A 45,106-nucleotide genomic window follows, 5' to 3' on the forward strand; every position below is an offset into this window, starting at 1 on the left:
CGCAGCCCGATCGCCTACGAGCGAGCACTCCACACAACATCAACTACGCTGGCCAAAGCCGCATAACCCGTGTTCAGGAATAAGGGTCAAGGCCCCACCTCGCTCCGAGGCAGGACGCGGTGTGGGACGACCCGGCCGGCGGCGGCCCCGTGCTGATCGGGCAACACATGGCCAACCTCCGCCGCAAAGGCGGCCTGGGCAAGGACCCGAAGCGGGCAGAGCAGCGCGCGCAGCAGCTGGCCGCGATCGACCCAGACTGGAACTGCCCATGGCCGCTCAACTGGCAACGCCACTACCGCGTCCTCGCCGACCTCGTCGACGCCGACAGCCACCTCCCCGACATCGCACCCGGCGTCACCTTCGACGGCGACGACATCGGCAAATGGCTCCAGCAGCAGAAGCAGCCGGCCACTTGGGCGCGGCTCCTGTCCGAGCAGCAGGAACGACTGACCACGCTCGGCATCAAGCCCACCGAGGCCCAGTCCCCCGCCCCCGCGGAGGCGGCCCCGGCGGCGGCCGGCGCGGCGAAGGGCCCGAGCAAAGCGCAGCAGGCGTTCCAGCGCGGTCTGGCAGCCCTCGCCCAGTGGGTAGAACGGGAAGGCGCCCACCGCCCGGTACCGCGCAGCCACGCTGAGGAGATCGCGGTCGACGGTGCGACGGAGCCGGTGGTCATCAAGCTGGGTGTATGGGTGTCCAACACAAAGGCAAGGCGCGACAAACTCACCGGCGAGCAGCTCGCCGCCCTCGCCGAACTCGGCGTCAACTGGGCATGATGATCAACGAGGAAGCGTGTTGTCCGTGTCTGGCGATGCACCGAGGCGGAGTCACGGTGGCGGCGGTGCGGTGGTGAGATACCGCGCCGGGGGTGTTCGCGGGCGGGCGTTTTCTGCCAACTCCACCCGGGCGGCGCTATTATCGGTCGATCACGCAACGCCTGACACGTTGGCCGCAGGAGGCGTCTTGTTGCACGAGCAGGTTCGCTCCTCGAATGTCCGGTCGGTGGGCTACAGCCAGCAGGAGCGTGTGCTTGAGGTCGCCTTTCACAGCGGAGGGGTGTACCGCTACGACGGCGTGCCTGCGGACGTGCACACGGCCTTGATGGCGGCTCCCAGCAAGGGCGGTTTCCTGGCCCGCTTCATCAAGGGCCGCTACGTCTACCGCCGCGTCTCGGGCTGACGCACCCGTCGTTCCATCTAGGTTCCTTCCATCGTTGTCGAGTTGAGGCACGCGTGCAGATCTGTTCCGTTTCCGTCGAGGGCTTTCGCTGCCTTGAGGACGTCGCCGGGGTTCCGGTCCTTTCCCAGACGGTTTTGACCGGGCAGAACGAGGGCGGGAAGACCGCTCTTCTGGACGCGCTGAACTTCCTGCTGCACGGAACCGCACTGAGCGAGCACGATCTCACCTACGTCGGCGACGGCGCCCTCCAGGAACCGGCGGGCGACGCAGCCGCACCGCACGCGCGTGTGTGCCAGGCGGTCGTGACTGGCAGTTTCAGCCTCAGTGCCGAGGAGCAGCTGCGTCTCGGGCTGCCCGAGCAGGTACGAATCCGGCGGCGTTTCCGGCCGGAAGCCGGCATGTTCCTGGAGATCAATCGCCGTGTCTGCCAGGACCCTCAACTGCGTGACCTGGCGGCGGTGAAGCTGCCGGGGCTGAAGGAGCTCGCGGCCGCTCACGGGGTCGAACCGGTCGGGCAGGCGAACGCCAGGAACAGCTGGGAGCAGCCGCTTCGGGAGTTGGCTCAGCAGATGAACCAGGTCGACGCGTGGGTGCCGGTGGACTCCGAGGCGGCTGCTGCCATGCCGACGATGGTGTACTTCAAGGGAGACTCCGTCCAGGCGCCCGAAACCGTGATCCAGAGCCTGCTCAACTCCCGGCTGCGGGAATACACGCGGGCCGACGAGGTGGCCAAGCGGGTAACGGATCTCGAGGACTATCTCGCCGAGTCGCTGAAGGAGGACATCGACAGCATTCGCAGTCACATCGCGCAGCGATGCACCCTGCCGTCGGTGGAGCTGGCTCCTCAGGTACAGGTGCGTCCGGCGCTGGTCGGCGTCGAGCTGAACGTGATGGACTCGCAGGGCCGCCGCTTCCCGCTCTCGTCCGCCGGCACCGGCCGATCGCGTCGGATCTCGCTGGCTCTGTGGGAGAGCAGCAACGAACTTCTGGGTCAGCACGACGACACTCAGGCGCCCGAGTCGGACGTCGTGTTCGTCTACGACGAGCCCGACACCCACCTTGACTACTCCCATCAGCGGCGCATCATGGCGCTCATCCAACTGCAGTCCTCACGGCCCAACGCGCGGGTCATCGTGGCGACGCACTCTCTCAACCTGATCGACGGAGTCGACATCTCCTCCGTGGTGCACTTGCGTACCCAGGAGGGCCGAGTCCGGGCGGAGGTCCTGAGCGAGGACGGCACGGACAAGGACGTGCGCCGGCACCTGTCGACGATCGCGACGACACTGGGGTTCCGTAACAGCGTCCTCCTGCACGAGCGATTCTTCGTCGCCGTGGAGGGGGTGTCCGAGACATCCGCGTTCCCCATCCTCTTCCGCAAGCACGCAGGCTTCCCGATCCAGTCCGCCGGGATCTGCCTGTGGGCCGGCGGCAGCAACGAAGGCGCGCTGCGATTCGCTCGGTTCCTCAAAGATCACGGCCGCGACGTCGCCTTCGTCGTCGACAAAGACAGCCGCACCAACCAGAGGCACGTCTTCCGCGACGACAAGCTCAAGGAGCACGGCTTCGACCTCAACAAGGAATGTCTATACCTCGGCTCCCCCAACGAGCTCGAGGACCTGTTCACCGACGAGGACTGGGCTGAGACGGCCAACGCGCTGTGGAAGCCGAACGCCGAACGCGGCCCCTGGCAGCCCCAGGAGATCGAAGAACTGCGGGCTGGCAAGTTCAGCTCGCAGTTGCTGAGCCTGCTCAAGGGCGGCTCACCCGAGGGACCTAAGAACAAGGAAGACCTCATGGTCGGCGTCGCTGCCCATCTCCCTCAGGACCGCATCCCTGCCGCCCTGTCCACGGTCTTCGATGCTCTCGTCAGTCGCGCGCAGAACGCGGGGCCGCATCTTTGGTAGCCGCCCCGGCTTGACGCGCCGCTCGTCGCGCCTTCATACGCATCAGCCGCTGCTGCGGCGTCGGCGCCTCCCATGTATGCAGACCGGCCGAAGCCACCCATTGAGAACCGTGGTGCCCCGGATCGTCGCCACACCAGCGGCAGCCGTCAGGAGACGGCATGTCCTTGCGATGCACGCGTATCACCCGATCACCGCCCATGGAGCACCGCCCGTGTACGTCGGAATACCTTCGATATGAACACTTTCCCCAGAAGGCCATGCTCAAAGAGTGCCACCTGCCACTGACAACCGGACGGACACGTTCCAGCTCGCTCTGCCGTGCCTGAGGCTGTCGCGCACTTCAGCCTCGCGCTCCAAGCAAGCGCGGGTTCCCGCGGCAATCGACCATTCCAGAGGTAACTGGGCGGGCAGGGGACTGCTTGGCAGCCACGGCTGGGGTGGTCCTGATGGCGCCTGCTCTCTACACGGCTGCCGTCGGGCCGGCCTTTCTTAGGAGAGACGGTGGAGGAGGCCGTCGACGGCGCGCCGGGCGCGAAGCGGCCAGGTGTATACCACTCGGGCACGTGCAGTGCGGGCCTGTTCAGCGGCCGGGTGCCGTCCCATGACAGTGACGGGAGTGTCGTCGCCGAGCGCCTGCAGCGGACCGTCAGTGACCAGCTGGATGCGGAGCAACGGGCCGCTCTCGCGGAGCTGGGCTACGCCTGGGCTGCAGAGGTGAGGGTGTAGACGTCGGTCCGTCGACGGGCGCAGGCGCCCCACCACACAGATTCCGTCAGGTCGCCGCTGGCCCCTTTGATATGGCTGTGGGCAGGGTGCGGATCCGCAGCAGGCCGTCTGTGCCGCCTGTTGCGAAGAGTCTGCTGTCCGGTGAGAAGGCTGATGCTGTCACGTGGCCGTTGTGGCCGATTTGCGGTCTGGGGAGCTCGGCCCAGGTGGCTGTTTCCCAGATACTGAAGTGGAAGTCTGGGTCCTCCGGGTCAGCGGAGACCCGGTCGCCGCTGATGGCTACAAGGATGCGTCCGTCTGGTGAGAACGCCATCTCTGTGACCATGTCCCCCGGGCACTCGAGTGGCTCGTGGATCATCTGGCGTGTGCGTACGTCCCAGAGCTGGACGTCTTCGCTGCCGGTGGCCAGAACATCGTGGTCTGGTGCGAGAGCTAGGGCCGTGACGTCTGAGGAATGGCCGCGTAGGGGGGGCATCGATTCTCGTCTGCTCTTGCGCCTTCCAGAGGTGGGCGACGCCTTCGGCATGACCGGTGATCAGCAAACCATCAGTGGAGAGGGCTGGGGCGCTGGTGAGGTTGTTGGCGAAGTGCTTCTCTGCTTTTTGTGGTCGCCGGGGATCGGTGATGTCCCATCGGCGGATCGTGCGCCCCTGGACATAGAGGGACTAGCCATCGGGGGCGAAGAGGAGGCTGGCGACGAAGCCGCTGTTGTGGAGGGGCTCTGCAACAAGGGTTCGGCTTTCCACGTCCCACAGTCGAGCGGTTGCGTCCTCGCTTCCCGTAGCCAGGAGCCGGCCATCGGGAGAGAAGGCCACACTCGTCACACGGTCGGTGTGTCCGAAGAGTGCCGGTCCTGCCCGGCGCTGTGCGACGGTGTCCCACAGCTGCACGGTCTTAGCGCCGTGTCCGGTAGCCAGGAGATGACCGTCTGGGGAGAACGCCACCGCCCATACCCCGCCGAGGTCCTCAGCGGTGGGCGGCAGCTGCACATGCTCGCCCCGGCGAAGCGTGGCCAGGACGACCTGCTCAGACAGGGCGGCATGGTGTTCTGTCGGCTGGGGGGCCGGGGCGTTGTTGTTCTGCGCATGGCGCAGCAGGGACAGCCGCTGCCAGCGATTCCGCCACTGGGGTAGGTCCGGATGCTGCAGTGAGGCGATCTTGTTGGTGTCGTAGGCCAGCAGGACGCGGACCAGGGCGAGGTAGTAGTCGCGGCTGGGCAGGCTGTGGCCTCGCAAGGCCGCGCTGATCCCGGAGGCGGACAGATGCTGTCCGCGCGGAGCCCGAGCCGCGATCTGTGCGAGCGTCGGGTCACCGTGCAGTGCCCTGAGCGTGCGCAGTTCTGCAGCAGCGAGCCTCAGTTCCCGTCCGAAGTCACCTTTGGCTGTGCGCACATCGCCCTCCGTTTCCGTGTACGGCGGCGTCTGTCCCGGCCGTCTGCCCAGGTTAGAGAGCAGTCTCTGCAGATCACCGGAGAATGCTGAAGTCTACTGGATTCAGCTGGAGAACCGTGCAGATCCACCCGGGTGCTGCTGTATATGCGTCTTTTCACGCTGTGCAGGTAATCGGTCGCAGCTGGGCTCGACTGGGTGTCAAGGAGGTAGTGATGACGACTCGCCAGGTACCCGATGGAACACCCGCGCTGTTTACGGCTAGGCTGAACACGCCACCCTGGGCTCGGGCAGAAGCCCCACAGGGACGCTCTCCAGAGAGCCGCCGCAGAACCGCCGACCGCGAGGCGCGCACCACCCCCACGCGGACGACACCACCACAGGTGTCCGCCGCTTCTGTTCCTCCGCCTCGTAGGAGACTCCCGATGTCTCGGGACCCCCACCCGCACTCCCCCATACCCGCCCAACCCGAACCGCCGTCCAGTGCGGGGGCGCCGTTGGAAGCCCCGCTGCTGTCGGTGCACGCCGCCGTGGTGTTCCTGGCGGCCGTCATCATCGGCCTCGTCATGGGTGGGCTCATGTTCCTCCACGACAAGTCTGTGCCCGCGGCCGTCGCGACGGGCCTATTGGCCGCTGGAGGCAGCGTTCCCGTGCTGCACAAGCTGATCGGCTGACCGGCAGGGGCCGGGCTGCACACCCGCTGCTCTGGCCCCACCACCCTTCTGGGACATCAGGCGGCGTGGACGTCGTGGGCGTGGCCGCCGCTCCGGGTCGCCTGGGATGGCCTCGAGTTCGGCGACACCGACGCTTTCCATCGCCGTGACAACCGTGCCACCTCTCCGAGCGGGAGTGTCATCGCGTCGTCATCAACCGGTCGTCGGCATCCACCCGGGTAACGGGAAGACACGCTTCAGGCCCCGCCCCCCGCCTCTTATTTGATCGCGCGCTGTGCAGCCGGGCAGCGTCACATGTGCAGGGGGGCAGATCCGTCCTGACGGGCGGGCGTATCGCGGCGGTACAGGACGAGGGTGGCGGCGGCTCCGGCGGCGAAGAATCCGGCCGACCACCAGAAGGCGGCGGCGTAGCTGTGCAGTGCCGCTTGAGCGGCCGCATCTGGCGCTGTGGCGTTCTTGCCCGTGAGGTAGTCGGCGGCGGCCTGGGTGGAGAAGGTGGTCAGCAGGGCGGTGCCGAGGGAACCGCCGACCTGTTGGACGGTGTTGACGGTGGCGGAGGCGGCGCCGGCGTCGGAGGGCCGGACTCCGTGGGTGGCCGTTTCCATGGCCGGTGCGATGGTCAGGCCCATTCCGGCGCCGGTGATGAGGAGTTGCGGCAGCAGCTGGGTGGGGTAGCTGCTGGTCAGGTCGAGGGTGGTCATCCAGGCGAGTCCGGCGCCGGCCAGCAGCAGTCCGAGGGGGACGACGGCGCCCGGGCCAGTGCGGGGGATGACGACCTTGCTGGCCAGGGTGCTCGCCAGACCGAGAGCGGCGATCATCGGCAGGAAGGCCATGCCGGTGCTGATCGGCGTGTAGTGCAGGGACTGCTGCATGTAGAAGGTGAGGAAGAGGAACACGCCGAACATGCCGGCCCCGACCACCGCCAGAGCCAGGAGAGAGGCGAGGCGGTTGCGGTCGGCGAGGATGCGCAAAGGCAGCAGAGGGTGGTCGGTCCTGGTCTGCCAGAAGGCGAAGGCGGCCAGCAGAAGTATGCCGGCGGCGAGCGGGCCGTAGGTGATGGCGGCGGACCAGCCGTGTGACTCGGCGTTGGCGCAGCCATAGACGAGGCCGAACAGGGCGGTGGAGACGAGCAGGGTGCCGGGGATGTCGAGCCGGGGGCGGGTGTCGCGCCGGTCGCGGGGCAGCACGGCTGGTGCGGCGGCGAGGGTGACGGCGGCGAAGGCGATGTTGACGTAGAGGGTCCAGCGCCAGGAGAAGTGCTCGGTGAGCAGTCCGCCGAGCAGCAGGCCCACGGCTCCGCCGGCCCCGGCGATGGCGCCGTAGACGGTGAAGGCGGTGGCGCGTTCCTTGGGCTGGGTGAAGGTGGTGCTCAGCAGGGACAGGGCGGCTGGTGCGAGGAGCGCTGCGAAGGCGCCTTGGCCCGCGCGGGCGGCGATGAGCAGGCCGAGCGTGCCGGCGGCGCCTCCTAGTGCGGAGGTTGCGGCGAAGCCTGCCATGCCGATGGCGAAGGTGCGGCGGCGGCCGAGGAGGTCTGCGACGCGCCCGCCGAGCAGGAGCAGGCTGCCGAAGGCCAGGGCGTAGGCAGTGACGATCCACTGCCGGTCGCTGTCGGAGAAGCCGAGGTCCTGCTGTGCCGAGGGGAGGGCGATGTTGACGATGGTGGCGTCGAGAACCACCATCAGCTGCGCCAGTCCGACGGTGCCGAGGATCCAGCCGTGGTGACGCGGGGGCCGGGTGCCGGAGGCCGTGTGGTTCTTCGTGGGCTGTTGTGTACTGCGGGACAAGGTGATCCTGTTCTGGCGCGGAGGGGGTGCGTGCCGGCGTGCCAGCGGAAGGCGGTGGCGGGGAGGGGAGGGGCGCGGCTGGTCGTGGACGGGTTGCCGCGCCGCTGCGCGGGGGTGTTTCAGGGTCGGTGGGTGAGGGTGTCGGTGATGTCTTCTGCCGAACGGCCGACCAGCACCTGATGGGTTCCTTCCGGGATGTGCCAGGCGCCGGCTCGGGCGTCCCAGCGTGAGAAGGCCCGGTCGTCGAGGGGAACGTGCACGTCGGCCTTCTCGCCCGGCTTCAGGCGGATGCCGGTGAAGCCTGCGAGCCGGGCGTCCTTCTCGCCGGGGGCGCGGACGTAGACCTGGACGACCTCGCGGCCGGTGCGGGTGCCGGTGTTGGTGAGGGTCAGGTGGATGGCCGGGCCGGACGGTGCGCGGTGGAGCGTGGCGGGTCCGTGCTGCCAGGTGGTGTAGCCCTGTCCGGAGCCGAAGGCGAAGCGTGCGGGCGTCCCGGTGCGCTGCAGGTGGCGGTAGCCGGTGGGTTCGGCGGGTGTGTAGTCGCGGGTGAGGTCGGCGTCGAGGGTCTCGTGGTGGGTGGAGCGGTCGGCGTCGGTGCGGGGGACGGTGACGGGCATGCGTCCGCCAGGTTCGTCGTCGCCGGCGAGGACGCGGGCCAGTGCCTCGCCGAAGCCCTGTCCGGCAAACCAGCTCTGGAGCACTGCGCCGGCGTCGTCGGCCCAGGGGGCGTCCACGGGCCGTCCGGCGTTGATTACGACGACGGTGCGCGGGTTGGCCTGCGTCACCTGGCGGATCAGTGCCTGCTGTTCTTCGGAGAGGCGGGAGTGTTCGAGGTCGCGGCTCTCGCGGGAGGTCTCCAGTTCGTCGCCGACGACGAGTACGACGGCCTCGGCCTGTTGGGCGAGTCGGCAGGCTCGCTCAAGGGCACCGCTGGTCCGCGGCGGAGCCGCGTTGACGATGAGGGCCTGGACGCGGCCTCCTTCGGTGTCCATCTCGACGGTGACGGTGACGGGTGTTCCGGCCTGGAGATCGAGGTGGCCGTCGGTGGTTTCGGAGCGGGCGACCTGTCCCATGACGTCGCCGGGGGCCGGTGCCGGGCGGCGTGCGACTTCCTGACGGTCGACGCTGAGCAGGGTGGTGCCCGAGCCGCCGGCGCCGAAGGTCCAGCGGCCGCTGGTGGTGGGGTTGAGGATGGCGGTCAGTCGCAGGCGGCCGGGTTCGGTGGCCGGGCCGACTCGCGGGATGTGGCCGAACCAGATGAAGGAGGTGTCGGCGCGGACTTCCGACAGCACGAGGGTGTCGCCGCGGTAGTGCTCCAGCAGGACTCCGGGCTCGCCCTGGGGCGTGGTGACGTCGAAGGCGGCCAGCGGGGTGGCGGCGACGTGGTCGGTGCCGCGTTCGTGGACGACCTCGCAGTGCGGGCCGAAGCGGTCGCGCAGGGCCTGCAGCGGGGTGGTGATGCTCTGGCCGGGGCGGATGCGTCCGAAGGTCGCGCCCTGGTAGCAGGGCTGGTCGGCGTTGGGTCCGATGACGGCGAGGCGGGTGAGCGCCGTGGGGTCGAGCGGCAGTAGCTGATCGACGTTGGTGTTCAGGACGAAGGAGGCGGAGGCGGCCCGGGTGAGGACGGCGTGAGCCTGGTCTGCGGGCACATAGTTGGCCGGTTGGGTGACGGTGCGCTCGGCGCCGTTCAGACGGCCGACGCGGCGGGCCAGGCGCAGCAGGCGTGTCACCGCGTCGTCCACGCGTTCTTGGGGGACCTCGCCGCGCTCGACGGCTTGGGCGAGGCGCTGGCCGAAGTGGATGGCCGGGCCGGGCATTTCCAGGTCGCAGCCGGCCAGGGCGGGGCCGAGGGTCTCGTGCAGGGCGAAGTAGTCGGAGACGATCAGGCCGTCGAAGCCCCACTCTTTCTTGACGATGTCGAGCAGTTCCGCGTTGGCTGCACAGGCCACCCCGTTGAGGCGGTTGTAGGCGGTCATCAGAGCCCAGGCGCCGGCCTGGACGGCGAGTTCGAAGGGGCGCAGGTAGACCTCGCGCAGGGCGGTGTCGTCCACCTGGCTGCTCATGTGCTGGCGGGCGGTTTCGGTGTCGTTGGCGACGAGGTGCTTGGGGACGGAGGCGACGCCCTGGTCCTGGATGCCGCTGACGACGGCGGCTCCGAGCAGTCCGGCCAGCAGGGGGTCTTCGGAGAGCATCTCGAAGGTGCGGCCGGACAGTCCGGTGCGTGCGAGGTTGAGGTTCGGGGAGTAGATCGCGTCGAACTGGCGCCGCCGGGCCTCCGATGCCTCGGCGGCGGCCACCGAGCGCGCGACGGCGGGGTCCCAGGTGGCTCCGACGGCGATCCCGCAGGGCAGCAGCAGCGAGGTGTCGCGTTCGTCGAAGGCCGGGCTGACCAGGCCGAGGGGCCCGTCCACCATGGCGATGGGCTGCAGGCCGAGTTCCGCCTCGGGCAGGGTCTGCCAGCCGGACCGGCCGGCGGTCAGGGCAGCCCGGGCGGCCGGGGCGATCGCGCTCGGAGGAGGCAGGTCGGGGCCGGTGGGCTGGTCCGGCCGGCCTGCGTGCGGCTGGTGTTCCGGGGCGGTCATGACGCGGTCCTCCCGTACGGGGCGGCAGCGGCGTGCTGCGTGGTGAGCGGCTCGGCTCGTCCTGGTGTGAGGTGCCGACGAGCCGACAAAATTCAGAATTTGAATTCTAATCATGCTACACATGGCTCCACACGCGCCATCGCCGCGTGCGTCAACTTCCTCAGACCACTGGAGTGATCGATGAACCACCGGGTCAGGGCGGCAATCGCCTGCGCGACAGCGGCTGTAGCCCTAGGCGGCGCCGGCTGCACGAACACCTCGGACCCTCGTTCCGGCGCGGCGGGCTCAAGCACTGCGCCCTCCGCCTCCAGCGGTGGCTCGGGCTGTGCACCACAGTCGGGGACGAGCACAGATGTGACCGTGTCGGCGCCGGCCCACATGGACAACGGCGCTCTCTACCTCGGAGTGAATCTGGGCATTTTCGAGAAGCAGGGTCTTCGCGTACGGATCGAGGAGGCTCCCTCGGAGACGGCCTCCTTGGAGGCGGCACGGTCCGGCAAGGCCGACTTCGGATATGCGGGCGCCGTCGACCTGGTGAAGAAGCTCAGCGGCGGCGCGAAGGTCGATGTCGTCGCCGCGCTGTCCGGTGTGGCTCCCGGCTACTGGAAGAAGATGCAGGCCGGGCAGAAGGGCTACACCAGTGAGGTCACGGCACTGGTCGCCGCCGCTGACAGCGGCATCGACGATCCTGGGGACCTGACCGGCAAGAAGGTGGCGGTCTTCGACCGGGAAGGCCAGGCGGAGCTCAGCGCCCGGCATGTGATCGACTCGCACGGCGGCGACTCGCAACGTGTCACGTTCGTCGAGATGTCCATGGCCGGTGCTCGGGGCGCTCTGCGCGGCGGTGAGGTCGACGCCGCCGTGCTCGCGGACCCCTACCTGGCGGATGCCACCGCGGACGGTGCCCGCGTGGTGTCCTGGGCCGGCGTGGAGGCCCTTCAGGAGGGTGCGACCACGGCGCTCGTCGCGGCGAAGTCCTTCACGAAGGCCGATGCGCGCACGGCGGCCCGATTTCGTTGCGCGCTGCGCGAGGCCAGCGTCTACGCCAACGCGCACGGGTCGGCGGTACGCGAGGCCGTGGCCGGCAAGCAGGGGGTCGAGACGGGCTGACTCAAGGACGCGCAGGTGGCCCACTATTACGGCAACGGCGACGTCAGCGGCCTGAAGCGGCTGGAGAGGCTGGAGAGGCTGATGGGCACGTACGGGTTCATCACCAAGGACGTCGACTGGGCCGATCACACGGTCTCCGCTGCGTCGGTCGCGGGCTGAGGAACGGCCTGTCCGGGCCGGGACGCGGGTGCGGCCGGCCCGGACAGGCAGCAGGGTCAGGAGTCGTCTGCGGCGTCGCGGCGCTCGCCGAGGTCCTTCAGGATCTGCTCCTGCTGCTCGTCCATGCGCCAGTAGGACATGACCAGCAGCTGCAGGAGGAGGAGAGCGACCGGGGCGCCGTAGTAGAGCCAGCGCAGGCCGGTGACCGTGGCCGATCCGACATGGTGGGGGTCGAAGCCGGTGGCGGCCAGGACCCACGCGACCACGGCGCTGCCGACGGCGGTGCCGGCCTTGGTGGTCAGGGACTGGGCGGCGTGCAGCAGGCCGGTGGCGCGGTCGCCGAACTTCCACTCGTGATAGTCCACCGCGTCGGAGGTCAGGGTGAAGCTGGAGGTCATGCTGATGCTGATGACCAGGCACGCGCCGACGTAGACGCCGATGAACAGCGGCAGGACCGACTCCGTCAGCGGCAGGAGCGCGAACAGCAGCGCACCGGCGCCGAGGGCCAGCTGGTTGCCGCGGCGCTTGCCGAAGCGGGCGAAGAAGCGCGGCGCGGCCAGCGAGCCCACCAGGAGCGAGCCGGAGATCAGCGGCAGCAGCACCGAGATGGCCCAGGGCTCCCGCAGGACGTAGAGGCAGAAGTAGACCGTCACGGTGGTCAGCAGCCCGAGCCGGACGAAGTTGACGATCATGTAGAGGGCGGCGACGACCCAGGGCCCGTTCTGGAACATCTGCCGCACACCGGCCAGCAGCCCGACGCGCGGCCCCGTCGCCTTCCGCAGCGCCGGCACGTCCTGCTGGTGCTCGGTGACGGTGCGGAAGGTGACCAGGAGGAAGACGGTGCTGGCCACGCCGAGCAGTGTCGCGGTGATCAGGTAGCCGCGCTCCTCGCTGCCGCCCCCGAACGCCGAGACCAGGTGCGGGGTGAAGACCGCGACAGCGATGGTGCCGACGGACATGCCGATGGCGCGGGCGGTACCCAGCTGCATGCGCTCGGTGCCGTCCCTGGTGATCAGCGGCATCAGGGCCGCGTAGGGGATGTTGACGGCCGAGAAGACGATGCCCATCGCCAGGAAGGTCACCGCGGCATAGATCACCTTGCCGTCGGGCGAGAGGTCGGGGGAGGTGAAGGTCAGCACGGACAGCAGCCCGAAGGGCACTGCCCCGTACAGCAGGTAGGGGCGCGCCTTGCCGTGGCGGCTGCGGGTGCGGTCGACCAGGGCGCCGAAGACGGGGTCGGCGACGGCGTCGACGATGCGGGCCACCAGCATCAGCGTGCCGGCCGTGGCCGCGGAGATGAGGGCGACGTTGGTGTAGAAGTACAGCAGGAATCCCCCGGCGAGCTGCCAGGAGAGGTTGCAGGCGAGGTCACCGAGGCCGAACCCGATCTTCTCAGTACGGGTGAGCCGCTGTGAGGCGGTCTTCGCGGGCGTGGCCGCGACGGTCTGTTCTGCCATGGATACGCACACTCACTTCGTCGTGGGAGCGGGACTACCGGCGGGTGACGGCTCGGCTCTGCACACGCTGCCGCGCCCCCCGGACGCACGAGGCGGTGGCCGAAACGTGTCACGCACCCCACCCGAAGTCAATACTCGAATTCTGATTTCGTTCCTTGACTCCAACCTCTTGACGTAAGGGGCCCGTAACACCTAGTTTTCAGAATCGACATTCTAAAAGCTCTTCTGGAGGTGCTCCGTGCGCTTCTCCGTCTTCCTCGTCGGTCGCTCGACGGATCCCGCTGAGGACTCCTACGTTCTCGAGACGCTCACCGACCACGCGCTGGAGGCCGACCGGCTCGGATTCGACGCGGTCTTCCTGCCCGACCACCACTTCACCGGCTACGCGCCGATGTCGTCGGACCCGTTCCTGTTCGCCGCCTACCTGGCCGCGCAGACGCAGAACGTGCACTACGGCTTCTCCGTCACCACCCTGCCCCTGCACCACCCGGTGCGCTTCGCCGAGCGGGTCAACCTCCTCGACCACCTCACCCGCGGCAAGCTGCTGGTCGGCATCGGGTCGGGCACCACGCCCGAAGAGACCATCGGCTTCGGCGTCAACTTCCAGGACTCCAAGGACCTGATGGACGCCCAGGTCGAGCTGGTGCAGCAGCTGTGGGCCAAGAAGATCGAGGACGAGCCCATCGTCTTCGAGCACGGCCCCTACAAGGGCGCTGTGGTCCAGCGCATCGTTCCCGCCCCCTACAGCGACCGCCACCGGCTGATGAGCGTGGCGATGCGCGAGGCGAGCACCGCCCGCGCGGCGAAGTTCGGCTGGCCGGCCTTCATCCCGGCCTTCGTCCCTCCGATCCCGGCCAGTGGCGAACCCTCCACCGCGTTCCAGAAGTACCTGGGCGCCTACCGCGCCGCCATGTCCGCCTCCGGGCACCCGCAGGCGGTCATCGACGACTGCATGTCCTGGACCACGCACTCCTACCAGTGCGTGCACGTCGCCGAGAGTGACGAGCAGGCCCGCGAGGAACTGGAGGTCATCCTCGCCGCCTATGACAAGGCCGTCGAGCGCGAGTACGAGTACAACAAGCGCGCCGAGCAGATCAGCGGCGTCGACCTCGTCAAGGCACCCAGCGCGCTGAGCGAGGACTGGATCCGCACCTGGTGCCTGTACGGCAGCCCGGACACCGTGGCCGAGCAGCTGCGCCACTACGACGAGCTCGGCGTCGGCAACGTGCTGATGGGCTTCACCAACGGCCCGCTCACCCCCGAGCGCTACGCCCTCACCCAGTCCTCGATGCGACTGTTCGCCTCCGAGGTCATGCCGCGCTTCCGCCAGAACGGAGCCAAGTGATGAGCACCCTCATCGTCGGAATCGGCGGGACCACCCGCGCAGGCTCCAGCAGCGAGCTCGCCGTGCGTACGGCACTGGCCGGCGCAGAAGCCCGCGGCGCGCAGACGCTGCACTTCGGCGGAGACTTCCTGGCCACGCTGCCGCACTACGCACCCGAGCAGCCCGAACGGACCTGGCAGCAGACTCAGCTGGTGGACGCCGTACGGCGCGCGGACGGGCTGGTGATCGGCTCCCCCGGCTACCACGGCGGCATCTCCGGACTGGTCAAGAACGCCATCGACCTACTGGAGGACCTACGGTCGGACGAGCGTGTCTACTTCGACGGCCGCGCCGTCGGCCTCGTCGTGACCGCAGCCGGCTGGCAGGCCTGCGGCACCACGCTGAGCGCACTGCGCAACGTCGTGCACGCCATGCGCGGCTGGCCCACTCCACTGGGCGTCACCCTCAACTCCGCGCAGAACCGTCTCTTCGCTCCCGACGGAACCTGCGCCGACAGCAACGCGGCCGGCCAGCTGGACCTGCTCGGCCAGCAGGTCTACGAGTTCGCCACCGGTTTCAACGCTCCGGCACGGGCCATACAGGTCGCCTGAGCCCACCGGTCACCACCAACCCGCCACCCGCCCGGCGCCTGTCATCCCGCCCCGCCGGAGATGGCAGGCACCCCGCGGACGCCAGATGCGTCACCTCCCGCAGCGGGGCCGGCGCGTAGGCGGGGTCAGTGCGAGGTGCGCAGGAAGGCCAGGGTCATCGCGCCCAGGTCCTCGATGAGCGTGGACAAATTCATGTCCTGCGACGCCTCGGCCGGCACGTCGAGAGCCAGACCACGCGCCAGCGCCGCGTACACCGTGGTGAAGGACGAGCCCACCGCGCGTACCGGGTCAGGGTGCCGGATCTCCTCCAGCCGCGACATCAACAGGCCCGTGAAACGCTCCCGCAGATCGAAGTAGCCGCCCTTGCCGACCCTGGCCACCTCGGCATCCAGGGCGCCCCGTTGCTGGAAGGCGCCCAGAATCCGTCCCTCACGGCGCAGAAGTTCGGCCAGCTCCCCGATCAGACGCGGCACCACCTCCTCCAGCGGCAGTCCCGTCCAGTTGTCAGGATCGGTCAGCGCCCGGTGCTCAGCCAGCATCTTGTCCTGGAAGCGCAGCTGCGCGGCGCGCAGCAGATCGTCCTTCCCGTCGACCCTGGTGTAGATCGACCCCACCGACACGCCCGAGCGCTTGCTGACCTCGGTGATAGCGAAGCCGCTGTACCCCTTCTCCTCCAGCAGCTGCAGCGTCGTGTCCAGGACCAGGTCGAAGGACCTCTGACTGCGCTCCTGCTTGGGCGCACGGATACCGGTGGACACGGCCGACTCTCTGGAGGTGGGGGACACCCGATCAGTGTAGGGGCAGAGCTACGGGATGCCGCAGAGCGCGTCAGCAAGTTCGGGTGGCACCAGACCCTTCACCCCGGCGGCCAGCCCCGCCCGGCGGCGCTCCTGGGCGAAACCCGCAGCCGGGCAGAGCAATGACGACGCCCCGCACGCCGGAGCGGGGCCGCGAGACCGCCGGGAAGACCGGACGTCTCCCGGTCGGCACCAAGACCGACCGGGCGGACCGCGCCGGCCTTGCTCTCTTCGGACCGAGACCGGCTTGCCTGCGGTATTCCGGCGGCCGGTCAACTAGGCGACCCCCTGCTCAGCGAGGCGACGCGACCGCAGCGCCGGCCCCGGCCTCGCCACCACCAGGCCCGGTGATTTCATCCAGCAGTGCGAAGCCGTCCGCAATCCAGGCCAGCTCCGTGCGAACACGGGCGATCAGGCCGTCGTAGGCATACACCTTGAAGCGCACCGCGCGCTCTCCCTCGCGCTCGGACAGCTTGGCAAGACGAGCCGCCAGCGTGACATGGGTGTGATCGAGGAGCGTGGCCCGGGTGGCTTCGAGCATGCCCAGCTGCTCCTCCCAGTACGTCTGGTGCTGCCGGAGCTGCTCGCGCACCGACGCGGGATCGGCGAACTCGAAGTAGGCCGCCTTCAGATAGGCCGGGTCACGCTGCCGCTGGGGCTGCAACGGAGACTCGACCCACATCCGGAAGTCGGCCAACCCGGCATCCGTGACGTGATACTCCTTCTTCTTCCCCTTCGTCCCCCACGGCACCTCGACCGCGGCAAGCAGTCCGTCGCGCTCCATCCGTTTCAGCTCGGGGTAGATCTGCGAGTCCGGGGCGTGCCAGACATGCGCCACCGAGCGGCTGAAGCTCTTGGAGATGTCGTATCCGGTCATCGGCCGACCGGTGAGCAGCGCGATCAGCGCGTAACGCAATGACACAGCGCCCCCTCGCTTCCTCAGCGTCCAATCCCTTGCCAACTAACTATATCCATAGATAGTTTATGACCCGCGCTCCACTACCTATCTCCATAGGGAGTCCGTATGGCCCGCACTGCCTCCCCCGAGACCCATACTGCGCCCCCCTCCTCCGCCGCAGCGAAGATCTTCAACTACCCGCTCAACGCCTGGTACGTCGCCGCACGGGACCACGAGGTGACCGGGAAACAGCCGCTCGCCCGCACAGTCGGCGGCGTACCTCTGGCGCTGTGGCGCGACACACAGGGTCGGGCAGTGGCGCTGGCGGACGCCTGCTGGCACCGGCTGGCACCGCTGTCCATGGGCCGGATCCTGGGTGATCAGCTGCAGTGCCCCTACCACGGCCTGCGCTACAACGCCTCCGGCCGCTGCACAGGAATGCCCGCGCAGGAGACGATCAATCCTAGCGCGCGCGTCCCCTCCTACCCCACGATCGAGCGCTACCGCTATATCTGGGTATGGGTGGGCGATCCCGACCTGGCCGACCCGACCTCCGTGCCCGACATGCATCAGATGGACGACCCAGGCTGGGCCGGCGACGGCGAAACCATCCACGCCGACTGCAACTACCAGCTCATTCTCGACAACCTCATGGACCTCACCCACGAGGAATTCGTCCACTCCTCCAGCATCGGCCAGGAGGAGCTGTCCGAAGGGCGCTGTCACGTTGTTGGGTGGGTAGCTGTCTGATGGTGCGTCGTGGTGTGGTGGAGCCGGTTCCGGGTGCTCAGGCCGTGGCGGGGAGGCCGGCGACTCCGGTGATCTGCTCCCAGACTGCAAAGCGGACGGTCATTTCAGCGCGGTAGTGGTATGCGGGCATCAGATGGCGGCGGGGCCGGAAGTGAGGTGAGATGCCGCTGAACGCGGACAGAAACCGCTGGGCTCCGCCCACGGAGCGGAAGTTTTTCATCGCCCGTTCGCGCTGCCTCGTTGGCTGGTGGCTGTTCTCCGCCCTGTTGTTCAGGCCCTTGTGTGAGCGGTGCTCCACGGAGGGCATGACCTCACGGTGGGCGGCGCCGTAGGAGCGGAGCTTGTCGGTGATGATCACTCTGGGCACCGTGAGGGTCTTCTTGAAGAGCCTGTGGAAGAAGCGTCGGGCTGCGGCCTTGTCCCGCCGGTTCTGCACGAGGATGTCGAGGACGTGCCCGTCCTGGTCGACGGCCCGCCATAGGTACTGCAACCGCCCGTTGATCTTGATGAAGACCTCGTCGAGGTGCCACTTGTCTCTGGGCTGGGGCTGCCGGCGGCGCAGAGCGCCTGCGTAGATCTGCCCGAACTTGCCGCACCAGCGGCGGATCGTCTCGTGGGAGACGACGATCCCGCGCTCAAGCATGAGCTCCTCGACCTCGCGGAACGACAGCGGGAAGCGGAAGTACAGCCACACGCAGTGGGAGATGACCTCGACCGGGTACCGGTGCCCCTTGTACGACGGCGACGCACTCCCCACAGACGATCCTTCCCAGCCCGATCAACCCGAAGATCATCCCATCGGTCAGCCAACGTGACAGCGCCCTCAGGGCCGCTGTGCATGCTGTCGACCAGCTGTCGCGTCATGTGCTCCAGCGCACTGGCTTCGCTGGGCAGCTGCCAACACCCGCTCCCTCCTGGAGCGTCGAAGAGGGAAACGTGCCTGCCGTCTTCGAGGGTCCCGCAGTAGTAGAACTTTTCGCCCCAGACGAACTCGTGCGGATCCGGGATGTCGTGAACATCAACACCCGTGATTTCGATTGCCGGGTCAGTCATGGTCATGGCCCCCTTCGGGCAGGAGTCGAAAGCTGAGCCTGAAGACCCTTGGTCACGGTGAGGGCCAGGGCGTGCGGCTTTGACCGGACGCGAGCGGCAGGTCAGCGCCGGGTGACGGTGTAACCGGCGTCGTTGACGGCGGCGGTCCACACGTCGCGGTCGAACCACTTGGTGATGTTCGGCTGCAGCTCGGTGATGGTGCGCATCCTGGCTTCCCAGTCGTGCCCGGCCGGGCCGCGGCTGCCGTCGCAGCCGGTGCAGCCGTCCTCGCCGTGGATGTGGCCGGCCATCCAGGCGTTGACGGCCACGTTGACGATGACCGCGTACAGGTCTCCGCCACTCTGGGCCAGGGAATCGGGGACACCGGCGAGGACCAGGGCCAGTTCGGGATTGTCGAGCGGCGGCATCGGGGCCCGGCCCGCGTCCGTGGCGCTGCTGCTCTCCCCGAAGGCCTGCGCATTGTCGGCAAGACGGTCGGCAAGGACGGCGGCGTCGAAGTACCGCCAGGCGGAGCGCACCTGGATGCCCAGGCGCTGCGCGACGGTGCTGATGTTCTTCTCGATCGTGTCCTCGACCGTCGACGGTGCGAGTGTCACCCCCCGGTGAGCCAGCTCCGCGAGCGTCTGAGCCACAGCTTCCTTGAACGCTTTCGTGTTCCGCGCAAGCGCATCGTAAGCGGGTGGAAGTAGCCGCTGGGCGGCTTCACCTGCACTGCTCCGGGGCAGGTGACCGAAGCGCCGCAGCATGGTTGGGCAGGGCATCGCGTGTATGGACATCCGGCACCCCGCGGATACGCGAGCGTGCCCCGGACTGATGGGTCCGGGGCCGGCTGCTAGAGGTCGAACTTGAGGTGTTCGATGTCGGTGAAGCGGACCTCTTCCAGCTGGCCGGCGCGGCGGCCGTTGTCCTGGAAGTACACCTCCTTGAGTCCTTCGGCGGCGATCTGCCGGAGCTGCTGGTCGGTGGCGCCGGTCTGCTGGGCGTCGAAGAGGCGGGCGGCGTAGACGGGCGGCAGGGCGACGGTCAGGTGCCTGATGCGGTCCTGGTCCGTGGATCCGATCGGCGCGGTGTAGCCGAGGCGGGCGCGGGTGTCGATCCGGCGGTAGAGGCCGGTGGCGTGTCCGCCGCGCCCGCACCGGGGGCGGACCGGGAGGGTCAGCAGTCCTCGGTTTTTCGGGCGGAGGGGGGCAGTGCCAGATCCAGCAGGGCGTTGACGGTCTTCCTGTCCAGCTCGCTGCCGAGGCGGAGGGAGCGTCGCAGGAGATCACCGACGTCCCTGGGCTCCAGCCCGAGGCGCACACGGGCGAGCAGGCAGATCTCGCCGAAGAGCACCGGCGCCCCGTCCGGTTCCCGCAGGATGTACCAGTCGAGGAGCTTGACGACGTCGCGCTGGATGTCCCCGAGGGAGACGCTGGTCCTGTTCGTCTTCCCGGCCCGTTCTACGTCTTCGGCGAGGCCTCCGATGACCGCCTCGACCAGCGTGGTGCGCAGGGCCGCGACGGGGATGAAGCCGTCGGTGTCGTCGCTGAGGGCGGCCGCAGGCCACCAGGCGAGCTGCGCGGCGGATTGCTCGGGCTTGGTCTTGTCACGTCCCAGTCCGCGTTTTGGCTGGCGGCTGGCGGCGTCCTCGAGGCTGTCGCCGAGGATCTTTGTCAGGCGGTTGTGGTCGGCGACGAGGCCGAGGGGTTGTTGGGTTCCGAACGTCGTCGTGCCGGACAGGAGCGTCCGCAGTTTGTGGGTCCTGCGGTATTCCTCGGCCCAGTCGCGGGCGACGGGCTCGGACCAGCGCGGGCCCACGGCGGTTTCGGTCTGAGGGACGGGCAGGCTGCGGCGTCCGTATTTCGGGTGGGGTAGGTCGTCGAGTGCCAGTCCCGCGATCTGTGCCAGTCCCGTCCGGTCGACGAGGCGGTCCGGCTGGAGTTCTGGTGCCCGCAGGTCGATGACACATCGCTCCAGCGGCAGGGAGCCGGGCCGACGGGAGGCGGCCCACAGGGCGAGGTGGTCGCGCCAGTGGGGCAGCGGTTCTTTGGGGGCGGTGAAGTCGGCGATCTTCGCAATCCGGGCGTTGCCCGGATCTGCCGGGTGGTGAAGGAGGTCGGCGGCGGTGACGGTGATGGCGTCCTTCACCGGGCGGGCGTCGTAGCCTTCGTAGGCGCGGTCCACGACCTGACCGGGCCGGTGCCATGCGGTTCCGTCCCACCAGTAGCCGCCGTGCCGGTAGAGGAACCCGTTGCGCCCGTACATCCAGTCGTGGTGCAGGGAGCTCATGTCCTTGTCGTGAATGAGCAGGACGGTGCGGCCGTGCGTGGGGTGCTGGTGGACGGCCCACGCGTAGGCGCGGTTCTTCGTCTCGGTCGTGAAGGCCACCCATCCCCCGCCGGGTAAGGGATCCGTGCGCCCCCACAGTCCTTCCCCCTGGTTGCGGCCGGTCCGCTCGATCGCGTCGGGATTGTCCAAGGGCAGCCGCTCGTCGTTGATGAACGGCAGCCCCGGAAACGGGTGATCGGTACGCAGCCCATTGGCGACCGGACGGATCCAACTCATAGCGCCCCCTCTGATACGGCCTCCCCGCGCCCGGACACCTACGCCCGGACGCGTCCTCTTCCATCCCTGCGACACGGCAGACACCGCCAAACCCCCATGACCGGACCGGCTGTCACCGCGCATGGGGCACCCCGCCCGCGCGCCTGGTTGACGGCGGCCGCAGCGGGCGGCTTCCATAGCGGGCGGGCCTGTGAACGCCCGGCCGCGCGACGGACCAAGCCCCCCGGTTTCCGTCGCCGAGGACCGGCCAGAAGCGTCACCGCGCGATCCGCACAGCTGTCTGCCTCTTCACCCAGCGCGCACCGCCGGGGGCCGGTGACGCGCGGAAGAACTCCCTCATGAATCCTCCGGCCGCTCTGCTTCTCACCGCCGACCGGCGGCGCAGCACCGGTGAGTCTCATCAGGCCCTGTGCGCGCTGCTGTCCGGGTCGGGCCGGCCGTTGTCCATTCCGGCCGCGCTCCACGCCGAGCAGGTCCGGCTGGAGGCCGCGGTCTTCCAGCGGGTGTGCGCGATGGGCGGTGTGAGCGAGCATCCGCTGGGCGTCGTCCGTGTCCGCCCGCGGGAGGACCGGCTCACGCTCCAGCTCGTCGATGAGCCGCATGTCATCGGCCACTGGATCGACCTGCTGTCTCCCGCGGTCAACGAGGGTATGGGGGACGATCCGCGCGACCGGGTCGCCGGCGTGCCGGGGCTGCGCAGCTGCCGCGAGGCGGGCGGCATCCGCCTGTACCGGCCGGGCACGGCGGCGGTCATTCTCCTGTCCGGGTTCAACCCGCGCTGGTGGGAGCGGATCGCCGGCCGGCGCGAGGACCATTACGGTTCTCTGCTGCGGCAGCCGGACTGGACGGCTGTCGAGAAGGCGGCCTACGACGCTCGGGCGGCCTGCCCGCGGGACGCTTCCGCGCTCCTGTCGCCGCTGCTGCGCCGTATCCGCGTGACCGCCGGCCCTGGGCCGGTCAACAGCACCGACGTCTGGACCACGGGGAACGGGGTCCGTCTGGAGACCACGGACGGCCCGCCCTGCCCCGACCTCATCCAGCTGCTGACCGACGGGCCCTGCGGGCTCGGCTGGCAGGTCGAGAACAAGGTGTGCACCTGCCTGTGCGACCACAGTCACGCCCGGACCGGCTGCACCGTCAACTTCCGGGACCCGGCCACCGGACGGCCGGTGTGGTACTCCAACCTGAAATGGGGCCGCACCATCGAGGACCGTCTTGAGACCACCGCCAGGCTGAATCGCTCCGCGTTCACCTGACAAGGCGGACCGGGCAATCGCCTTGAGGCGCGTCATGTGACACCCGGGAGCAGCGGGGTTCACACAGCCCTGCTGCTTTCGGCAATCGCGCACCCCTCGTGCCGACCGGCAACAGAGCAGGACGCGGTGCAGCGCGACGCCGGCCGGCGCGTCGGCTGGACTGCCAGGACTTCGCCCACGGCCTTGACGACCCACGCCTTCCGGATCGCGGAGAAGGGGTGTAGCGACTCGTCCGGGCCGCTACGCTTTTGGCATGGCGAAGAACATCGAGGTACCGGTCGACGACGAGGCGTACGAGGCCCTCGCGGCAGAGGCCGAGCGCGCCGGTATCACGGTGCCGGAGCTGGTCGGCCGCGTGGTCACGCACGACGCCCACCGGCGCCGCTTCCTTTCCTCCGCCCGCGACTTCGCCACGGCGTGGGGCCCTGCCTTCGACGAGGAGTTCGGTACGGCCCGCGCCAGCGACGCCGCCGCGTGATCCTTCACATCGACCGCGGCTGGCTGCTGCAGGCCGCGCATGAGCACCTGGGCTCCGATCCGGACGTCACCGACTACGGGAGTCTCGCGGCCGCCGTCGCCCGGCACGCCGACGAGGTAATGGGCGTTCCCGTGTACGGCGGGGCTCACCACCGGGCGGCCGCCCTCATGCACCTCCTCATACGGGTGCCCGCGCTGGAGACCCGCAACGAGCTGTTCGGAGCGGTTGTCGCGGCCGCGTACCTCACGGCGTCCGGGATGCCGGTGACGGTGGCGCCGAAGGACGCGGTAGCGCTCGCCGTCCGGGTCCGTGACGGGCTCGGCGTGCGCGACCTGGCCGAAGAGATCAAGCGAGAGTGGGTCGTGTAGCGACCAGCGCAGGGACCGCTCCGGACGACGGGCCGCTTCTTGGCCGCCCCGGACGGCTTCCCTCGCAGGCGCAGCTGGCCGCGACCGCAGTCCTTGAGGACGGCAGACGCCTCGTCGACGGCCTGGACGTCGGTACCCCCGCCGGTCCCGCCGAGCCTGCCCGCATGCTGGTTAGGCCGTCTGCGCGTGATCCGGGAGTGCCTCTCCACCGAGGCTGACTGGCGTCTTCGGCTGCGCCCGGTTGGGCGCAGCCTCTTGGGTTTCCTCTCCGCGAGGTGACGTGACGCGGTCAGAGTTGCGGATTCACGTCACGTCACCTCACGGTGCGTCCTCCCCCGATTCCCGTCGCCGCGCGGTGATGCTCGCGGCGATGACGGTGCAACCGCCGGTGATGACGGCTCCGATGATGGCCCCGATAAAGGCGTACATGTTCCCCCCTTGCTCAGTGGCGCCGAGTTGCGCCGGGAGAGACCATCGCACCCCTCCGGCAGGCATACAAAAGCGCGTCCACGCAGGTCAGGACGCTGATGTGCCAGAAATGCGTGCGGTAGTTGCGTAGAATTTCGCGGCGTTTCCGTATAGGAATCCGCGGCGAAAACGTGTAGCTCTAGACGATGTCCCGTAAATGCTCCGGGGCGTGCCGGTTGACCTGCTCGTTTGCCTGTCATCCGGTGAGGGTGAGGTTGTGCAGGCGGGCGATGCCGAGCATGGCGTGGTGGACGCCGTCGCCTCTGAGGCGGCAGTCGCGGAGGATCTTCCAGCTCTTCATGCGGGCGAAGGTGTGCTCGATGCGGGCGCGGACCTTGCGGTGGGAGGCGTTGTGCTCCTCCTTCCAATCCGGCAGTTCCTCGTTCTTGTGTCGGCGGTAGTGCGGGATGGTCAGGCCGGTGCCGCGGTAGCCGCCGTCGGCGATCACCGTGGGGGTGGTGCCGACGGCGGTCTTCGCGCCGGATTCCTGCCAGGCCCGGCAGTCGTTGCGGTTGCCGGGCAGCGGCTTGCCGACGGCGACCACGAGGCGGGTGTCGGCGTCGATGACGACCTGGTGGTTGGTGGAGTAGCGGTAGTTCTTGCTGGAGGCGGCTACGCTCCGGTCGCGGGTGGGCACCAGTGTGCCGTCCACGATGAGCACGGTGTCCTTGCGGTACCGCCGCCGGGGTTGGAGGGCGAGGGCCGGTCCGAGGTGGGCGACGATCCGGTCGGCGGCCGACTTCGAGACGCCGAACAGCGGGGCGAGTTGGCGCAGGGTGAGGTTGGTTCGCCAGTACGCGGCCACCAGCAGCACCCGGTCCTGAAGCGGCAGCGACCAGGGCCGGCCCTTGCGGACCGGATCGGTCCCCTCGCGGCGCAGCGCGGTGATCAGCTTGTTGAACTGCCGCGGGCTCAGCCCGGTGAACGGGCCTATCCAGGAGGGCTCCGACGCCGTAATCACACCAGCCACAACAAGATCATCTCACCTCTGACCAGCAGTTACGAGACAACCTCTAGGAAGCCGCCAATTCGGCGGGGGCTCCCACGACGGTGGTGGACCTCTCCCAGGTCACCTTCGCCGACAGCATGCTGCTGAACGAGCTGTTGCAGGCCCACTACCGGCATGAGGTGACCGGTCGCCCGCTCGTGCTGCAGGGTCCGCTCCAGCCCGCGGTCGACCGTCTGCTCGCCCTCAGCGGCACACGCGAACACTTCACCCTCCGACCAGACGCCGCCTGATCGCAGCACCGGCCCCCGGTAGACGCCACCACAGCGGCACGACAACGATCAGTACCCCTCCGGACCGCCCGGCAAGGCTGGCGGGGCGCCTGTGCCACCCTGTACCTGAGGTGAAGGCAGGGGTCCGCGAGAGGTGGAACAGTGCTGCAGCTCATCGGCCGTGAGAACGACCTGGTCATCGCAACCCTCGAAGAGGAGGTCGACCTCTTCACCAGTGACGAGGTCCGCGCAGCGGGCGAGCGCCTCCTGGACGACGGCTGCCGCTTTCTGGTCCTGGACACCTCTCTCCTCACCTACATCGACTCCAGCGGCATCACCGCCTTGCTCGCCCTGTGGCAGCGTCTCGAGCAGAGGCAAGGTGCACTGGTCATGGCCGTTCCCGACGGACATCTGCGGCATCGCATGATCATCCTCGGTCTGGACAGCGTCTTCGTCATCACCGTCACCCTGCACGAAGCCATCGCCCGAGCCCACACGCTGGACGCCGTGCCCCGCCCTCGCGCACTACAGACCGAGACAGAAACCGCCTGACCCGCCCCACAGCTACAGCCTGCAGGTGCCCGGGCGCTCCCACGGGTGGCGGCTGGACGGTTGGGGTGGGCGGTGGGGGTACCCGGCGTCCATGGCAAAGTTGCATCTTCCCGGGCGAAAAGACGACCACACAGAGGATCAGGCGCCGATGGCGGACGAAGTCGGCCCGGGTCCGGAGGTGGAGCGGCGTGCGCCGGACGCGCCCACGAAACTGCCCAAGGGGGCGTGGCGTGCGGTGCTCAAGGGCAGCCTGCGGGAGTTCAAGGACGACGAGCTGACGGATCGCGCGGCGGCGCTGACGTACTACGGCGTCCTGGCCCTGTTCCCGGCGCTGCTCGCCTTGGTGTCGTTGCTGGGCCTGACCGGCAGGTCGACCACGGACAAGCTCCTGGACAACATTAAACAGCTCGCACCCGGCTCCGCCCGTGACATCCTCACCAATGCGGTGCAGCAGCTCCAGGGCAGCGCCGGCGTCGGCTCGCTCATGGCGGTGGTCGGTCTCGTCCTGGCGATCTGGTCGGCGTCCGGCTACGTGGCGGCGTTCATCCGCGCGGCGAACGCGGTCTATGACATGCCCGAGGGCCGCCCCGTGTGGAAGATCCTCCCCGTGCGGCTCGGCGTGACGATCACCCTGCTGATCCTGGCCGTGGTCAGCGCGGTGATCGTCGTCTTCACCGGGGGCGTGGCCCGCCGGGCGGGCGACGCGCTCGGTCTGGGGGACACAGCCCTGACGGTGTGGTCCATCGCCAAGTGGCCCGTGCTCGTCGTGCTGGTCGTCATCATGATCGCGATCCTGTACTGGGCCAGCCCGAACGCGAAAGTGAAGGGCTTCAAGTGGATCACCCCGGGCAGCTTCCTGGCCTTGGTGATCTGGCTGATCGCCTCCGCCGCGTTCGCGTTCTACGTCGCCAACTTCGCCTCGTACAACAAGACCTACGGCACGATGGCCGGCGTCATCGTCTTCCTGGTGTGGCTGTGGATCAGCAACCTCGCCATCCTGCTGGGCCTGGAGTTCGACGCGGAGGCCACCCGGCAGCGGGCGATCGCCGGAGGACACCCGCCGGAGGCTGAGCCCTACACCCAGCCGCGCGACACCCGTAAGTGGGACGAGGAGGACCGGCGCCGCCTGGACAACGGTTGACGGCCCGGTCTTGGTGCAAGCCGGTGACCTGGGGTACCGGCAGTGCATGAGGCTGTTGGACCAAGTGCGCGATGCCGACCGGATCATGACCAAAGAGGCAGCATCCCGGATCCCTGCCGGGGTGGCGAAGGTGCTGTCGGCGGTTGAGGAAGCCGCAGAGGGAACGAAACTGTGGTGCACCGCGGCCGGGGTGATGGCGTGGCGGGGCGGCTGGCGGGGCCGCAGGGCGGCAGCCGCCGGCGTCGCCGCGGTCGTGGTAGCGCAGCTGGTGTCCAACGGCGTGTGCAAGCAGGTGACAGGCCGACGCCGGCCACCCAAGGAGTGGATTCCGCACGATGAGGTCGAGGACCGCCCGGACTCCTCGTCTTTCCCGTCCGGGCACACCGCGGCCGCCCTGGCGTTCACTGCGGCCGTCGCACCGGCGTGGCCGCTGGCCGGCGCCCTGTGCGCGGTACCGGCGGCCGCGGTCGCCGTCGAGCGGGTGCAAAGCGGCGCCCACTACCCCAGCGACGTCGCCGCCGGCGCCGCCATCGGCCTGGCTGCCGCCTGGCTCACCCGCCATGCTCCGCGCTTGCTGCGCCGCTGGCTCATCAGCGGTGATTGACGGCCTCGTAACCCGGACGGTCGGCCGGGCGTTGACTGCTTGGCACGACGAGGCTTCGGCCGTGTCGGCGGCCCTGTCACCGCGCCGGCGTTGCGGTGGGGGGCTGCGCGGCTGCCTGGTACCGATTTTTGGGTGAGCGGCGTGCCGTTGGCCCCGGTCCTATCGCCCCCTCGCGAAGGACCGGGGCTCTTCGTGCGTCGGCACCAGCTTCCAGGTCATCGCTTTTCGGCATGCCTGCGACGCCCAGACCTGTAGACGTCGCGGGTCAGGTGCTCTGGCCACGCTGTCCCAGCGGGCGGATTGTCTCCAAGCACTCGGAGAACCCGCCCCTCTTGCCCGTCTTGTGACGTCTCGTCGCACTTTTATCGGTTTGATCGCCCCTTGGGACGTGAGCCGAACAGGAACAGTTGCGACGCGAAGAGAAGGAGAGTGACATTCAGCGATCACCCAGAAGCAGATCCCCACGGTGCTGGATCACCCCGTCTACGACACCGACGGCAACAAGATCGGCGAGGCCAAGTACATCTTCCTCGACGACACCACAGGCCGGCCCGAATGGGTGAGCGTGAAGACCGGCCTGTTCGGCACCAGCGAGTCGTTCGTCCCCATCCGCGACGCGTCCATGGTGGAGGACCACTTGGAGGTGCCCTACCCCAAGGACAAGGTCAAGGACGCGCCCAACGTCGACGCCAGCGGCCACCTGTCCGAGGACGAGGAGCACCGCCTCTTTGAGCACTACGGCATGGTCTAGGACGACGCCTGGCAGCAGGCGAACGAGCCGGGCGAGGGCGGCTGGGCCCACACGGAAACCGACGGGACGACGAGCACCTCCCAGATGGCCGACACCGGCACCGACGAGATGACGAGTACGTCCGAAGCTGCCGGCACCCGCACCGGTATGGGACGCGGCGCGGGCGCCGACGGTGGGGATGGCGCCATGACGCGGTCTGAGGAGCGCATGCATGTCGGCACCGAGCGCTATGAGGCGGGCCGGGCGTGGCTGTGCAAGTACGTCGTCACCGAGGAGGTGCAGCAGACCGTGCCGGTGCGCCGTGAGGAGGTGCGCGTCGAACGCGAGCCGATCACGGACGCCAACCGGGAGGCTGCCCTGTCCGGGCCGGACATCACCGAGGTCGAGCACGAGGTCGTCCTGCACGAGGAACGTCCCGTCACGCAGACGGAAGCGGTGCCGGTGGAGCAGGTACGGATGACAACCGAGGAGTACACCGACGAGGAGACGGTGCGCGGCCAGGTCCGCAAGGAAGAGATCGACACCGAGAGCGTCGAGGAACAGGACGGACGCGGCGGTGTGTAATCCCTGTGCCTGCACACAACGCCGGCCCGCCCCGAACAGCTTCGGGGCGGGCCGGCGTTGTGTGCAGGCAGCTCCGACAAACGTGTCCTGAACTGCTCTGTTCGGGGTACTCCGATCACGCCGATGGCGCCAGTGCGTTGTCGGATCACTAAGGAAGCAAGTGGTGGGAGGTGAGTGCCGTGTCGCACATACCGCCGTCCTACAGCGACGGTGGCCCCAGCAGCCGGGGTTCGGGCAGTGAGCCGGTCAGTGAGCTGGTGCAGCGCGCCTCGCAGCAGCTGACCGAGCTGGTGCGCGACGAGATGCAGTTGGCGCAGGCGGAGATGAAGGAGAAGGGCAAGCGCTACGGCAAGGGCGGTGGCCTGTTCGGCGGCGCTGGCCTCGTGGGTTTTTTGATGCTGCAGGCGCTGGTCGCCACCGCAATCGCCGCTTTGGCGGTGCCGCTGCCGGTGTGGGCGGCGGCGCTGATCGTCACGGCGGCGCTCGGTGTGATCGCGGCGGTGATGGCGCTGATGGGCAAGAAGCAGGTCAGCCAGGCCGCGCCGCCGGCACCGCAGCAGACCATCAACAGCGTCAAGGCCGACGTGGCCGAGATCAAGGAGAGTGCACAGCGATGACCCAGCCGTACAACCAGTCCACCGCCTCCACGACTCCCACCCCCAAGGAGTTGTGCGAGCAGGTCGAGCAGAACCGGCACGAGCTGGGGCAGACAGTCGAGGCTCTGGCGAACAAGGCCGACGTCAAGACCCGCGCCCGTGAGAAGGCGACCGAGGTCAAGGAGCAGGCTGCCGTAAGGGCTGGCGAGCTGAAGGCGAAGGCGGCCGGTGTCGCGCAGCAGGTGCAGGACAAACTGCCTGACCCGGTGAAGGACAAGGCGGCCCGAGTGGCCGAGCAGGCGCGAGCCAAGGCGGGCCAGGCCGGGCAGTTGTGGCAGGAGAAAGCTCCGGAGCCGGTGCGGGAGAAGGCGGCACACACTGCCCAGGTGGCACGCGGCAACCGGAACGTGCTGCTGGCCGCGGCGGCCGGCGCCGTCGTCGTGTGGCTGGCGTGCCGTCGCCGGAAGGGATGAGCCGGTGAAAGCCTCGAAGATCGCCTACAAGCCGGTCGGCCTGGCCCTGGGTGCCGTCAGCGGCATGCTCGCCGGCGCACTGTTCAAGCAGGCGTGGAAGGTCCTCGGTCACGATAAGGACGCACCCGACGCCACCGACGAACAGCGCACCTGGAGCGAGGTCCTCATCGCGGCCACACTGCAGGGCGCCATCTTCGCCGGGGTCAAGGCCACCGTCGACCGCGCCGGCGCCACCGCCACACGCCGGATGACCGGCATCTGGCCCGGCTGAGCAGGCCCGGCTACCGAGAGGTGCCGGTAGATCTTGGATACCGGCACCCCTCGGCCCCCTTTCGTACCCGCCAGGAAAGAGCACCAGCCGTGTCCGCTCACCCCGCAACACCCGCCCTGACCGCGATGGCCGTCACCGTCGTCGTCCTGCTCGCCCGCCGGCCCGCCAGCCGTCCCCGCGGCCACCGCTCCCCAGGACGCGCGTAAGGACGAGTCCACCCATTGCCGGCGCCTGCACCGCCCTTACGAACGCAAGGTCGAACACTTCTTCGTTCTCGCCGACGTCGCCGCAGCCGACGTCAGCCCCCGCCGCCTCGCGGGGCAGCACAGCGGGTTCAGTGCGCATCGGCGGCCAGAGTGAGCCGGGTGAGATAGACGTCGATACCCGATATACGACCGGGCAGGGGTGCGCTCAGATCCCACCAGCGCACCGCCTCGATCTCGCGATCGGTTCTGAAATCGCGGTGCGGCAGGGCGTGGCCGGTGAACAGGGCACCGTATTCGGCGCGCTGTGCGGGGCCCAGCAGGAATCCGGCGTAGCCGACGAATCTTAAGGAGTCGCGGGGAACCTGTCCGCTCTCCTCGGCAAGTTCACGGACGGCCGCCTGGCGAGGGCTCTCCCCCGGCTCAAGCAGGCCGCCGGGTAGTTCCCATTGTCCCCGGAACCGATCATAGACCACAACGACCTCGTTGCGGCGCCACAAGGCGGTCAGAGCCATGGGCATGGGAGCCCCACCGGGGAGGACGTCTTCGGTGCCGAACGTGAAGGAAACCAGTCGGTTGCCGCGATGATCGACGGCGAGGGGTTCTGGGGAAGGACTGAGCATGCCAAAGTCTGCCCCAACTCCAGCACACCCAACGCCGTAGGCAGGTGGGAGCGGAGAGGGCGCTGGTGCCCGATACTTCGGGGCGCTCATGCGCGTACCGCCCGCTTGCCTGGGTGCGCGGTCCGTTCGGTGCCGGGCAATGGGAGCGCGGGGCGGGCAGGCTACGGGGGGATGCCTGCCCGCCCCGCGGGCGACGGCCCGCACGGGGGACGCGGGCCTCGCGGACCGTGGGTGCGGCCCACCGGTAACAGAGCACCGGGTGATACAAGTGTCACACCCGTCGCTGATGGTTCTGCCATCGCCCCGCCCGGGATCGCTTCCTACGAGACCCGCATGGACCAGGCCACGGCCCGATGCGCCGGTACAGCCTCCGGTGCGGTATCCCGGCCAGAAGCCGGCCGACCGGGGCGACGCCATCCGTGGCCAGAAGACGGCCTGTCACAGCGGGCGGGGCCGGCGCTCGGCGACGGTTCCAACACGGCACCAATGTGCCTGCCGATCGTGGTCGGGGCCGGGACCATCCGGCCGCACCTGGACTGCCGTCGTGGCCCCACCCATGGTCAGGCTGCGTGAAGCCGCCTGTGCCGCCGGTTGTTCGTGCGGTGCATGCCTGCGTCCCGCTTGCCGCCGGGGATCAGGTGCAGGTGCCGGTGACGGGCGTGGCGGGGTGGCCGTGCGGTGCGGGTGAGCCATTCCTCGATGCGGCTCATGCTGTACAGCAGTGCCGCCATGGCCGGCAGCAGCAGGCACGCGACCAGAAACACCGATCTCCCCCTCCTTTTACGGCTGGCGATCCGTTGACGGGTGCCCCTGCTCGGTCCGGCGACGGTGTGCGGGAGTGAGAGTGCTGTGCCTGTTGGTCCTGGAGCCTTCACAAAGGGGTGCGCCCCGAAGGTGTGCCGCCGGGGTAGTCAGTGAAGAAGCGTCCTGTGATGCCCGGGCAGCGCGGGGGAAGCATTCTGTCGCTCTTGTGCCCGGAGGAGCAGTTGCCGGGCGCTCGCGACGAGGCCGAAGGGCTGGTGTGCAAGGTGCCGGGTGAGGGTGGCGTGGGTGGTGGTGTTCCAGGCCGTTTGCGTCTGCGTCAGTCGTCGGAGCGTCTTCCTTTGCCTTTCCCGTTGCTGTTCTTGTCCTTTTCCTTTTGGTCCTTTTCGTCTTCCTCGCCGTGCTCCCGCAGAGGCAGGGTGGTGATTGGGTCGGTTGAGGGCGTGTCAGGTGACGTGGTGTCGGTGAGTGTGGGGCCAATGGGAGCGGATGTAGTACTTGCAGGGGTGGTCGTCGAGGGCAGCGAGGGGGTGTTGTCGCCGGAGTTCAACGAAACGCCCAGAGCTGCGGCCGAGGCGAACAGAGCAAGACCGGTGCCGTAGAGGACGGCTCTGCGGGCCAGTTTGTGGTGACGGTGTGGTCGGGAGTGGTTTCCGCCTCGGGCCTCGCCGACGCGCGGGGCAGTAGGCGGGGCGAGCACGGCTGCGGGGGTGTCCGGATGCGCCGGGCTGGGTATGCGCTGGCGCCTGGCGAGCCAGTCGGCTGCCTGTTCGGCGGTGGGCCGGTGGTCGGGCTCCTTGGCGAGCATGTGCAGCACGTAGTCGGACAGTGGCTTCGGTATGTCGGGGCGGAGCCGGTCGGGCGGGGGTGGAGTGGCGCCGACGTGCTGTTGCACCACGGCCAGGGAGGTGGCACCGCTGAATGGGGCCCGGGCGGTCAGCAGTTGGTACAGCAGGCAGCCGAGTGAGTAGATGTCGGAGGCGGGTTGTGCGGGGCGGCCCAGGGCTCGCTCGGGAGCGAGGTAGTCGGCGGTTCCGATGATCTTTCCGGTGGCGGTCAGGGTGCTGGCGGCGTGGTCGGCGAAGCGTGCGATGCCGAAGTCTGCGATCTTCGCTGTTCGGTCGGTCGTCAGCATCACGTTGGCGGGCTTGATGTCGCGGTGAATCACATGCTGCTGGTGGGCCGCGGCGAGACCGGTGGCCACCTGGGCGGCAACGGCTGCCGCCTCGTGCGGGGGCAGGGTGCCGCGCAGGGATCGTTCCTGGGCCAGGGACCAGCCATCGACGAGTTCCATGACCAGGTAGAGCCGGCCGTGATGGGAGCCGAAGTCGTACACGCCCACGACGTTGGGATGGTTGAGGCGGGCCGCGGTCTGCGCCTCCAGGCGGAAGCGATCGACGTCCGCCGCCTCCTCGGTGCGCAGCAACTTGACCGCGACCGGACGTCCAAGGAGCTGATCCGTGGCCTGCCACACGTCGCCCATCGCGCCACGCCCCAGCAGTTCCTGCAACTGATAGCGGTCCGCCAGCAGTTCCCGCACACCCACCCCGATCACCATGAAACCGGTTCACTCCGTAAGCCTTGGTTTCATCTTTTATCATCATTTGGGTTGCGGGGGTCTCCGGTACGGGCTGCCCGGGGCCTGGTGGCCTTCCCGGCCGCGCCCGGAGCAGGCAGGCAACGGGGGTGACGCGCCTGCCTGCCCTTGGTACGCCCCACCGGCTCGGAAAAAAAGACAGGCGAGCGGGCAGCACGAGGCCTCCTGGGTCCCAGGCCCTTCTTCTCCAGCGCACCGCGGTCCCGAACCGTCACACCCTCGTCCTCGTCGGCCGGACGTCTCTGCCCCTGCAGAGGCTGGACCGGCCGTGAGAGACCGCGCCTGCCCCTGCGCGCCAGCACGCACCTCCCGGGAAGTCCCGGTGCGTCGTGACCTCGCCCGACATCACGCGGTCGCGAAGGACACGCAGGCCTGGCCCGGCAAATCTGCGCAGGAGCACCACACAGGCTGCACACAGCCCTGCGAAAGCGTCGTTAGCGTTGCTCACTGCTTGATCACCCACACGGATGTGACCAGGTCGTGGCCCGGAGAGGCCGTCGGCACCAGCAATCCAGGAAGACCAGCAGATGGACTACTGCTCCGCATGTCGTCGGCATCTCAACGGTGCCTTGGTGTGTCCCGGGTGCGGCGCCTACGCCCCGGACATCGCTCCGCCCGTCACCAACAGCCGCACCGCGCCGGTCGGGGACGCCATCGCAGTGGCAGGCACCGACGCACCCAGTGCCTGGCCTGCGGGACGGTCCACAACCATGGAGTGCGGGGACGACTCTCCCCCAAGCGGCGAAGCGGAGATCGATCCGGGCACCGGATCGGCCGCCGGAGGGGAGACGGTTGTTTCCACGGGGCTCGGCCGTGCGGCCCGACGCCGTCAACTGGCCCGCTGGAACAAGAACAAGCGCCGGGCCGCCGTAGCGACCGCCGTGGCCATCGTCGGCGGCGGGCTGACTATCGCCACGATGGACAGGGACTCCGCCGGCCGGGCCCAGGCCGCCACGACACCGGACAGGCACAGCATGGGCCTGGCGGAGGAACAGGTGCCCGAGAACAGCCGGCCGGCCCCGGCAGCGCCCGCCGACGGCCGTACGTCGCACAGCTCCGTACAACCGGAAGACGCCGGCGCGGTGCGGCAGCAGCCGTCCGCGATCCCGGCCCCCGCCGAACCGCTGACCAGCCAGCCGGCCCCCGCCAGGCCACGGCATGCCCGGCCGGCCGTCGCCGTTCCCCCTCCTCAGGCCGCCCCGTCGCAGCCCGCGGCCCGAACCACCACCCCTCCCTCCGCTGCTTCCGTCCCCGACAGCAGCAGCACCACAGCGACACAGCCGTCCGACTCGACGGCGTCCGCCGACAGCACGCAGGCACACTCCTCACAGGCCGATGCGCCGCCCGCATCGACCTCACCGTCAGGGCTCTGTCTGCTCGTGCTGTGCCTGGGCTGACCGGGCTCGGCATGCGGCCGCGACGTCGGGCACGTGGAGGAAAGAGGCCGCAGCCCATAAGCAGGCGTTACGCGATAGCGCTTGGCCGACCCGGCCGGCGGCAGGTGCGTTGACCGCGTAACCGGCGGCTGCTCCCCGTGATGGCCAGGTGCGCGGAGCGCCGGTGGCCACACCCGCGGTCCTGCTGCGGGCCTGCGCCCACCGCACTACACAGGATTGCGTCCGGTGATGTCGCCGCCGGGGTCGTCCAGCAGGGCGATGCGGGCGGTGATGCGCTTGCCGACCGGCTCCCGCTGTGCTTCAAAGCCCTGGGCGACGGCCATGACGATCTCCAGTCCGTGCTGGCCGACCCGGCCGGCGTCCGCGGCCCGGGCGATCGGCAGGACCGGATCGGAGTCCCACACCACCACCTCCACCGTGTCGCCGACGATCCGCAGATCCAGCAGCACCGGGCCGGGGGCGTACTTGCGGGCATTGGTGACCAGCTCGCTCACCACCAACTGGGTCAGATCCACCGCGCGCCGGGAGACGGGCAGGCCGTGCTCGGCCTGCACCCGGATGAGGAAATCCGCCGCCAAGTGGCGAGCACGGGCGATGTCCGCGCCCTCACCCTCCAGGGCCACCGTGGTCTGCAGAGACTGCTCGCCTGGTGCGGTGCCGTCCTCATTCACAGGGACTGGTTCCATTACGGCCCGCTTCCACTACCCCGTTCACACCCCCGCGCGTACCCGCACCCGCGCGGTACACGCTCCACACCCTTGCACCGGCACAGGGCATCACCCGGACCGTGCAGGGCACACTGCCGGGCGAGGCTCTGGGTATGCAAGTATCGCCGACATGGCCGAAAACCAGAGGGCGGAAACCGCATCAGCCGAACAGCCCCGCGGGCTGTCGATCGTGGCCACCGCCACCGACGGCATCCGCGTCCTCACCGTGGCCGGAGAGATCGACCACCACACCGGCGACCAACTGCACCGCGCCCTCGACACCTCCGGCACTGCCCGGCCCCGCATCGTGGTCAACATGCGCCAGGTCACCTTCATGGACTCCACCGGCATCAACATCCTCATCACCGCCCACCAGGCCGTGACCGAGGCCGACGGCTGGCTCCGCCTGGCCGCGCCCACCGACTCCGTCCAACGCGTCCTGCAACTCGTCGGCGTCGACCAGCTCATCAAATGCCACCCCACCCTCCGCGAAGCACTCGCTGTCTGACCGCTTGCACGCGATGCCGGGGCTCAAGAGAAGAAGCCGGATCCTTCAGCCCCGGATCTCTTCTCCTCCTTGCCGTGCTTTCCCCTGCCGCTGCCCTCTTGGTTTCCTCAGTTCCCCTGATCTTCGCGGTGTCGCGGCCGGCGAAGGGGAGAGCGGCTCAACGGCCGGGGACGAAACAGCGGGGACGCCGTCGGCGGGGCAGAGGGCGAGGCAGTCGTCGAGGTCGGCGAAGCCGTTCGCGGTGAAAGGCTTTCGCCGCCGGACGGCAGAGAGGCACCAACGGCGGCGGCAGCCGCGAACAGCGGCACAGCGGTGGCGCGCCCAGTACGGCTTTTGACACGCCAGGCCCGTGGTCGTGCGGGCGGGCTCGCGCGGCGCGGAACTCTGCCCCGTATGCAGGTGCGGACGGAGGAGGGGTTGCTGTCAGCAGGGGCGCGGTGTGCTCGCGTTCGTGTTCTGCCGGGGTGATGGCGTCCTTCCAGCCGCGGTGCTACGTACCGTTGGCCGGCGTAGGAGCTGCCGGGCTTTTGAGGGAAGGCGTAGCCGTACCCGGCCCTTTCTTCGTGGGCTTGGTGGGAAGGAGGGGGCATGGACGATTTTGAGGTGGACCAGGTGGTCCAGCGGGCCCTGGACCGGCTGACTCTTCTGGCGGAGACCACTACCGCTATGACCAGCACGCTCGACTCTTATGCCGCGGTGCGGCGGGTGTGCCGCATTCTGGTGCCCCAGCTGGCCGACTGGTGCGCGGTCGACCTGCTCGACGACGACGGCCGCCCCCGCAGGGTCAGCGTCGTCCACCGTGATCCCGGTCTGCTGCCGGTCGGCGGCCTGACCGGCCTGCTGCCCAATGTCCCGGAAAATCCGGTCGGTCCGCTCTCACGCGCGCTTATCGGCGCCGGCCCCCTGCTGGTGACCGCAGCCGACATCCCCAGTCCTGACAAGGCTGCCGATCCGCTGCACGCCTGTCAGCTCGAGGTGTTTCACCAGCTCGGCACCCACACCGCCGTGGTTGCCCCCGTACGCGCCCGCCGGCAGGTCCTCGGTGCCCTGACCATCGGCCGCTCCGCGAATCGCGCCCCTTTCACGGATGACGACCTCGCCATGATGGAGGACCTGGCCCACCGCATCGCCCTGGGCGTGGACAACGCCCGGCTGCACCGCGAGACCCAGCACATCGCCGAACGGCTCCAACGCTCCCTCCTGCCCGTCCTTCCTCGAACCGGCCCGCTGCAGATGGCCGCTCGTTACGCACCCGCCGCCGCCACCGCCGAAGTCGGCGGCGACTGGTACGACAGCTTCCCCCTGCCCAACGGCGGCACCACCATGATCATGGGCGATGTCACCGGCCACGACCTGCGCGCCGCCATCACCATGAGCCAGCTGCGCAACATGCTGCGTGGCATCGGCTGCGACCGCCAAGAACCCCCGGGGCACATCCTGCGCCGCCTCGACCTCGCTCACCAATCGCTTTATCCGCAGGCCACAGCCACCTGCCTGTACGCCCTCCTCGACCAGGACGACGACGGAGGCTGGACGCTCACCTACTCCAGCGCCGGACACCCACCACCCCTGCTGGTCACCCATGAAGGCGACACCCGCTATCTCAAAGGCGGTCGCGGCCTCCTCCTCGGCGTCGACCCCGACCTCCCGCGCAGCCATGCCACCGAAACCCTGCCCGCCCGCTCCACCGTGCTCATGTACACCGACGGCCTCATCGAACGCCGCGGAGAGGACCTCACCCACGGAATGACCCGCCTACGACAGCACGCCGCCGCCCTCGCCCGCGAAAACCTCGACACGTTCTGCGACGAACTCCTCGCCGGCATGGCCACCGACCACACCGACGACATCGCCCTCCTCGTCGCACGAACACCCACCCGATCACACCGCCCCAGGTGACCTCGCCACCGGCGGCCAAGGCACGGTACAGCTGCAGAACGATGCAGTTCCGCAGTCAGGACAGCAGAAGCTGAGAGAAGCCTGACCGGAAGGCACCGAAGGAACTGGCGGGGCGGCATGCGATGTCACTTGGTCGGCATCGACGTGAACCTGGCTTTCGGCGCGGCCGCCAACGGCGCCGTCGTCGGCCTGGCCACGCCGCACGGCTCTTCCAGGCCCAGGAGGCCGGCCCCACCGAGGACCAGTTGCGCCAGATCGCCGCCGGAGCCCTGGGCGAGGTCTACTTCCGCAACAACGGCCACCGCGCTCACGACCTCGAAGTCGAACTCACCGACCTCCTCGATCTCGAGGGCGCTGTCACGTTGTTGGGTGGGTAGTTGTCTGATGGTGCGTCGTGGTGTGGTGGAGCCGGTTCCGGGTGCTCAGGCCGTGGCGGGGAGGCCGGCGGCTCCGGTGATCTGCTCCCAGACTGCAAAGCGGACGGTCATTTCAGCGCGGTAGTGGTATGCGGACATCAGATGGCGGCGGGGCCGGAAGTGAGGTGAGATGCCGCTGAACGCGGACAGAAACCGCTGGGCTCCGCCCACGGAGCGGAAGTTTTTCATCGCCCGTTCGCGCTGCCTCGTTGGCTGGTGGCTGTTCTCCGCCCTGTTGTTCAGGCCCTTGTGTGAGCGGTGCTCCACGGAGGGCATGACCTCACGGTGGGCGGCGCCGTAGGAGCGGAGCTTGTCGGTGATGATCACTCTGGGCACCGTGAGGGTCTTCTTGAAGAGCCTGCGGAAGAAGCGTCGGGCTGCGGCCTTGTCCCGCCGGTTCTGCACGAGGATGTCGAGGACGTGCCCGTCCTGGTCGACGGCCCGCCATAGGTACTGCAACCGCCCGTTGATCTTGATGAAGACCTCGTCGAGGTGCCACTTGTCTCTGGGCTGGGGCTGCCGGCGGCGCAGAGCGCCTGCGTAGATCTGCCCGAACCTGCCGCACCAGCGGCGGATCGTCTCGTGGGAGACGACGATCCCGCGCTCAAGCATGAGCTCCTCGACCTCGCGGAACGACAGCGGGAAGCGGAAGTACAGCCACACGCAGTGGGAGATGACCTCGACCGGGTACCGGTGCCCCTTGTACGACGGCGACGCACTCCCCACAGACGATCCTTCCCAGCCCGATCAACCCGAAGATCATCCCATCGGTCAGCCAACGTGACAGTGCCCCAAGAACACCTGGCGCCAGACCTGCCACGAGCTGGGCATCAGCCCCCGCTGGATCCGGCCCTGGCGGCCGCAGACCAACGGCAAGGTCGAACGCTTCCACCGCACCCTGCTCGAGGAATGGGCCTACCAGCGGCCCTACACCTCAGATGCCGAACGCCAAGCAGCGTTTCCCGACTGGCTGGACTGGTACAACCACCACCGACCCCACACCGGCATCGGCGGCCACCCACCAGCCAGCCGCGTCACCAACCTCTCCGGTCAGCACAGGTGTAGCGGTGGCGCTGCCAAAACGGGTACGTCGTACCGATCGTGCCGCAAGCGCCTTCCCAGACGCAGTGTCCGGAGTAGCGCTCGTAGTCCCAGACCTCCTTGGCGAGGCGGGCCTGGGACATGGTGCCGTTGTTGAGCTCGAAGAGGCGCACCTCGCTGGTCTTGGTCGACCACGCGAGGACGGCGTCGGTGGTGAAGCTGAGGCCGGTCTCCTTGATGGCGTGGTTGACCTCCACCTGCCTGTCGGTCAGGTGCTTGCGGCCGCCGTAGGCGAGGATCATGTCCGTCACCGCGACGCTGTGCGGACTGAACCCGACTTTCACCGCCTTCGCTCCGGTGCTGACCTTCGGTCGGGGAGGCAGCTCGTTGCCGTCGGCCAGAGCCTTCTGTCCCGCCGGAGTCAGGTTCCAGATCGGATGCCGTTCGGTCTTGCCGTTCGTCAGGCTCGGATGGACGTAACGGCCGCTGGTCGAGCACGAACGGCTGCCTCCGGTCCAGGCTTCCATGACACTTCACATGTGGCGGGAGTCACAGCGGATGTAAAACCCGCCGACCGTGTGCGACGTCTTGTGGGTGTGAGATCAGCCAGAAAGGCACTGGGCGAGCTGGACGAGGAAGGTCTCGTCCAACTGGTGGCCAAGGGTGACCGTGCCGCGTTCGAGGAGCTGTACCGGCGTACGTCGCCGTGGATGGCCGTACGGCTGCAGCGTCGGTGCGCGGACGAGCAGATTGTCGCCGAGGTGATGCAGGAGACGTATCTGGCGGTGTGGCGCGCGGCGGCCGCGTTCGCCGGGACGGCGGTCGGGGGGACGGCCGTGGGCTGGCTGTGGACGATTGCGGCGCGCAGGCTCGTCGATGCGTTCCGGCGCAGGGCCCACCATGCGGAACCCCCACCCGCTGCCGCCTCGCGCCCCTTGGCGCCCGCCGCCGAGGAGGAGGCGCTCGCGGCGACCGTCGGGGGAGACGTCGGGGACGCGCTGCGGCGCCTCGCACCGGAGCTCAGACAGGTACTGCAGGCCATGGTGCTCGACGGACTGACCGTTCGGGAGACCGCGGTCCTGCTCGGGGTGCCCGAGGGCACGGTCAAAACCCGTGCCCGCCGGGCCCGGATGGCGATGCGGAAGGCGTTGACATGAGCGTGGAACACGCGTCGATGCGGATCGTCGACGGGTATGCGCGCGGCGATATGAACCTCGCCGCCGACGAGGTGTGGGCCCTGGAGGCCCATCTGGAGACGTGCCGGGTGTGCCGGGACCGGCTGTCGGCCGCCGTCGCGACGCGGACGCCGGCCGTGGTGACGCTGGTCGACACCGTGTGGTCCGGCCTCGGACCCCAGCTGGCCGCCGCGACCACAATGCCGCACCGACGGCGCCGATCGATGCAACTGGCGAGGTGGCTGACGCCCACGATGGTGCCGTGGCTGGCCATGGTCATGAGCGTGACACCGCTCGCGTTCCTGCTCGACCTGGTCGGCACCGGCTCTGACGAGGTGTCCCTGGTCCTGCTGCTCGCCCCGGTCCTGCCCGTGCTCGGCGTCGCGGCATCGTGGTCGCGCGGTCTGGACCCGGCGTACGAGCTGACGGCCTCCGTACCGAAGGCGGGGCTGTACTTGGTACTGCGACGCACCGCGTCCGTGCTCGCCGTGGTCATTCCCGCGTTGCTCGTGGGCGGCTATGTGGCGGGGGACACGGGGGCGACGGCCGCGCAATGGCTGCTGCCCTGTCTGGCCTTCACCTCGACGACCCTGGCGCTCGGCGGTGCCATCGGTGTGACCCGCGCTGCCGTCGCGCTGGTCGCTGTGTGGGCTGCCGTCATCGTGGCGCCGACGCTGGCCGCCGGCCGCACGACCTTCGCTCTGCAGACGGGCGGTCTGCCTGTGTGGGGGCTGGTCCTCGCGCTCGGCATCGGTGTCCTGATCGTCCGCAGGGGTGCGTACTCCGTGCTCGGAGCCCACCATTGACGGCCGGAAAGCCAGCCGCAAACGACGACTACAAGCCACCGGAAAGACCATCGGAAAGGACATGCATGATGCCCGCAATGAACGCGGCTGACATCGTGCCGACGACCTACACCTGGCAGATCCAGGCCACAGGGCTGAAGGTGAAGGCTGGCAGGAAACGGATGGCCGTCGACGGCCTCGACCTGTCACTGGGCACCGGCGTACACGGTCTGCTCGGCCCCAACGGGGCGGGCAAGACCACCCTCATCCGGGCGCTGGCCACCGTACTGCGCCCCGCCGGGGGCACTCTGGAGCTGCTCGGCGAGTCCGTAGGCGGCATGGGTGAGCACCGTGCGCTGCGCCGCCGAATCGGCTACCTGCCGCAGGAGTTCGGCTATTACAAGCGTTTTACCGTGCGCGAGTTCGTCGAGTACATGGCGTGGCTGAAGGAAGTACCCAAGGCAGAGATCCCCGCAGCGGTACAGCGCGCCGTGGAGCGGGTGGGTCTGGCGGATCGTGCCGACGAGCGGATGAAGGCACTGTCGGGCGGCATGGTGCGGCGGGTCGGCATCGCCCAGGCCATCGTGAACGACCCGTCGATCCTGCTGCTGGACGAGCCGACGGTCGGTCTGGACCCGGCGCAGCGGCTGCGTTTCCGCGAGCTGCTGCAAGAGCTGGGCACGGACACCTGTGTGCTCGTCTCCACCCACCTGGTGGAGGACGTGGCCGCCGCCTGCACCGACGTGGTGCTCTTCGCCGAGGGCCGACTGGTCTTCCAGGGCACCCCCAACGAGCTGGCCGCCGCGGGTGGTCCCGAGCACGTGGGCGACAGCCCACTGGAACGCGGCTACTCGGCCCTGCTCCAGGGTCCCGAGCAGGGAAGGGGCGCCTGGTGAACGCACGTGTCCTGCGCACCGAACTGAAGCGCTCCGTCGCCCCCTGGGCCAGCGCCCTGGTCCTGACGAGTGCACTGGCGTTCTTGTACTTGGTGGACGGCGCGTGGTGGAGGGGCAGCACGGCGTGGACGGCCCAGTGGACGTCACTGGCCCTGACCACCCGCGGCCTGCTGTTCTACCTGTGGCCGATCGCCGTGGGGCTCGGCGCGCTGCAGGGATTGCGCGATCACCGCTCGAAGATGTCTGAGCTGCTGACGAGCACGCCGCGGCCCGCCTGGCACCGGGCAGCCACGATGGCCGGCATGACGGCGATCGCACTGGTATCGGCCTTCGCGCTCCTCGTCCTCGTCGGCGCGGTCCAGGTGCTCGCCAACACCGAGTACACACACCTCGGGTGGCTGCCGATCTCACTGGTGGGAGCCCTCTCTCTCGCCGCGGGGGCGGTGCTGGGCATGGGAGTCGGGCGGACCCTGCCATCCGCGCTCACCCCTCCCGCGCTAGCCATGGGCACCTTCGTGTTCTCGGCTCTGATGCACATGTCGTTGGGCCGGACGCAGACGCACACGGCGTCGGGCATCCCGGTCGCGGAACCCAACCAGGTCTCGCTGCTGTCCCCGGCGGTACAGGAGGTGCGGAACGCACTAGTCACGCTCTCCGCATCCGTGCATATCGGGCAGACGATCTGGCTGCTCGGCCTGGCCGCGACCGGTTTCGCTCTGCTGGCCGCCACCACCTCGCGCACCCGGCTGATCGCCCTGACGCCACTGTTGGCAGGCGCGGTGATCGCCCTGCTCGTCCTCCCCTCCGACTCGCGCCGGATGTACGTCATCGACAAGGCCGCCGCGGAGCTGGTATGCGACGGCCCGGTATGCGTAACGAAGATGCACCAAGGGCAGCTCGCTGGATTGGCGGGGCCCGGCAAGGAGGCGCTGCGCCTGCTGCACGACGCCCTGGGCGGCCAGGCCCCGGCCTCAGTCCGGGAGAACACCACCGTACTGCCGGACGGCTCCACGCCCCGATGGTCCCGGGAAACCGTGCTCTTCGACTTCGACGAGGACATCATCGCCGCCGCCGAGGGCGAGGAGCTGACCTGGGCCCTGATCGCCAAGGGCATGGTGCCGGGGTGTGACCCTGTCGGCTGGAGCGGCTTCGGAGAGGACGATTTCGCACGAACCGTCGCGGTGGGCTGGGTCTTCGGTGACCTCAGGTCACTTCCCGGCGCAGGGCCGGCAAGCCTGCGTCGCGAGGCCGACGCCGAGGCCCGCCCGGTATGGAGAGAGCTCGAGGCGCTTCCGCGGGACGGGCAGCGCGCGCGGATCAACGCGATGCGCGCCGCCGCCTTCTCCTGCAAGGGCGACGCGTTCGACGCGCTGAAGGGCGGTGCGTCCCAGTGAGATGGCTGATGCTGTACGCACGCTCCCGGCAGGTGCCCGCGTCGCTCGCCGCAGTGGTGATCAGCACGGTGGCGGTGTGGGCGCTCGCCCGGGACGGCAGCGGAGAGCCGTGGGACCCGCGGCCCCCCGTGCTCGTCCTCGCCGCGGCGGCGATGGCGGTCTCGACCGGGCTCAGCGGGCAGGACCTCGCACTGGACCGGACGGCCGCGATCCGCTGGGCACCCCGCAGGGCGGCGCACGTACTGCTCAGCAGCGGGATCGTCGCCACGGTGCTGCTGACCGTGCAAGCGGTGAGCGAGGACATGGCCACGACCGCGTTCGTCGTACAGGACAGCGCGGGCCTGATGGGACTGGCCGCCCTGGGCGCGACACTCTCGGGCGGGCAATTCGGGTGGACACTGCCGTTCGCCTGGCTCGCATTCTCGTTCTTCGCCCCACCCGCCACGAGTATGCCGATGCAGGTGGCGACCTGGATGCTGCTACCACCTGGCACGGCGGTGGGCACCTGGACGGCCCTCGTCCTCATGATCGCCGGCACCACGGCCTACGCTCTGGCGGGGCCGAGACGGTAGCCGATCCGGACGGTCGAAGACGGAGCGCCGTTCGGACAAGATCGGCGACAGCTTGTGAGCAACTGTGCACAGGTCGGACGATGGCGGTAGTCACCTGCGGTCCACGGGTGGCATGGCGGCCACATCGTCACGAAGTCGGGAGCGGCGGGAGTCGGGCGCCACCATCAAGGTCCGGCCGAGCTGGACGCGCTGCAGCAGCCGCGTGTAGCTCCGCACCTCGGGGCCGGGCTCAGCGAGGTAGGTGCCCTCGAGCCCGGGCCGTCAAGACCCAGGAAGGACCTCCACACCAGTCAGGTCCTCGGGTATGGATTTCACGGTGAGGATGACCTCTTGGTCGCGGGCGGCTTCCTTGATGTTGTACGCGAGCTTCAGCGCCTTCTCCAGCTCCGGCCGCGTCTTGATCCGGGTGGAGATCTCCTCGGAGAAGATCCGCTTGAAGGCCGGTTCGAGTGCGGCGAGTTGGGAAAGGAGTTCCTGCTGGACCGTCGAACAGCGGGCGTACCTGATCCGGATCGGGCTTGGCCGTTGCGACGGCCGGTGAAACTTCGACGGGCGGGCTCGCCTTCCACGACCGCCCGAGCCGCGGTCCTCGGGGACGGTCACTCCTAGTTCCTCGCGGAGCGCGGGGAGGAGCATGAAGTGGACGGTGTGTTACCTCGCTACGCGCTTCCCGCTCCGAGTGCGGCAGGCGCTGCACGCCGGGGCTTCGCGCTTCGGACAGTCGTTTCATTTTCGTGCGTTAGCTGCTTGATCGGGCGTCAGGTCCACCCCCGTGGTCGTCAGAACCGTCTCGCACAGCATTCTGGTTTTGCGAGGGGTTCTGCGAACGGCGACCTGCGGATTCGGTGTTCGCAGATCACTGACCATTGCTCATTTGTGAAAATCACGCAGCACCCGGCCGTAGCCGCTGCGCTCGGGTACGCGGGCCGGACCGTTCCGTGTACAAAAGTCCCGGCCGCGCCTGGCGGTTCAGCCTGTAAGGGTGTTGAGCCAGCCGGTCAGCAGACGGTTGATTTCCTCGGGACGTTCCTGCTGGATCCAGTGGCCGCAGCCCTCTACGAGGTGGGAGGCGGTCAGGCCTGGGAGGGTGGTAGGGAAGGCGTCGATAGCGTCGGACATCCAGGTGGTGGAGGCGTCCAGGGCACCGCCGATGAACAGGGACGGCTGCTTGATCGGGGCGCCGCAGTGGGGGGCGAGATCTTCCCAGTCGCGGTCCATGTTGCGGTAACGGTTGAGGGCGCCGGTCAGACCCGTGCGCTCGAACTCCCCAGCATAAATGTCGAGATCGTCCTCGGTCAGCCATACCGGAAGAATGCCGGCGGGAAAACGGTCGCGCAGCTGGCCGCCGTGGGCGATGAAGTGGGGGTCGGGCTCGCCCTGGGCGGGCATCGTGTCGGCGGACAGGGCCGCGTAGAAGCCCGCGAGCCAGCCCCGCACGTCGGGCTCGATCT

Annotated in this window: 45 protein-coding genes and 5 pseudogenes; 29 read left to right on the plus strand and 21 right to left on the minus strand. The window is 68.9% G+C overall.

Annotated features, from left to right (window positions below):
* Positions 1-95: 95 nt before the first annotated feature.
* The 3 genes and pseudogenes from ACH4F6_RS38575 to ACH4F6_RS38585 all read left to right on the plus strand — a co-directional run.
* Positions 96-773, plus strand: a pseudogene (locus ACH4F6_RS38575) (helicase associated domain-containing protein); the annotation flags it as partial.
* 187 nt (positions 774-960) lie between these two features.
* Positions 961-1,176 carry a KTSC domain-containing protein gene (locus tag ACH4F6_RS38580; RefSeq protein ID WP_030837284.1) on the plus strand — a complete coding sequence of 72 codons (216 nt, stop codon included), beginning with the start codon at positions 961-963 and terminating at the stop codon, positions 1,174-1,176.
* A gap of 53 nt (positions 1,177-1,229) precedes the next feature.
* Positions 1,230-3,083, plus strand: coding sequence for an AAA family ATPase (locus ACH4F6_RS38585; RefSeq protein WP_397965274.1), 1,854 nt, complete (start codon positions 1,230-1,232; stop codon positions 3,081-3,083).
* A 772-nt stretch (positions 3,084-3,855) separates the two neighbouring features.
* Here the strand turns inward: ACH4F6_RS38585 and ACH4F6_RS38590 are convergent.
* Together ACH4F6_RS38590 and ACH4F6_RS38595 are read right to left on the minus strand one after the other, a co-directional pair.
* Entirely contained in the window at positions 3,856-4,335 is a 480-nt protein-coding gene (locus ACH4F6_RS38590; RefSeq protein ID WP_397965275.1) for a WD40 repeat domain-containing protein, read from the minus strand.
* A gap of 139 nt (positions 4,336-4,474) precedes the next feature.
* Positions 4,475-5,200 carry a WD40 repeat domain-containing protein gene (locus ACH4F6_RS38595; RefSeq protein WP_397965276.1) on the minus strand — a complete coding sequence of 242 codons (726 nt, stop codon included), beginning with the start codon at positions 5,198-5,200 and terminating at the stop codon, positions 4,475-4,477.
* Between the two features lie 494 nt (positions 5,201-5,694).
* On the opposite strand from ACH4F6_RS38595, the gene ACH4F6_RS38600 reads away from it, so the two are divergent.
* Positions 5,695-5,871: a hypothetical protein gene (locus ACH4F6_RS38600; protein ID WP_397965277.1), complete on the plus strand. Its 177-nt coding sequence runs from the start codon at positions 5,695-5,697 to the stop codon at positions 5,869-5,871.
* Between the two features lie 290 nt (positions 5,872-6,161).
* Here ACH4F6_RS38600 and ACH4F6_RS38605 read toward each other — a convergent pair whose 3' ends face one another.
* Complete coding sequence (locus ACH4F6_RS38605; RefSeq protein ID WP_397965278.1) at positions 6,162-7,655, minus strand: MFS transporter; 1,494 nt, start codon at positions 7,653-7,655, stop codon at positions 6,162-6,164.
* A gap of 119 nt (positions 7,656-7,774) precedes the next feature.
* Positions 7,775-10,237, minus strand: a complete 2,463-nt coding sequence (locus ACH4F6_RS38610; protein ID WP_397965279.1) for a beta-glucosidase — start codon at positions 10,235-10,237, stop codon at positions 7,775-7,777.
* A gap of 360 nt (positions 10,238-10,597) precedes the next feature.
* On the opposite strand from ACH4F6_RS38610, the gene ACH4F6_RS38615 reads away from it, so the two are divergent.
* Together ACH4F6_RS38615 and ACH4F6_RS38620 are read left to right on the plus strand one after the other, a co-directional pair.
* On the plus strand, positions 10,598-11,347 hold the full coding sequence (locus ACH4F6_RS38615) for an ABC transporter substrate-binding protein (RefSeq protein ID WP_397965280.1): 750 nt from the start codon (positions 10,598-10,600) through the stop codon (positions 11,345-11,347).
* A gap of 15 nt (positions 11,348-11,362) precedes the next feature.
* The gene (locus tag ACH4F6_RS38620) at positions 11,363-11,506 is read left to right on the plus strand and encodes a hypothetical protein (protein WP_397965281.1); all 144 of its coding nucleotides are present in this window, start codon (positions 11,363-11,365) and stop codon (positions 11,504-11,506) included.
* A 56-nt stretch (positions 11,507-11,562) separates the two neighbouring features.
* Here the strand turns inward: ACH4F6_RS38620 and ACH4F6_RS38625 are convergent, their stop codons facing one another.
* Positions 11,563-12,963: an MFS transporter gene (locus ACH4F6_RS38625; RefSeq protein ID WP_397965282.1), complete on the minus strand. Its 1,401-nt coding sequence runs from the start codon at positions 12,961-12,963 to the stop codon at positions 11,563-11,565.
* Between the two features lie 238 nt (positions 12,964-13,201).
* Here ACH4F6_RS38625 and ACH4F6_RS38630 point away from each other — a divergent pair, with 238 nt between their 5' ends.
* Together ACH4F6_RS38630 and ACH4F6_RS38635 are read left to right on the plus strand one after the other, a co-directional pair.
* A complete protein-coding gene (locus ACH4F6_RS38630) occupies positions 13,202-14,308 on the plus strand; it encodes an LLM class flavin-dependent oxidoreductase (RefSeq protein ID WP_397965284.1) in 1,107 nt (368 codons plus the stop codon).
* Positions 14,308-14,898: an NADPH-dependent FMN reductase gene (locus tag ACH4F6_RS38635; RefSeq protein ID WP_397965285.1), complete on the plus strand. Its 591-nt coding sequence runs from the start codon at positions 14,308-14,310 to the stop codon at positions 14,896-14,898. Before ACH4F6_RS38630 ends, ACH4F6_RS38635 begins: the two co-directional genes overlap by 1 nt.
* A gap of 125 nt (positions 14,899-15,023) precedes the next feature.
* Here ACH4F6_RS38635 and ACH4F6_RS38640 read toward each other — a convergent pair whose 3' ends face one another.
* Positions 15,024-15,656, minus strand: coding sequence for a TetR/AcrR family transcriptional regulator (locus ACH4F6_RS38640; protein ID WP_397965286.1), 633 nt, complete (start codon positions 15,654-15,656; stop codon positions 15,024-15,026).
* Between the two features lie 331 nt (positions 15,657-15,987).
* Positions 15,988-16,617: a PadR family transcriptional regulator gene (locus ACH4F6_RS38645; protein ID WP_397965287.1), complete on the minus strand. Its 630-nt coding sequence runs from the start codon at positions 16,615-16,617 to the stop codon at positions 15,988-15,990.
* A gap of 102 nt (positions 16,618-16,719) precedes the next feature.
* Between ACH4F6_RS38645 and ACH4F6_RS38650 the strand changes: the two genes are divergently transcribed.
* A complete protein-coding gene (locus ACH4F6_RS38650; protein WP_397965288.1) occupies positions 16,720-17,343 on the plus strand; it encodes a Rieske 2Fe-2S domain-containing protein in 624 nt (207 codons plus the stop codon).
* 37 nt (positions 17,344-17,380) lie between these two features.
* Here the strand turns inward: ACH4F6_RS38650 and ACH4F6_RS38655 are convergent, their stop codons facing one another.
* The 4 genes and pseudogenes from ACH4F6_RS38655 to ACH4F6_RS38670 all read right to left on the minus strand — a co-directional run bounded on the left by ACH4F6_RS38655 (position 17,381) and on the right by ACH4F6_RS38670 (position 20,940).
* A complete protein-coding gene (locus ACH4F6_RS38655; RefSeq protein WP_397965289.1) occupies positions 17,381-18,100 on the minus strand; it encodes an IS6 family transposase in 720 nt (239 codons plus the stop codon).
* Positions 18,101-18,497: 397 nt separating this feature from the next.
* Positions 18,498-19,028, minus strand: coding sequence for a hypothetical protein (locus ACH4F6_RS38660; RefSeq protein WP_397965290.1), 531 nt, complete (start codon positions 19,026-19,028; stop codon positions 18,498-18,500).
* Between the two features lie 200 nt (positions 19,029-19,228).
* Positions 19,229-19,492, minus strand: a pseudogene (gene tpg / locus ACH4F6_RS38665) (telomere-protecting terminal protein Tpg); the annotation flags it as partial.
* Between the two features lie 59 nt (positions 19,493-19,551).
* Positions 19,552-20,940 carry a hypothetical protein gene (locus tag ACH4F6_RS38670; RefSeq protein ID WP_397965292.1) on the minus strand — a complete coding sequence of 463 codons (1,389 nt, stop codon included), beginning with the start codon at positions 20,938-20,940 and terminating at the stop codon, positions 19,552-19,554.
* A gap of 338 nt (positions 20,941-21,278) precedes the next feature.
* Here ACH4F6_RS38670 and ACH4F6_RS38675 point away from each other — a divergent pair, with 338 nt between their 5' ends.
* From ACH4F6_RS38675 to ACH4F6_RS38685, 3 genes are all read left to right on the plus strand, one after another.
* Positions 21,279-22,196, plus strand: a complete 918-nt coding sequence (locus ACH4F6_RS38675) for a hypothetical protein (protein ID WP_397965293.1) — start codon at positions 21,279-21,281, stop codon at positions 22,194-22,196.
* 253 nt (positions 22,197-22,449) lie between these two features.
* Positions 22,450-22,674 carry a hypothetical protein gene (locus tag ACH4F6_RS38680; protein ID WP_397965295.1) on the plus strand — a complete coding sequence of 75 codons (225 nt, stop codon included), beginning with the start codon at positions 22,450-22,452 and terminating at the stop codon, positions 22,672-22,674.
* On the plus strand, positions 22,671-23,042 hold the full coding sequence (locus ACH4F6_RS38685) for a fic family toxin-antitoxin system, toxin component (protein WP_397965297.1): 372 nt from the start codon (positions 22,671-22,673) through the stop codon (positions 23,040-23,042). Before ACH4F6_RS38680 ends, ACH4F6_RS38685 begins: the two co-directional genes overlap by 4 nt.
* A 664-nt stretch (positions 23,043-23,706) precedes the next feature.
* Here the strand turns inward: ACH4F6_RS38685 and ACH4F6_RS38690 are convergent.
* Positions 23,707-24,480, minus strand: a complete 774-nt coding sequence (locus ACH4F6_RS38690; protein ID WP_397965298.1) for a transposase — start codon at positions 24,478-24,480, stop codon at positions 23,707-23,709.
* A 74-nt stretch (positions 24,481-24,554) separates the two neighbouring features.
* Here ACH4F6_RS38690 and ACH4F6_RS38695 point away from each other — a divergent pair.
* The 8 genes and pseudogenes from ACH4F6_RS38695 to ACH4F6_RS38730 form a co-directional block, all read left to right on the plus strand.
* Positions 24,555-24,749: pseudogene (locus tag ACH4F6_RS38695) on the plus strand (STAS domain-containing protein); the annotation flags it as partial.
* Positions 24,750-24,890: 141 nt separating this feature from the next.
* Positions 24,891-25,280 (plus strand): STAS domain-containing protein, encoded by a 390-nt coding sequence (locus ACH4F6_RS38700; protein WP_397965300.1) that lies wholly within the window; start codon positions 24,891-24,893, stop codon positions 25,278-25,280.
* 91 nt (positions 25,281-25,371) lie between these two features.
* The gene (locus ACH4F6_RS38705; RefSeq protein WP_397965301.1) at positions 25,372-26,421 is read left to right on the plus strand and encodes a YihY/virulence factor BrkB family protein; all 1,050 of its coding nucleotides are present in this window, start codon (positions 25,372-25,374) and stop codon (positions 26,419-26,421) included.
* A gap of 46 nt (positions 26,422-26,467) precedes the next feature.
* Positions 26,468-27,025 (plus strand): phosphatase PAP2 family protein, encoded by a 558-nt coding sequence (locus tag ACH4F6_RS38710; protein ID WP_397965303.1) that lies wholly within the window; start codon positions 26,468-26,470, stop codon positions 27,023-27,025.
* A 442-nt stretch (positions 27,026-27,467) separates the two neighbouring features.
* Positions 27,468-28,340: pseudogene (locus ACH4F6_RS38715) on the plus strand (PRC and DUF2382 domain-containing protein).
* A gap of 188 nt (positions 28,341-28,528) precedes the next feature.
* Entirely contained in the window at positions 28,529-28,957 is a 429-nt protein-coding gene (locus ACH4F6_RS38720) for a phage holin family protein (protein WP_397965328.1), read from the plus strand.
* Positions 28,954-29,409, plus strand: a complete 456-nt coding sequence (locus ACH4F6_RS38725) for a DUF3618 domain-containing protein (RefSeq protein ID WP_397965304.1) — start codon at positions 28,954-28,956, stop codon at positions 29,407-29,409. Before ACH4F6_RS38720 ends, ACH4F6_RS38725 begins: the two co-directional genes overlap by 4 nt.
* Positions 29,410-29,413: 4 nt before the next feature.
* The gene (locus ACH4F6_RS38730) at positions 29,414-29,680 is read left to right on the plus strand and encodes a DUF4235 domain-containing protein (RefSeq protein WP_397965306.1); all 267 of its coding nucleotides are present in this window, start codon (positions 29,414-29,416) and stop codon (positions 29,678-29,680) included.
* A gap of 334 nt (positions 29,681-30,014) precedes the next feature.
* Here ACH4F6_RS38730 and ACH4F6_RS38735 read toward each other — a convergent pair whose 3' ends face one another.
* The 3 genes from ACH4F6_RS38735 to ACH4F6_RS38745 form a co-directional block, all read right to left on the minus strand.
* A complete protein-coding gene (locus ACH4F6_RS38735; RefSeq protein ID WP_397965307.1) occupies positions 30,015-30,506 on the minus strand; it encodes an NUDIX hydrolase in 492 nt (163 codons plus the stop codon).
* Between the two features lie 560 nt (positions 30,507-31,066).
* Positions 31,067-31,270 carry a hypothetical protein gene (locus ACH4F6_RS38740; protein ID WP_397965309.1) on the minus strand — a complete coding sequence of 68 codons (204 nt, stop codon included), beginning with the start codon at positions 31,268-31,270 and terminating at the stop codon, positions 31,067-31,069.
* A gap of 317 nt (positions 31,271-31,587) precedes the next feature.
* On the minus strand, positions 31,588-32,826 hold the full coding sequence (locus ACH4F6_RS38745) for a serine/threonine-protein kinase (protein WP_397965310.1): 1,239 nt from the start codon (positions 32,824-32,826) through the stop codon (positions 31,588-31,590).
* A 566-nt stretch (positions 32,827-33,392) separates the two neighbouring features.
* Between ACH4F6_RS38745 and ACH4F6_RS38750 the strand changes: the two genes are divergently transcribed.
* A complete protein-coding gene (locus ACH4F6_RS38750) occupies positions 33,393-34,262 on the plus strand; it encodes a hypothetical protein (protein ID WP_397965312.1) in 870 nt (289 codons plus the stop codon).
* A 206-nt stretch (positions 34,263-34,468) separates the two neighbouring features.
* On the opposite strand, the gene ACH4F6_RS38755 is transcribed toward ACH4F6_RS38750, so the two are convergent.
* The gene (locus ACH4F6_RS38755) at positions 34,469-34,948 is read right to left on the minus strand and encodes an ATP-binding protein (protein WP_397965313.1); all 480 of its coding nucleotides are present in this window, start codon (positions 34,946-34,948) and stop codon (positions 34,469-34,471) included.
* A gap of 151 nt (positions 34,949-35,099) precedes the next feature.
* Here ACH4F6_RS38755 and ACH4F6_RS38760 point away from each other — a divergent pair, with 151 nt between their 5' ends.
* Together ACH4F6_RS38760 and ACH4F6_RS38765 are read left to right on the plus strand one after the other, a co-directional pair.
* Entirely contained in the window at positions 35,100-35,477 is a 378-nt protein-coding gene (locus tag ACH4F6_RS38760; RefSeq protein WP_397965314.1) for an STAS domain-containing protein, read from the plus strand.
* Between the two features lie 588 nt (positions 35,478-36,065).
* Positions 36,066-37,376 (plus strand): PP2C family protein-serine/threonine phosphatase, encoded by a 1,311-nt coding sequence (locus ACH4F6_RS38765; protein WP_397965317.1) that lies wholly within the window; start codon positions 36,066-36,068, stop codon positions 37,374-37,376.
* Positions 37,377-37,501: 125 nt separating this feature from the next.
* On the opposite strand, the gene ACH4F6_RS38770 is transcribed toward ACH4F6_RS38765, so the two are convergent.
* Complete coding sequence (locus ACH4F6_RS38770; protein ID WP_397965318.1) at positions 37,502-37,687, minus strand: hypothetical protein; 186 nt, start codon at positions 37,685-37,687, stop codon at positions 37,502-37,504.
* 111 nt (positions 37,688-37,798) lie between these two features.
* Positions 37,799-38,518, minus strand: a complete 720-nt coding sequence (locus ACH4F6_RS38775) for an IS6 family transposase (RefSeq protein WP_397965319.1) — start codon at positions 38,516-38,518, stop codon at positions 37,799-37,801.
* 100 nt (positions 38,519-38,618) lie between these two features.
* Here ACH4F6_RS38775 and ACH4F6_RS38780 point away from each other — a divergent pair.
* Positions 38,619-38,849: pseudogene (locus ACH4F6_RS38780) on the plus strand (integrase core domain-containing protein); the annotation flags it as partial.
* Here ACH4F6_RS38780 and ACH4F6_RS38785 read toward each other — a convergent pair.
* Positions 38,827-39,360 (minus strand): replication-relaxation family protein, encoded by a 534-nt coding sequence (locus ACH4F6_RS38785; RefSeq protein ID WP_397965320.1) that lies wholly within the window; start codon positions 39,358-39,360, stop codon positions 38,827-38,829. The pseudogene ACH4F6_RS38780 and the gene ACH4F6_RS38785 sit on opposite strands and share 23 nt — an antisense overlap.
* Before the next feature lie 69 nt (positions 39,361-39,429).
* Between ACH4F6_RS38785 and ACH4F6_RS38790 the strand changes: the two genes are divergently transcribed.
* From ACH4F6_RS38790 to ACH4F6_RS38810, 5 genes are all read left to right on the plus strand, one after another.
* Entirely contained in the window at positions 39,430-39,990 is a 561-nt protein-coding gene (locus ACH4F6_RS38790) for an RNA polymerase sigma factor (protein ID WP_397965321.1), read from the plus strand.
* Positions 39,987-40,814 carry a zf-HC2 domain-containing protein gene (locus ACH4F6_RS38795; protein ID WP_397965322.1) on the plus strand — a complete coding sequence of 276 codons (828 nt, stop codon included), beginning with the start codon at positions 39,987-39,989 and terminating at the stop codon, positions 40,812-40,814. The genes ACH4F6_RS38790 and ACH4F6_RS38795 overlap by 4 nt, the downstream gene beginning before the upstream one ends.
* 65 nt (positions 40,815-40,879) lie before the next feature.
* Positions 40,880-41,689 (plus strand): ABC transporter ATP-binding protein, encoded by an 810-nt coding sequence (locus ACH4F6_RS38800; protein ID WP_397965323.1) that lies wholly within the window; start codon positions 40,880-40,882, stop codon positions 41,687-41,689.
* Positions 41,686-43,083: a hypothetical protein gene (locus ACH4F6_RS38805; RefSeq protein ID WP_397965324.1), complete on the plus strand. Its 1,398-nt coding sequence runs from the start codon at positions 41,686-41,688 to the stop codon at positions 43,081-43,083. Before ACH4F6_RS38800 ends, ACH4F6_RS38805 begins: the two co-directional genes overlap by 4 nt.
* The gene (locus ACH4F6_RS38810) at positions 43,080-43,655 is read left to right on the plus strand and encodes a hypothetical protein (protein ID WP_397965325.1); all 576 of its coding nucleotides are present in this window, start codon (positions 43,080-43,082) and stop codon (positions 43,653-43,655) included. The genes ACH4F6_RS38805 and ACH4F6_RS38810 overlap by 4 nt, the downstream gene beginning before the upstream one ends.
* 261 nt (positions 43,656-43,916) lie before the next feature.
* Here the strand turns inward: ACH4F6_RS38810 and ACH4F6_RS38815 are convergent, their stop codons facing one another.
* Positions 43,917-44,291 (minus strand): recombinase family protein, encoded by a 375-nt coding sequence (locus tag ACH4F6_RS38815; protein WP_397965326.1) that lies wholly within the window; start codon positions 44,289-44,291, stop codon positions 43,917-43,919.
* Between the two features lie 333 nt (positions 44,292-44,624).
* A partial coding sequence (locus ACH4F6_RS38820; RefSeq protein ID WP_397965327.1) for an alpha/beta fold hydrolase occupies positions 44,625-45,106 on the minus strand: 482 nt, incomplete at its 5' end.

Origin of the sequence: Streptomyces sp. NPDC017936, assembly GCF_044328485.1 — a bacterium.
Classification (GTDB): Bacteria; Actinomycetota; Actinomycetes; order Streptomycetales; family Streptomycetaceae; genus Streptomyces.

Bases quoted from the DNA above. Each gene is read 5' to 3' on its own strand.
- ACH4F6_RS38590 (WP_397965275.1), bottom strand. From the start codon at position 4,335: ATGCCGAAGGCGTCGCCCACCTCTGGAAGGCGCAAGAGCAGACGAGAA.
- ACH4F6_RS38675 (WP_397965293.1), top strand. From the start codon at position 21,279: ATGAATCCTCCGGCCGCTCTGCTTCTCACCGCCGACCGGCGGCGCAGC.
- ACH4F6_RS38750 (WP_397965312.1), top strand. From the start codon at position 33,393: ATGGACTACTGCTCCGCATGTCGTCGGCATCTCAACGGTGCCTTGGTG.
- ACH4F6_RS38635 (WP_397965285.1), top strand. From the start codon at position 14,308: ATGAGCACCCTCATCGTCGGAATCGGCGGGACCACCCGCGCAGGCTCC.
- ACH4F6_RS38710 (WP_397965303.1), top strand. From the start codon at position 26,468: ATGAGGCTGTTGGACCAAGTGCGCGATGCCGACCGGATCATGACCAAA.
- ACH4F6_RS38650 (WP_397965288.1), top strand. From the start codon at position 16,720: ATGGCCCGCACTGCCTCCCCCGAGACCCATACTGCGCCCCCCTCCTCC.
- ACH4F6_RS38745 (WP_397965310.1), bottom strand. From the start codon at position 32,826: ATGGTGATCGGGGTGGGTGTGCGGGAACTGCTGGCGGACCGCTATCAG.
- ACH4F6_RS38760 (WP_397965314.1), top strand. From the start codon at position 35,100: ATGGCCGAAAACCAGAGGGCGGAAACCGCATCAGCCGAACAGCCCCGC.
- ACH4F6_RS38800 (WP_397965323.1), top strand. From the start codon at position 40,880: ATGATGCCCGCAATGAACGCGGCTGACATCGTGCCGACGACCTACACC.
- ACH4F6_RS38735 (WP_397965307.1), bottom strand. From the start codon at position 30,506: ATGCTCAGTCCTTCCCCAGAACCCCTCGCCGTCGATCATCGCGGCAAC.
- ACH4F6_RS38670 (WP_397965292.1), bottom strand. From the start codon at position 20,940: ATGAGTTGGATCCGTCCGGTCGCCAATGGGCTGCGTACCGATCACCCG.
- ACH4F6_RS38785 (WP_397965320.1), bottom strand. From the start codon at position 39,360: ATGGAAGCCTGGACCGGAGGCAGCCGTTCGTGCTCGACCAGCGGCCGT.
- ACH4F6_RS38725 (WP_397965304.1), top strand. From the start codon at position 28,954: ATGACCCAGCCGTACAACCAGTCCACCGCCTCCACGACTCCCACCCCC.
- ACH4F6_RS38795 (WP_397965322.1), top strand. From the start codon at position 39,987: ATGAGCGTGGAACACGCGTCGATGCGGATCGTCGACGGGTATGCGCGC.
- ACH4F6_RS38755 (WP_397965313.1), bottom strand. From the start codon at position 34,948: ATGGAACCAGTCCCTGTGAATGAGGACGGCACCGCACCAGGCGAGCAG.
- ACH4F6_RS38625 (WP_397965282.1), bottom strand. From the start codon at position 12,963: ATGGCAGAACAGACCGTCGCGGCCACGCCCGCGAAGACCGCCTCACAG.
- ACH4F6_RS38680 (WP_397965295.1), top strand. From the start codon at position 22,450: ATGGCGAAGAACATCGAGGTACCGGTCGACGACGAGGCGTACGAGGCC.
- ACH4F6_RS38765 (WP_397965317.1), top strand. From the start codon at position 36,066: ATGGACGATTTTGAGGTGGACCAGGTGGTCCAGCGGGCCCTGGACCGG.
- ACH4F6_RS38815 (WP_397965326.1), bottom strand. From the start codon at position 44,291: ATGCTCCTCCCCGCGCTCCGCGAGGAACTAGGAGTGACCGTCCCCGAG.
- ACH4F6_RS38610 (WP_397965279.1), bottom strand. From the start codon at position 10,237: ATGACCGCCCCGGAACACCAGCCGCACGCAGGCCGGCCGGACCAGCCC.
- ACH4F6_RS38705 (WP_397965301.1), top strand. From the start codon at position 25,372: ATGGCAAAGTTGCATCTTCCCGGGCGAAAAGACGACCACACAGAGGAT.